The organism is Pseudomonas imperatae, from assembly GCF_057128625.1.
In genome coordinates, this window is sequence record NZ_JBSKHP010000037.1 from 1 (window position 1) to 56,902 (window position 56,902).

52 protein-coding genes (1 of these 52 cut by a window edge) are annotated in these 56,902 nt (G+C 63.8%); 34 read left to right on the plus strand and 18 right to left on the minus strand.

Features of this window, described 5'->3' with window-relative positions; all coding sequences use genetic code 11:
- Window positions 1-74: 74 nt before the first annotated feature.
- The gene (locus ACWKWX_RS30000) at window positions 75-323 is read right to left on the minus strand and encodes a DUF6124 family protein (protein WP_473005585.1); all 249 of its coding nucleotides are present in this window, start codon (window positions 321-323) and stop codon (window positions 75-77) included.
- A gap of 607 nt (window positions 324-930) precedes the next feature.
- On the minus strand, window positions 931-1,548 hold the full coding sequence (locus tag ACWKWX_RS30005; protein WP_416422822.1) for an energy transducer TonB: 618 nt from the start codon (window positions 1,546-1,548) through the stop codon (window positions 931-933).
- Window positions 1,549-1,642: 94 nt separating this feature from the next.
- Between ACWKWX_RS30005 and ACWKWX_RS30010 the strand changes: the two genes are divergently transcribed.
- The 3 genes from ACWKWX_RS30010 to ACWKWX_RS30020 all read left to right on the plus strand — a co-directional run bounded on the left by ACWKWX_RS30010 (window position 1,643) and on the right by ACWKWX_RS30020 (window position 6,181).
- Window positions 1,643-2,422 carry a class I SAM-dependent methyltransferase gene (locus tag ACWKWX_RS30010; protein WP_473005586.1) on the plus strand — a complete coding sequence of 260 codons (780 nt, stop codon included), beginning with the start codon at window positions 1,643-1,645 and terminating at the stop codon, window positions 2,420-2,422.
- Window positions 2,423-2,540: 118 nt separating this feature from the next.
- Window positions 2,541-4,721: a TonB-dependent receptor gene (locus ACWKWX_RS30015; protein ID WP_483829643.1), complete on the plus strand. Its 2,181-nt coding sequence runs from the start codon at window positions 2,541-2,543 to the stop codon at window positions 4,719-4,721.
- A gap of 101 nt (window positions 4,722-4,822) precedes the next feature.
- Window positions 4,823-6,181, plus strand: a complete 1,359-nt coding sequence (locus ACWKWX_RS30020; RefSeq protein WP_483829644.1) for a Fic family protein — start codon at window positions 4,823-4,825, stop codon at window positions 6,179-6,181.
- 52 nt (window positions 6,182-6,233) lie between these two features.
- Here the strand turns inward: ACWKWX_RS30020 and ACWKWX_RS30025 are convergent, their stop codons facing one another.
- The 3 genes from ACWKWX_RS30025 to plsB form a co-directional block, all read right to left on the minus strand.
- Entirely contained in the window at window positions 6,234-6,923 is a 690-nt protein-coding gene (locus ACWKWX_RS30025; protein WP_416422826.1) for a DUF4197 domain-containing protein, read from the minus strand.
- Window positions 6,924-6,948: 25 nt separating this feature from the next.
- On the minus strand, window positions 6,949-7,347 hold the full coding sequence (locus ACWKWX_RS30030; RefSeq protein ID WP_416422827.1) for a YbaY family lipoprotein: 399 nt from the start codon (window positions 7,345-7,347) through the stop codon (window positions 6,949-6,951).
- 63 nt (window positions 7,348-7,410) lie between these two features.
- Entirely contained in the window at window positions 7,411-9,894 is a 2,484-nt protein-coding gene (gene plsB, locus ACWKWX_RS30035; RefSeq protein WP_483829645.1) for a glycerol-3-phosphate 1-O-acyltransferase PlsB, read from the minus strand.
- 116 nt (window positions 9,895-10,010) lie between these two features.
- On the opposite strand from plsB, the gene ACWKWX_RS30040 reads away from it, so the two are divergent.
- The gene (locus tag ACWKWX_RS30040; RefSeq protein ID WP_416422829.1) at window positions 10,011-10,220 is read left to right on the plus strand and encodes a cold-shock protein; all 210 of its coding nucleotides are present in this window, start codon (window positions 10,011-10,013) and stop codon (window positions 10,218-10,220) included.
- 42 nt (window positions 10,221-10,262) lie between these two features.
- Here ACWKWX_RS30040 and ACWKWX_RS30045 read toward each other — a convergent pair whose 3' ends face one another.
- From ACWKWX_RS30045 to dapE, 3 genes are read right to left on the minus strand one after another with little or no spacing between them, the layout of a single operon-like run.
- A complete protein-coding gene (locus tag ACWKWX_RS30045; protein ID WP_416422830.1) occupies window positions 10,263-10,640 on the minus strand; it encodes a hypothetical protein in 378 nt (125 codons plus the stop codon).
- 19 nt (window positions 10,641-10,659) lie between these two features.
- Window positions 10,660-11,478, minus strand: coding sequence for a putative RNA methyltransferase (locus ACWKWX_RS30050; protein WP_473006817.1), 819 nt, complete (start codon window positions 11,476-11,478; stop codon window positions 10,660-10,662).
- Window positions 11,478-12,629, minus strand: a complete 1,152-nt coding sequence (dapE, locus tag ACWKWX_RS30055; protein WP_416422831.1) for a succinyl-diaminopimelate desuccinylase — start codon at window positions 12,627-12,629, stop codon at window positions 11,478-11,480. Before dapE ends, ACWKWX_RS30050 begins: the two co-directional genes overlap by 1 nt.
- A gap of 214 nt (window positions 12,630-12,843) precedes the next feature.
- Between dapE and ACWKWX_RS30060 the strand changes: the two genes are divergently transcribed.
- Complete coding sequence (locus ACWKWX_RS30060; protein WP_473005591.1) at window positions 12,844-13,050, plus strand: hypothetical protein; 207 nt, start codon at window positions 12,844-12,846, stop codon at window positions 13,048-13,050.
- A 99-nt stretch (window positions 13,051-13,149) separates the two neighbouring features.
- Complete coding sequence (locus ACWKWX_RS30065) at window positions 13,150-13,320, plus strand: hypothetical protein (RefSeq protein WP_473005592.1); 171 nt, start codon at window positions 13,150-13,152, stop codon at window positions 13,318-13,320.
- Between the two features lie 81 nt (window positions 13,321-13,401).
- Here ACWKWX_RS30065 and ACWKWX_RS30070 read toward each other — a convergent pair whose 3' ends face one another.
- Window positions 13,402-15,993 carry a glycosyltransferase gene (locus ACWKWX_RS30070; protein ID WP_473005593.1) on the minus strand — a complete coding sequence of 864 codons (2,592 nt, stop codon included), beginning with the start codon at window positions 15,991-15,993 and terminating at the stop codon, window positions 13,402-13,404.
- 236 nt (window positions 15,994-16,229) lie between these two features.
- Here ACWKWX_RS30070 and tcdA point away from each other — a divergent pair, with 236 nt between their 5' ends.
- Window positions 16,230-17,057, plus strand: a complete 828-nt coding sequence (tcdA, locus tag ACWKWX_RS30075) for a tRNA cyclic N6-threonylcarbamoyladenosine(37) synthase TcdA (RefSeq protein ID WP_416422833.1) — start codon at window positions 16,230-16,232, stop codon at window positions 17,055-17,057.
- A 92-nt stretch (window positions 17,058-17,149) separates the two neighbouring features.
- Here tcdA and ACWKWX_RS30080 read toward each other — a convergent pair whose 3' ends face one another.
- The 5 genes from ACWKWX_RS30080 to ACWKWX_RS30100 all read right to left on the minus strand — a co-directional run bounded on the left by ACWKWX_RS30080 (window position 17,150) and on the right by ACWKWX_RS30100 (window position 20,689).
- Window positions 17,150-17,557: a SufE family protein gene (locus tag ACWKWX_RS30080; RefSeq protein WP_483829646.1), complete on the minus strand. Its 408-nt coding sequence runs from the start codon at window positions 17,555-17,557 to the stop codon at window positions 17,150-17,152.
- Window positions 17,554-18,759, minus strand: a complete 1,206-nt coding sequence (locus tag ACWKWX_RS30085; RefSeq protein WP_483829647.1) for an aminotransferase class V-fold PLP-dependent enzyme — start codon at window positions 18,757-18,759, stop codon at window positions 17,554-17,556. Before ACWKWX_RS30085 ends, ACWKWX_RS30080 begins: the two co-directional genes overlap by 4 nt.
- A 57-nt stretch (window positions 18,760-18,816) precedes the next feature.
- Window positions 18,817-19,851, minus strand: coding sequence for a 2,3,4,5-tetrahydropyridine-2,6-dicarboxylate N-succinyltransferase (gene dapD, locus ACWKWX_RS30090; protein WP_416422836.1), 1,035 nt, complete (start codon window positions 19,849-19,851; stop codon window positions 18,817-18,819).
- Between the two features lie 41 nt (window positions 19,852-19,892).
- Complete coding sequence (locus tag ACWKWX_RS30095; protein ID WP_483829648.1) at window positions 19,893-20,243, minus strand: ArsC family reductase; 351 nt, start codon at window positions 20,241-20,243, stop codon at window positions 19,893-19,895.
- 119 nt (window positions 20,244-20,362) lie between these two features.
- Window positions 20,363-20,689: a helix-turn-helix domain-containing protein gene (locus tag ACWKWX_RS30100; protein WP_416422838.1), complete on the minus strand. Its 327-nt coding sequence runs from the start codon at window positions 20,687-20,689 to the stop codon at window positions 20,363-20,365.
- A 232-nt stretch (window positions 20,690-20,921) separates the two neighbouring features.
- Between ACWKWX_RS30100 and ACWKWX_RS30105 the strand changes: the two genes are divergently transcribed.
- Window positions 20,922-22,583: a Na+/H+ antiporter gene (locus ACWKWX_RS30105; RefSeq protein ID WP_416422839.1), complete on the plus strand. Its 1,662-nt coding sequence runs from the start codon at window positions 20,922-20,924 to the stop codon at window positions 22,581-22,583.
- A gap of 77 nt (window positions 22,584-22,660) precedes the next feature.
- Here ACWKWX_RS30105 and dapC read toward each other — a convergent pair whose 3' ends face one another.
- The 3 genes from dapC to map form a co-directional block, all read right to left on the minus strand.
- Window positions 22,661-23,857 (minus strand): succinyldiaminopimelate transaminase, encoded by a 1,197-nt coding sequence (dapC, locus tag ACWKWX_RS30110; protein WP_483829649.1) that lies wholly within the window; start codon window positions 23,855-23,857, stop codon window positions 22,661-22,663.
- A 10-nt stretch (window positions 23,858-23,867) separates the two neighbouring features.
- Complete coding sequence (locus ACWKWX_RS30115; protein ID WP_416422841.1) at window positions 23,868-26,570, minus strand: [protein-PII] uridylyltransferase; 2,703 nt, start codon at window positions 26,568-26,570, stop codon at window positions 23,868-23,870.
- Window positions 26,571-26,701: 131 nt separating this feature from the next.
- A complete protein-coding gene (map, locus tag ACWKWX_RS30120; protein WP_277962027.1) occupies window positions 26,702-27,484 on the minus strand; it encodes a type I methionyl aminopeptidase in 783 nt (260 codons plus the stop codon).
- 342 nt (window positions 27,485-27,826) lie between these two features.
- Here map and rpsB point away from each other — a divergent pair, with 342 nt between their 5' ends.
- The 23 genes from rpsB (at window position 27,827) to ispD (ending at window position 53,718) form a co-directional block, all read left to right on the plus strand.
- The gene (gene rpsB / locus ACWKWX_RS30125) at window positions 27,827-28,567 is read left to right on the plus strand and encodes a 30S ribosomal protein S2 (protein WP_249672328.1); all 741 of its coding nucleotides are present in this window, start codon (window positions 27,827-27,829) and stop codon (window positions 28,565-28,567) included.
- 181 nt (window positions 28,568-28,748) lie between these two features.
- Entirely contained in the window at window positions 28,749-29,618 is an 870-nt protein-coding gene (gene tsf / locus ACWKWX_RS30130) for a translation elongation factor Ts (RefSeq protein ID WP_473005598.1), read from the plus strand.
- 187 nt (window positions 29,619-29,805) lie between these two features.
- Window positions 29,806-30,549 (plus strand): UMP kinase, encoded by a 744-nt coding sequence (gene pyrH / locus ACWKWX_RS30135; protein WP_008366369.1) that lies wholly within the window; start codon window positions 29,806-29,808, stop codon window positions 30,547-30,549.
- Complete coding sequence (frr, locus tag ACWKWX_RS30140) at window positions 30,546-31,103, plus strand: ribosome recycling factor (RefSeq protein ID WP_416422843.1); 558 nt, start codon at window positions 30,546-30,548, stop codon at window positions 31,101-31,103. Before pyrH ends, frr begins: the two co-directional genes overlap by 4 nt.
- Before the next feature lie 19 nt (window positions 31,104-31,122).
- Complete coding sequence (uppS, locus tag ACWKWX_RS30145) at window positions 31,123-31,878, plus strand: polyprenyl diphosphate synthase (protein ID WP_483829650.1); 756 nt, start codon at window positions 31,123-31,125, stop codon at window positions 31,876-31,878.
- Window positions 31,878-32,693 carry a phosphatidate cytidylyltransferase gene (locus ACWKWX_RS30150; protein ID WP_416422845.1) on the plus strand — a complete coding sequence of 272 codons (816 nt, stop codon included), beginning with the start codon at window positions 31,878-31,880 and terminating at the stop codon, window positions 32,691-32,693. Before uppS ends, ACWKWX_RS30150 begins: the two co-directional genes overlap by 1 nt.
- Window positions 32,690-33,880, plus strand: coding sequence for a 1-deoxy-D-xylulose-5-phosphate reductoisomerase (ispC, locus tag ACWKWX_RS30155; RefSeq protein WP_483829651.1), 1,191 nt, complete (start codon window positions 32,690-32,692; stop codon window positions 33,878-33,880). Before ACWKWX_RS30150 ends, ispC begins: the two co-directional genes overlap by 4 nt.
- 61 nt (window positions 33,881-33,941) lie before the next feature.
- Window positions 33,942-35,294 carry a sigma E protease regulator RseP gene (rseP, locus tag ACWKWX_RS30160; RefSeq protein WP_416422847.1) on the plus strand — a complete coding sequence of 451 codons (1,353 nt, stop codon included), beginning with the start codon at window positions 33,942-33,944 and terminating at the stop codon, window positions 35,292-35,294.
- Window positions 35,295-35,367: 73 nt separating this feature from the next.
- Window positions 35,368-37,719, plus strand: a complete 2,352-nt coding sequence (gene bamA / locus ACWKWX_RS30165) for an outer membrane protein assembly factor BamA (protein WP_483829652.1) — start codon at window positions 35,368-35,370, stop codon at window positions 37,717-37,719.
- Window positions 37,720-37,754: 35 nt separating this feature from the next.
- Window positions 37,755-38,264, plus strand: a complete 510-nt coding sequence (locus ACWKWX_RS30170; RefSeq protein ID WP_416422849.1) for an OmpH family outer membrane protein — start codon at window positions 37,755-37,757, stop codon at window positions 38,262-38,264.
- A gap of 1 nt (window position 38,265) precedes the next feature.
- Window positions 38,266-39,321, plus strand: coding sequence for a UDP-3-O-(3-hydroxymyristoyl)glucosamine N-acyltransferase (lpxD, locus tag ACWKWX_RS30175; protein ID WP_476296770.1), 1,056 nt, complete (start codon window positions 38,266-38,268; stop codon window positions 39,319-39,321).
- 112 nt (window positions 39,322-39,433) lie between these two features.
- A complete protein-coding gene (fabZ, locus tag ACWKWX_RS30180; RefSeq protein ID WP_416422851.1) occupies window positions 39,434-39,874 on the plus strand; it encodes a 3-hydroxyacyl-ACP dehydratase FabZ in 441 nt (146 codons plus the stop codon).
- Entirely contained in the window at window positions 39,871-40,647 is a 777-nt protein-coding gene (gene lpxA / locus ACWKWX_RS30185) for an acyl-ACP--UDP-N-acetylglucosamine O-acyltransferase (protein ID WP_416422852.1), read from the plus strand. Before fabZ ends, lpxA begins: the two co-directional genes overlap by 4 nt.
- Before the next feature lie 5 nt (window positions 40,648-40,652).
- Complete coding sequence (gene lpxB, locus ACWKWX_RS30190) at window positions 40,653-41,786, plus strand: lipid-A-disaccharide synthase (RefSeq protein WP_416427547.1); 1,134 nt, start codon at window positions 40,653-40,655, stop codon at window positions 41,784-41,786.
- Between the two features lie 8 nt (window positions 41,787-41,794).
- Window positions 41,795-42,424 carry a ribonuclease HII gene (rnhB, locus tag ACWKWX_RS30195; RefSeq protein ID WP_473006818.1) on the plus strand — a complete coding sequence of 210 codons (630 nt, stop codon included), beginning with the start codon at window positions 41,795-41,797 and terminating at the stop codon, window positions 42,422-42,424.
- A gap of 70 nt (window positions 42,425-42,494) precedes the next feature.
- Complete coding sequence (gene dnaE, locus ACWKWX_RS30200; protein ID WP_483829653.1) at window positions 42,495-46,016, plus strand: DNA polymerase III subunit alpha; 3,522 nt, start codon at window positions 42,495-42,497, stop codon at window positions 46,014-46,016.
- Window positions 46,017-46,144: 128 nt separating this feature from the next.
- Complete coding sequence (locus ACWKWX_RS30205; RefSeq protein WP_416422854.1) at window positions 46,145-47,092, plus strand: acetyl-CoA carboxylase carboxyltransferase subunit alpha; 948 nt, start codon at window positions 46,145-46,147, stop codon at window positions 47,090-47,092.
- A gap of 138 nt (window positions 47,093-47,230) precedes the next feature.
- Window positions 47,231-48,526, plus strand: coding sequence for a tRNA lysidine(34) synthetase TilS (tilS, locus tag ACWKWX_RS30210; RefSeq protein WP_483829654.1), 1,296 nt, complete (start codon window positions 47,231-47,233; stop codon window positions 48,524-48,526).
- A 169-nt stretch (window positions 48,527-48,695) separates the two neighbouring features.
- Window positions 48,696-50,327, plus strand: coding sequence for a CTP synthase (gene pyrG / locus ACWKWX_RS30215; RefSeq protein ID WP_416422856.1), 1,632 nt, complete (start codon window positions 48,696-48,698; stop codon window positions 50,325-50,327).
- A gap of 18 nt (window positions 50,328-50,345) precedes the next feature.
- Entirely contained in the window at window positions 50,346-51,191 is an 846-nt protein-coding gene (gene kdsA / locus ACWKWX_RS30220; RefSeq protein ID WP_416422857.1) for a 3-deoxy-8-phosphooctulonate synthase, read from the plus strand.
- A 153-nt stretch (window positions 51,192-51,344) separates the two neighbouring features.
- A complete protein-coding gene (gene eno, locus ACWKWX_RS30225; protein ID WP_416422858.1) occupies window positions 51,345-52,634 on the plus strand; it encodes a phosphopyruvate hydratase in 1,290 nt (429 codons plus the stop codon).
- A 98-nt stretch (window positions 52,635-52,732) separates the two neighbouring features.
- Window positions 52,733-53,011 carry a cell division protein FtsB gene (gene ftsB, locus ACWKWX_RS30230; protein WP_008366399.1) on the plus strand — a complete coding sequence of 93 codons (279 nt, stop codon included), beginning with the start codon at window positions 52,733-52,735 and terminating at the stop codon, window positions 53,009-53,011.
- A complete protein-coding gene (gene ispD / locus ACWKWX_RS30235; RefSeq protein ID WP_473005605.1) occupies window positions 53,008-53,718 on the plus strand; it encodes a 2-C-methyl-D-erythritol 4-phosphate cytidylyltransferase in 711 nt (236 codons plus the stop codon). The genes ftsB and ispD overlap by 4 nt, the downstream gene beginning before the upstream one ends.
- A gap of 92 nt (window positions 53,719-53,810) precedes the next feature.
- Here ispD and ACWKWX_RS30240 read toward each other — a convergent pair whose 3' ends face one another.
- Window positions 53,811-54,716 (minus strand): LysR substrate-binding domain-containing protein, encoded by a 906-nt coding sequence (locus tag ACWKWX_RS30240; RefSeq protein ID WP_416422860.1) that lies wholly within the window; start codon window positions 54,714-54,716, stop codon window positions 53,811-53,813.
- A gap of 107 nt (window positions 54,717-54,823) precedes the next feature.
- Here ACWKWX_RS30240 and ACWKWX_RS30245 point away from each other — a divergent pair, with 107 nt between their 5' ends.
- The 3 genes from ACWKWX_RS30245 to ispF form a co-directional block, all read left to right on the plus strand.
- On the plus strand, window positions 54,824-55,936 hold the full coding sequence (locus ACWKWX_RS30245) for an S-(hydroxymethyl)glutathione dehydrogenase/class III alcohol dehydrogenase (protein ID WP_416422861.1): 1,113 nt from the start codon (window positions 54,824-54,826) through the stop codon (window positions 55,934-55,936).
- A gap of 8 nt (window positions 55,937-55,944) precedes the next feature.
- Window positions 55,945-56,790: an S-formylglutathione hydrolase gene (fghA, locus tag ACWKWX_RS30250; protein WP_416422862.1), complete on the plus strand. Its 846-nt coding sequence runs from the start codon at window positions 55,945-55,947 to the stop codon at window positions 56,788-56,790.
- A gap of 107 nt (window positions 56,791-56,897) precedes the next feature.
- Window positions 56,898-56,902, plus strand: partial view of a 2-C-methyl-D-erythritol 2,4-cyclodiphosphate synthase gene (ispF, locus tag ACWKWX_RS30255; RefSeq protein WP_416422863.1) — the beginning only. Its footprint extends 469 nt past the window's final position; 5 of the gene's 474 nt are visible here — the first part of the coding sequence; its start codon is at window positions 56,898-56,900; the stop codon falls past the right edge of the window.

Below are 56,902 nucleotides of genomic sequence, written 5' to 3' on the forward strand. Positions count from 1 at the left end.
GCTTGCCAGCGAGCTGTTGGGGCCATAAAAGCTCGCTGGCAAGCCAGCTCCCACAAGACAGTTGCTGCTACGGGTTATGGGTGTTCGGGGTTGAGGCCTTCGATGGCCGCGTTTACCAGGGGGCGGGCCATTTCCACCAGGTGGTAGACCGCCATGCCTTGATGGCGTTCGTGGCCGTGAAGGCCGTCGGCGTGTTCGTAGGCGGTGCTGGCGATGCAGTCGAGCAGGTGCGCGGCGTGCATCAGGACTTCGTCGGTGGGGAGGCTGGGGTGGACGGTGAAGAGGGGTTGGTTTTTGGGTGGGGCGGGCACTAAATCAGACATTATGTGATCTCGATTGGGGTTTGATGTCCGCCACATTCGCTCTCACACGATTAGGTGGCGGCCGTGCACGGGGTGAGAGCACCGGTAAAACCCCAACCCGGCCAAGCGTGAGCTTGCCCGTACACTGCCGCCATAGAGCATATTGCAGGCGAACAGGCGCCTTGCAAAGCTGTTTGGAGCTTCGTTGGGGTTCATCGGTGCGGGCTCTCACACCCGGTCACTGATGTGCAGTGACGGGGGTAACCTATCCCTGCGGGGGATGAGGTACAACCCTGGGGTTGTTTCAAAAGCTGTCGGCCGGAGGATTTGGGCGGTGCATGTCTTGAGGGTGTTGCTGCCCTTGAGATCGCGCGCCGCCCGCGCGGCGCATCGCGGGCAAGCCCGGCTCCTACATCTGTTTCGGGCCGGTTATGCCAGTGCCATCTGAAGGTCCGCCTTGTTTGTTCGCTGCCGATCTGCGGTGGTGCCATCCAGGCGGTGGTAACGGCCTTGCAGGAAAAATTGGCCCGAAACAAACGGTAGGAGCCGGGCTTGCCCGCGATGCGCCGCGCGGGCGGCGCTCGGTCTAGAGGGCGCTACAAAAACACCGGCATGCGCCCGTCAGCCATCACGCCGCCAAACGCAAATTATTCACCACCAACGGCCGCGCCCATTTGGTGTCGAAGGCGAACTGCTTCTCTTGCTCGGCCAGCGTCTGCGCGTCGTATGGCACATGCTTGTCGGCCAGGTCCCACTCGAACTCGGCGATCGGCAGGAACAGGGATTTAGGCTCAGGCGCTGGGCCCGGCTCGGGCTGCGGCTGGTTGGCGTTCATCACGATAGGGCGCACCCAGCCGTTGTCGAAGTCCAGCTGCTTCTGCTGGTCCACGATTTCTTCAGGCGGGTAGGGCGGCGCGGCCTTCTGCAGCAGGTCGGCTTCAAGCTCCGCCTTGGGCAGGAACAGCGGCTCGGGCGGGGCTATTTCGGTATCCTGCACGTCGCACAGGCGCTGCGAGGTGATCTGCGCCAGCACGTCGCCACCGCCGGCAGGCTCTACCTCAGGGTCCACCGCCTGGTCGGGCAACGCCAGGCTACCCTCGGCCGCATCACCCACCTGGTCCGCCATCGCCTGGGCGAAGAAGTCCGACCACAGGTGGCTGATGCCACCCAATGCCTGGGTGTTCTGGCGGCTGAAGTCGCCGTGGGGCGAAATGTAGCCAATGGAGGTGGTTTGAAGGTTGCTCATGGCACTAAAGGGCGCTGGCTCTGGCAAAATACCTGACATATTCCTTATCGGCCGAATGGGTCGATCTTTAAATTTTTTTGAGTAGTGAATTTTCATGGCAGAGCAGCAAGCGGCGGTATGCATCCGCGTCGAGGCGCACACCAGCGCCCTTGAACCCCAGGCCCAGGCATGGGCCCAGCGCCTGGCGCTGCCGTTGGATGCGCCCGATGCCGAGTTCGCCCTGCAGGCCACCGAGGCCGGGCTGCAACTGCAGCAATTGGGCCCCGACGCGCCGGGCCCGGTGCGCGTGGACTTCGTCGAGGGTGCGGTGGCCCACCGCCGGCTGTTCGGTGGCGGCAGCGGCCAGATGATCGCCAAGGCCGTGGGCATCCAGCAGGGCGTGCGCCCCCGCGTGCTGGACGCCACCGCCGGCCTGGGCAAGGACGCCTTCGTGCTCGCCAGCCTGGGCTGCGAAATGAGCCTGATCGAGCGCCAGCCCATCATTGGCGCCCTGCTGGAAGACGGCCTGGCCCGCGCCCAGGGCGATGCCGAGGTGGGCGCCATCGTTGCCCGCATGCACCTGCTCAAGGGCAACTCCATCGAGCTGATTCGCCAATGGCAGGGGGAGCCGCCGCAGGTCATCTACCTGGACCCGATGTTCCCCCACCGTGAGAAAAGTGCCCTGGTGAAGAAGGAAATGCGCCTGTTCCGCCCGCTGGTGGGTGACGACATGGACGCCCCGGCCCTGCTGGCGGCAGCCCTGGCCCTGGCCACCCACCGGGTGGTGGTAAAGCGCCCGCGCAAGGCACCGTGCATCGAAGGGCCGAAGCCGAGCCACAGCCTGGAAGGCAAGTCCAGCCGCTACGACATCTACCCAAAGAAAGCACTGAAATAGTGGGGATTTGCGTCCTACAGACGTAAAGTAGGACGTTTCCTGATTTTTTTGGCGACGGTTTTTCCGGCTTTTTCGCCCGTAGACTTCCCCCTCAAATTATTGGGGGAGGAAGTACTTCATGGCACATCAACGATCGGCTTTGGGCCGGCCCGCCAGCGGCCTGGCACTGATGTCCTGCTCGTGGCTGGCGTTCGCCGACGGCGCGCCGGTGCAGCTGGAAAGCGTGCAGGTGGAGGCCGAACGCGAGCGTCAGCAACGCTACAAGGCCGAGCGCTCGGCATCGGGCAAGCTCACCGAGTCGCTGCTGGACACCCCGCAGACCGTCACCGTGGTCGGCGAGCAGGTGATGCGCGAACAGAACGCGCTCAGCCTGCGCCAGGTGCTGTCCAACGTCTCGGGCATTACCTTCGATGCTGGCGAAGGCGGCGGCGGTTCGGGCGACCTGCTCAACATCCGCGGCTTCAACGCCACCAACAACGTGCTGCTCGACGGCCTGCGCGACAGCCCGCAGACCACCCGCAGCGACAGCTTCAACCTGCAGGCGGTGGAGGTCATCAAGGGCCCCAACTCGGTGTTCGGCGGCGCCGGCACCACCGGCGGCACGGTCAACCTGATCAGCAAGACCCCGCAGGCCGGCGTGGCCTTCACTGAACTGGGCGCAGGCCTGGGCACCGACCATTACCGGCGCCTGACCCTCGACACCAACCAGCCGCTGGCCGGGGTGGGCACCGGCAGCGCCGTGCGCCTCAACCTCATGGCCCACGGCAACGACGTGCCCGGCCGCCAGCAGATCGAGCGCGAGCGCTGGGGCCTGGCGCCCTCGGTGCTGCTGGGCCTGGGCGCCGCCACCCGCCTGACCTTCAGCTACCTGCACCAGCAGGATGACAACCTGCCCGACTATGGCCTGCCCACCTTCAAGGGCAAGCTGATCGAGGGGGTGAAGCGCGACGCCTATTTCGGCTGGCGCAACCTGGACAAGGACCAGATCACCACCGACCGCCTCAGCGCGCTGTTCGAGCATGACTTCAGCGACGCCCTGTCGCTGCAGAACACCCTGCGCTACTCGCGCGTGCAGCGCAGCGGCGTGGTGTCGGCCTCCCACGTCGACCGCGACGGCCTGCCGCCGGGCAAATACCGGCCTGCAGGGCCACAGGGCTACGGCCGCGAGATCGTCACCGACCAGTGGCTCAACAGCTCGCTGCTGACCAGCCGCTTCGACACCTTCGGCATCGGCCACACGCTGGTGACCGGCATGGACCTGTCCTTCGAACGCTACCGCCGCGACGCCAGCAACTACAACATCCGCAAGCTGGCCGCCGACCACGTGTACGACCTGGCCAACCCGCCAGGCTACTGGGCCGGGCCCACCAGCCGTACCCGCGAAGCCAGTCTGCGCAACCGCCTGCAGACCACCAGCATCTACGCCCTGGACACCTTGAGCCTGCACCCGCAATGGGACCTGATGCTGGGCCTGCGCCAGGACTGGATCGACGGCAGCAGCCTGGAACGCCAGCCGGACGACAGCCGCACCCAATACGACACCCGCGACGGCTTCCTCAGCCACCGCGCCGGGCTGGTCTACAAGCCGGCGCCCAACGGCCGTATCTACCTGGCCTATGGCAATTCCTTCAACCCGTCCGCCGAAAGCCTGGTCACCGGTGGCTACGGCGTGACCCAGGGCACCCACAAGGTTGATCCGGAAACCAGCCGCACCTGGGAACTGGGCACCAAGTGGGACCTGCTGGCCGGTGGCCTGCAGCTGAACGCGGCGCTGTTCCGCACCCAGAAGGACAACGTGCGCGAGAAGCTTGAAACCGGTGAGTCGCTGCTGGCCGGCCTGCAACGGGTACAAGGCCTGGAACTGGGCGCCACCGGCAACCTCAGCGAACACTGGCAGGTGATTGCCAACTACACCTTCATGCAGAGCGAAACCCTGAAATCCAAGACCAACCCGCGCGCCGAAGGGCAGGCCCTGGCCAATACCCCGCCACGCTCCTTCAGCCTGTGGACCGCCTACCAACTGCCGGGTGACTGGCGCCTGGGCTACGGCCTGCGCCACGTGAGCGAGCGCAACCTGCGTGACGACGCCACCTACAAGGTGGACGGCTACTGGGTGCACCAGGCCATGCTCGGGTACAAGGTAACCAAGGAGCTGGACCTGCAGCTGAACGTCGACAATCTGTTGAACACCCACTACGTGGAGCGTGTACGCACGGTGGAGGGCAACAACAAGCGTTCTTCGGCGATCGAGTATGGGGACGGAAGGTCGGCGGTGCTGTCGGCGGTGTATAAGTTCTAAGGCGAATACATCACTTACGTTGTCTCAAAATCAGTAAAAACTGAAACATGAAGGTGGCTTGATGTATTCTTATCTCAATCTTCCTATTTTTTGAGATAGCGATGCTCAAGCCTCCTCCACAGGCCCTTGGCCCCGCGCAAGCCGCTACTCACCCGGCATTCGCGTTGGCGGCGGCCGACTACCTGGCATTGCACCAACCCTTGGATGACAAAGGCCGGTACCTGCATTTCGACGAGCTTCGCCATCGTTGGCCGCCCACGTTAGTGCCGGTGCTCTGTTGGTCCATGGTCAAGTCGGCCCGCCTGAAGGCTCAGTCACCGCTGCTGCCACTCGACGAACCCGTTCGCTGGGCAGTCTGGATGGCGACTCCGCAAATCCACAAGGCGATCACCCTGGTGGACCAACAGGCCACCAGTGCCGCCTTGGAGTACATGACTGGCCGTATAGGGGAGAAAGCGCATTTCAATTATCTGCTCAATGACCTGATCGAAGACGAAGCGATCAGTAGCAGCCAGTTGGAGGGCGCGGCCACCACGACCCTGGTTGCCAAGGATCTACTTAAACGCAAGCGGTTACCGAGGACGCCTGACGAGCGAATGATCCTGGGTAACTACCGGATGATGAAGTTTGCCTGGGAGCAACGGCGCGCACCGCTGAGCGTGCAGTTGATCGAGCAAATGCACGAGGTGGGTGTTGCGGGCATTGATGATGAAAAGTATGCCCCGGGGCAGTTTCGCAACCACGACCAGGTAGTAGTGCAGGATGGTGATGGCAATGTCGTCCACACTCCACCCCCCGCGCAGGGGTTGGAAACGCGATTGCAGCGGCTGGTCGAGTGGGTCAATGTCGACCCGGTCGGGGTGGAGGCACCGGGCTATCTTCATCCATTGATCCGTGCGATAGCACTGTATTTCGCCATTGGTTTCGAGCACCCCTTCCGGGACGGCAACGGCAGGGTGGCCAGGGCACTGTTTTACTGGTTCATGTTCAAGAGTGACTACTGCGCTTTTCGCTACATTGCCATCAGCGTCTTGCTCAAGAATGCCCCAGTGAAATATGGGCGCTCGTACCTGTGCACGGAAACCGATGACCTGGATCTCACCTACTTCATTGATTACCAATGCGCGGTCATTGTGCGAGCGGTCAGCAGCTTCAGCGAGGCCTATACGCGTAGCCTTGCGGATGCCCAGTCGTTCGAGCATTGGCTCAGGGGCTCAGAGTTGTACGCGCACCTCAATGAGCATCAGCGGGCGGTGCTTCAGGTCGCGCGGTCGGGGTCGGAGCGTGAATTCACCGCGGTTACCGTCAAGGAAAACCTGGGCTGTTCCTACAATACCGCGTCTGCGGCGCTCAATGGCCTGGTTGACCTGGATCTATTCATCAAGAACAAGCGGGGGCGGGAATGGGTGTTTCGCATGGTGGACCAGGCAGCTATCCAGCGAATGTGGACGCGGCCATGATACAGCGACTGTCCTGGTGCAGCTGCCAAGACAGTCACCGTAGCGGCAGCGGTTACAGCGCCGAAAACACCTTCTTCGCCAGGCTGGTAGCCGCCTGCGCCGGGTTCTTGCGGATGCTGGCTTCCTGGTTGGCGATTTCCTTGAACAGGCCGTTCAGCGCCTGTTCGGTCACGTAGCCTTCCAGGTTCGAGTCCTTGCTGTCGATCACGCCCAGGCTGGCGGCCTGGCCGGCGAAGCTGTTGAATTTCTGCGCCAGGCCGACCTTGTCGGTGGCCTGCTTGACGATGGGCAGGAATTTCTCGCGGATCTGTTCGCGGCTGGTCTTGCTCAGGTACTGGGTAGCCGAGTCGTTGCCGCCGGTGAGGATGCCCTTGGCGTCGGTCACGGTCATTTTCTTCACGGCGTCCACCAGCAGTGCCTGGGCTTGCGGCATGGCGGCTTCGGCGGCCTGGTTCATGCTGGTTTCCAGGGCGTCCACCTGGCTACCCATGCCGAATTTCTTCATGGCCTTGGCCGCCTTGCCCAGCTTGCCTGGCAGTTCAATGCGCACGTCCGGGTTGTTGCTGAAGCCGCCGGGCGTGCCCAGCTGCTTGACGGCCACCTGGGCGCCTTGGGTCAGGGCGTCCTTGAGGCCGCCGCTGGCGTCCCCCTGGGACAGGCTGGACAGGTCCAGGGCGAAGGCGTGGGTGCACAGCAGCAGGCCAGCCATCAGGCCGGCGAAGGGGGCGGAACGACGAAGCATGGATGCGTCCTTTTGCGTATTTGAATTAGCGGGCAGGGTTCAGGCGAATGCGCAGGGGCTGCGGATCCTTGCCGTCCAGCTGCACGGTGTGCTGCTCGGTGCTGATAAACAATAGCTGACCCTCGGCCTCGACGCGGGCGCTGACCGCGTAGCGGTGGCCGGGCTGGACCTGACGGGGATCGTATTGCAGGTGGAAAGGCAGTGGCACCTGGCCCTTGATGGGGCCGTTCTGGCTGGCCAGCACCTGGGCCGGGGCATCGGCCAGGGAAATGTCCTGCAGGCTCACGCTGAGGGTGGCCGATGGCGGCAGCGCCATGCGTTGCAGGTAGAACACTTCGCCGTCGAGGCTCGCCTGGGGTGCGCTGTCGAAGCTGCTGCAGGCGCCCAGCAGGGCGCTCAACAGGACCAGGGTGAGTTGCTTCATGGGCGGATCTCCGTATCGAATGCTGCGTAGGAGTGCACAGGATACGGATAAACGCCCGGCACTTCAGCTGCCCTGGAAGGCTTCGTCGCTGCGGTGCAGCGCCACCTGGCGAATCGACAGGCGAATTTCCGCCGGCAGCACGCGCTTGGCTGCGCCCTCGGCCAGTTCCCCCAGCTTGTCGTGGAAGCCCAGTTTGCCGGCGGCGTCGCGGGTGACCACGCCCTGGTCGAGCAGGGTCTGGATGAAGTGGCGGAACAGGCTCTTGTCGAAGAACTCCGGCGCGTTGAGCCCGTGCAGGATAGACAGGCGCTGGGCCATGATAGTGCACAGGTCTTCCAGTTCCTCGGCGCTCAGCGCGTGCTGGCCGTTGTTGAGCAGCAGCGCGATGGCCATGTAGAAACGCTGCAGGGTCTGGGCGACGCTGCGCGACAGCAGGGTCAGCAGCACGAACTTGCGCGAGCTGGGCGCCGGGCGCAGGTACACCTGATTCTCGAAGCGCAGCAGGCCCTGCTCGACAAAGGCTTCCAGCCACTGGTCGATCACTGCGTCCAACTCGTCCAGGGACCAGCGAATGAACAGCTCCGACTGCAGGTACGGGTACAGCGCGCGGGTGTAGCGCAGCAGTTGTTCACGGCTCATGCGCGAGCTGCTCTGGAAGAAGCTGGCCAGCAGCGCGGGCAAGGCGAAGATGTGCAGCACGTTGTTGCGGTAGTAGGTCATGAGGACGGCGTTCTGCTCGTCCAGGTAGAGGATCTTGCCCAGCGCGTCGCTTTGCTCGGACAGCAGGTCCATGGCCTTGACGTGGTCGATCAGCGCGCGGCCGTCGCCCTCCGGCAAGGTGGTGTGCGGCGAGTAGGGCACCTTGCGCAGCAGCGCCAGGTACAGGTCCAGCACTCGCGCCATGGCCGCGTCGTCCAGGGCCAGGCGCGTGGTGGACAGCAGCGCCAGGGCCACCAGGTTCACCGGGTTGACCGCTGCCGCCTCGTTGAGGTGCTGCGCTACCTGCGAGCCCAGGCGGTGGGTGGTTTCATGCAGCCACTGGGGTTTGTATTGCGGGCCCAGGTCCTGCTCGCGCCAGCCTGGCTGTTCGGCGTCGAGGAATTCGGCCAGCTTGATCGGCTCGCCGAAGTTCACCGCCACCTGGCCGAAGCGCTGCTTGAGGGCGCCGATGACCTTGAATATGTCGAAGATCGACTCCTTTTTCTTGCTGGCGCCACGCAGCTCGCCCAGGTAGGTGCGGCCCTCGAGCACGCGCTCGTAGCCGATGTACACCGGCACGAAGACGATGGGCATGCGCGACGAGCGCAGGAAGCTGCGCAGGGTGATGGCCAGCATGCCGGTCTTGGGTTGCAGCATGCGCCCGGTGCGCGAGCGCCCGCCCTCGACGAAGTATTCGACGGGGAAGCCCTTGGTGAACAGGGTGTGCAGGTATTCGTTGAACACCGCGGTGTACAGCGGGTTGCCCTTGAAGGTGCGGCGCATGAAGAACGCCCCGCCCCGGCGCAGCAGGCCGCCGATCACCGGCATGTTGAGGTTGATGCCGGCGGCGATGTGCGGCGGCGTCAGGCCGTTGCGGAACAAGAGGTAGGACAGCAGCAGGTAGTCGATGTGGCTGCGGTGGCACGGCACGTAGATGACTTCGTGGCCAGGGGCGACGTCCTGCACGCCTTCGATGTTGTTGACCTTGATGCCGTCGTAGATCTTGTTCCAGAACCAGCTCAGCACCACTTCCAGGAAGCGGATGGCGGTGTAGGTGTAGTCCGAGGCGATCTCGTTGCCGTAGCGCAGGGCCAGGGCCTCGGCTTTTTCCAGCGGGATGTTCTGCCGTGCGGCTTCTTCGCTGATGGCCTGGCGCACCTGGCTGTCGTGGACCAGGCCCTTGACCAGGTTGCGCCGGTGGGAAATATCCGGACCAATGACTGCGGCCTTGAGGTTACGAAAGTGCACCCGAAGGAGGCGCTGGGTCATGCGCAGGGTGCGTTCGTGGCCTTTGTTCTGTGCCACCAGCTCGCGCAAATGAATCGGCGCGGAGAACTGCACGCGGGTCTTGCGGCCCAGGATCAGGATGCTCACAAGCCGGCGCAGACGGCCCGTGACCGCCCAGCTGTCGGCGAACAGCAGCTTCCAGGGGCTGGACTCGCTGGCCGGGGTCTGGCCCCAGAACACGCTGACGGGAATGATTTGTGCATCTTCTTCGGCATTCTGGCTAATGGCCGCTACCAGGCGCTCCAGGGTCGGTGGCGCGCCGCGCTTGTCGTGGCGGCCCAGCCAGTCCGGCTCGGGGGTGAGGTAGAAGAAGGCGGCGGGTTCCAGCAACTGGCCAACGGCGACCGGCAGCACCGGGCGCGGCAGGCCAGCCTTGGTGCACTCGGTGTCCAGCACCGCCAGGTCACTGGCCGACGGCGACTGCAACACGTAGAACACTGGCCGGCTGCGGTCCAGGTTCAGGGTGAAGGACGACTGGTTGATGGTCTCCGAGCGAACCCAGAGGTACAGCAGTCGGCGCAGGGTGCCAAAGGCAAAGCGGCGGAACGGGAAACGGGTCATAAGGCCTGTGCTTGCTTGAAACGGATGCTCGGCACTCTACAGGCTCGATCGTCCGGCAAAAAGCGCCGCCGGCAGAATAATTGTGTCCCATAAATAGAAAAAACGGAGTAGTGCCGATGTCGTCTCGTGAGACAGGAAGCGTCAAGTGGTTCAACGATGCCAAGGGCTATGGCTTTATCCAGCGTGAGGGCGGGGCCGATGTGTTCGTGCATTTCCGCGCCATTCGTGGCGAGGGGCATCGGTCGCTGGTAGAGGGGCAGCAGGTGGAGTATGCGTTGGTCAACGGCCCGAAAGGCCCGCAGGCGGAGGACGTGCAGGGTTTGTAGCCGGGTGTGGGAGCTGGCTCGCCAGCTCCCACAAGCGGGGGATCAGCTGGTACGCCAGGTGATCTGCTCTTCACCGTCAGCGCTGACACGAATCCAGGTGTCGGCGCTTTCTTCACCTTCCTCTTCCACCCAGCTGCCCGGCGCGCAGCGGACTTCCACCTGCAGCGCGGCGAAGGCGGCGCGGGCGCAGGCGATGTCGTCGTCCCATGGCGTCTGGTCGCTTTCCAGGTACAGGCTGTTCCATTTGCCCACGGCCTTGGGCAGCCAGGTCACTGGCACGCTGCCGGCCTTGCACTTCCAGGTCTGGCCCTTCTGTACCCAGTCGCTGCACGGGCCCAGGGCCTCGCCCAGCCACGCGGCGATGGCCTTGTGGTCGACGTCGGCGTCTTTGAGGTAAATCTCGATATCGGGTTGGCGCATGGACGTACTCACTCGGGAATCAGGGTTGCAGCACAAAATAATCGTAACGCATGGACACGGTGACCACGAACGGCCGCGGCTGCTCGATGACCTTTGTGCGACGTTCGGCACTGGCACGCCAGCCATGGGGTGTCATGGCCAGCAGGTTGGCGCGGGACGGGCCGTCGATCAGCTTGATCTTGAAGGTCAGCGTCTCGCTGTGGGCCAGGCTCATGCCTTCTGGCACCTGTAGCAGGTGCTTGTCGTCGACGTATTCGCGCACTTCATCGTACAGCTGCTCGCGCAGCTCCATCAGGTGCTCGCGGGTCGGCCCCACGCGCATCAGGCCTCCGCCGGGCACCAGCAGGCGCTTGGCCTCCTGCCAGTCCAGCGGGCTGAACACGCTGGCCAGGAACTGGCAGCTGGCGTCGGGCAGCGGGATGCGCGCCATGCTCGCCACCAGCCAGGTGACGGCCGGGTTGCGCTTGCACGCGCGCTTCACCGCCTCGCGGGAGATGTCCAGGGCGTAGCCGTCGGCCTTGGGCAGTGCCTCGGCGATCTGCGCGGTGTAGTAGCCTTCGCCGCAGCCGATGTCCAGCCAGCGGCCGGGCTGGCGCTCGGCGGCCAGTTCCGCCAGGCGCTGGGCCACGGGCGAGTAGTGGCCGGCGTTGAGGAAGTCGCGGCGCGCTTCCACCATGGCCTGGTTGTCACCGGGGTCGCGGCTGTTCTTGTGCTGCACCGGCAGCAGGTTCAGGTAACCCTGGCGTGCACGGTCGAAGCTGTGGCCGGCGGGGCAGACCACGCCATTGCCGGCGCTGGCGTTGGCCAGGCCGGCGTTGCAGATGGGGCAGGTGAGCATCATGCGAGCAGTTTCACCAGGGTCTGGTAGTAGATCTCGGTCAGCACGTCGAGGTCGCTGGCCAGCACGCGCTCGTTGACCTGGTGGATGGTGGCGTTGACCGGGCCCAGCTCGACCACCTGGGTGCCCAGGGTGGCGATGAAGCGGCCATCGGAGGTGCCGCCGCTGGTGGACGCCTGGGTCTCGCGGCCGGTGACCGCCTTGATGCTCGCCGACACCGCGTCCAGCAGGGCGCCGGGCTCGGTGAGGAACGGCAGGCCCGACAGCGCCCAGTCCACGTGCCAGTCCAGCTCGTGCTTGTCGAGGATGGCGGCCACGCGCGCCTTCAGGCCTTCCACGGTGGATTCGGTGGAGAAGCGGAAGTTGAACACCGCGGTCAGGTCACCCGGGATCACGTTGGTGGCGCCGGTGCCCGAGTTCAGGTTCGATACCTGGAAGCTGGTAGGCGGGAAGAAGGCGTTGCCGTTGTCCCAATGCTCGGCGGCCAGTTCAGCCAGCGCCGGGGCAGCCAGGTGAATGGGGTTGCGGGCCAGGTGCGGGTAGGCCACGTGGCCCTGCTTGCCGCGCACGGTCAGGGTCGCGCCCAGGGAGCCGCGACGGCCGTTCTTGACCACGTCACCCACCAGGTTGGTGCTCGACGGCTCGCCGACGATGCACCAGTCCAGGCGCTCGTTGCGCGCGGCCAGGCGCTCGACCACGGCCTTGGTGCCGTGGTGGGCAGGGCCTTCTTCGTCGCTGGTGATCAGGAAGGTCACCGCGCCGCGGTGGTTGGGGTAGTCACCGACGAAGCGCTCGGCCGCTACCAGCATGGCCGCCAGGCTGCCTTTCATGTCGGCCGCGCCGCGCCCGCAGAGCATGCCCTGCTCGTCGATCAGCGCGTCGAACGGGTCGGTCTGCCAGGCGCTGACCGGGCCGGTGGGCACCACGTCAGTGTGGCCGGCGAAGCACAGCACCGGGCCTTCCTGGGTGCCGTGGCTGGCCCAGAAGTTGTCGACGTCTTCGATGCGCATGGGCTCCAGCGTGAAGCCGGCATCGCCCAGGCGCTGCATCATCAGCTTCTGGCAGTCGGCGTCCACCGGGGTGACCGAAGGGCGGCGAATCAGGTCGCAGGCGAGTTGCAGGGTCGGCGAAAGGTCGGCGTGGGCCGTCATGGGGAAGACTCCGAAAACAGGGCAGGGCACGTATAAAGAGGGCGACATGTTAAAGCAAAACGGGGGCGGGCGCAGGGGCTGGTAGATCTATGGGCCGACACGATTAATTCAAATGGAGACGCTTCCTACAGAAACGTCGGAGACGACCGGCATATTTCATTTTCGAGCCATTGCACAATGTTCCCTGCACCTTGGATGAACGTGGAGGCAACGGATGCTTTTGGACAACAGAGAAAATGCGGAGCTCGAAGCCCTGCTTGTCGAGAATCGCAGAAAGGCAATCGAAACTGAAAAGTTGAGGTCGGAAACCGCAAAACTGAAGGCAGAGACGGTGAAGTTGAAGCGAGAGGGATTGTTTTATCCGATTTTGGTGGCAACAGCGTCGATCACTACCGTCGGAACATTCTGGCTCAAGATTTGACTTCCAGGCGGTGAAATCGCTTGAGACACATTTGGGGTTGGAAGGAGTTTGCCGTCGGTATTCGGCGGGATTAGGCTGGCGTCAAAAGAGGATGAAGGGATGAGCAGTTCAACTCAGCGTTTCCTGGCGGCAATCGACAAGGAAATTGACCAAATAGAGAAAGACATGGGCCGCAAGGAGTCCCTGGCTGAAACCTATGGTTTGGTGCCTTTTGCGGTAACCTTTTTCTTCGGTTTGGGGGTGTTGTGTCTACACCGGTTCCTGTCATGACCGTGTGTCGTGGTCATCGACAGGTGAGGTTCTTGAATTTGTCATAAGAAAAAGGCCCGCATTTGCGGGCCTCTCTTCAGGTTACTGCGCAGTCACCGGTTCCGGCGCCGGCGCCGGTTTGGGCAGCGACGACAGGAACGCCATGATCAGCGCCGCCAGGTAGGGCAGCGACTGCACCAGCAGCATGGCCACCCAGAAGCGCATGTCGGAGCTCGGCAGGCCCTGCACGAAGCAGATACCGCCGGCCGCGCCCCACAGCAGCAGCATGATGAACAGCTCCTCGCGGGCCTCCGAGATGGCCACCAGCAGGCCGTGGCTGTCAGCGTTCTTCGGGGTGCGGAAGAACGGGATGCTGGTGGTGAAGAAGCCGTACAGCACTGCCTTGGCAATGGTGTGCGACAGCGCCAGGCCAGCTAGGGCGGCGGCGAACGCGTCCTTGAGGTTAACGCCCACGGCGCGACGGTACAGGAACACGATCTTGCCCACCTTGAACACGAACAGCGCCAGGGGCGGGATCGCGAAGATCAGCAGCGGTGGGTCGACCCGTTGCGGCACGATGATCATCGCCGCCGACCACAGCAGGGCGCCCACGGTGAAGAAGATGTTCATGCCATCGGCCACCCACGGCAGCCAGCCCGCCAGGAAGTGGTAGCGTTGGCCGCGGGTCAGCTCGGTGTCCTTGCCGCGCAGCAGGCTGGCGGTGTGGCGCTTGATGATCTGGATAGCGCCGTAGGCCCAGCGGAAACGCTGCTTCTTGAAGTCGATGAAGGTGTCGGGCATCAGGCCCTTGCCGTAGCTGTGGTGGTAGTACGCCGCCGACAACCCTTTCTCGAACACCCGCAGGCCCAGTTCGGCGTCTTCGCAGATACACCAGTCGGCCCAGCCCAGCTCTTCGAGCACCGAGCGGCGGGTCATGGTCATGGTGCCGTGCTGGATGATCGCGTCACGGTCGTTACGGGTGACCATGCCGATGTGGAAGAAGCCCTTGTACTCGGAGTAGCAGAGCTTTTTGAAGGTGCTTTCGTTCTGGTCGCGGTAGTCCTGCGGCGATTGCACCACGGCAATCTTCGGATCGGCGAAGTGCGGCACCATGTGCTTGAGCCAGTTGCGGTCCACGCAGTAGTCGGAGTCGATCACGGCGATCACTTCGGCGTCTGGCGCGGTGTGCGGGATCAGGTAGTTCAGCGCACCGCCCTTGAAGCCGGCCAGGGGCGCGACGTGGAAGAACTTGAAGCGCGGGCCCAGGGTTTCGCAGTAGGCCTGCACCGGTTCCCAAACCGCGGGATCCTTGGTGTTGTTGTCGATGATCAGGACTTCGTAGTCCGGGTAATCCAGTGCCGCCAGGGCGTCCAGGGTCTGTTTGACCATGTCCGGCGGCTCGTTGTAGCACGGCACGTGGATGGACACTTTCGGCCGGTAGTTGGAGTCGCCCTCCACCGGCAGGAACTCGCGGCGGCGCTTGTGCGTCCACACGGCTTCGGCCAGTTCGTGGGCCTCGGTCAGCAGCACGATGAATACGCCCAGCGCGCCCAGGGCCAGCAGGAAACCGACCGTCAGGCTGAACCAGGTGCTGTATTGCTGGCTGTAGTCATAGCCGATCCACACCAGCACCGAGCCACACAGGAACGCGATGAAGGTCAGGAAGGTGCGGCCACGCTGGCGCAGGGCCGAGCCGTCGATCAGCAGCAGGGCCAACGACAGCATGGCCAGCACCACCGAGCCGATGGCCAGCACACGCCATTGCGGAATGGCCACGACTGGGCCTTCAAAGTTGAATTTCTGCTGGCGCGCAGCGTTGAACACGCCCCAGTACGCGCCCACCGAGCCTTCGTCGCTGGCCTTCCAGGGCTGGTCGTAGGCTTCGATCACGAAGTAGTTGTAGCCCTGGCGGTTGAGCTTGTTGACCAGGGTGCGCAGGTAGATGGCCTGGTCGGCCTGGGTGGCGTCGGCACCACCGCGCATGCGGCCGTTGCTCGGCCAGCCCACTTCAGACAGCAGCAGCGGCTTTTTCGGGAACATGTGCTTGAGTTCCCGCGCCCGGTCGAGGACGAACTGGCCGGCCTTGTCCATCGGGATGAATTCCCAGTACGGCAGGATGTGCGCGGCAATCAGGTCCACGTGCTTGGCCAGCGACTGGTTGTGCTCCCAGATGTGCCATTGCTCGGACGTGGTCACCGGCACCTTCACGGCGGCACGGACACGGTCCAGGTAGCCTTCCAGGTCCTTGACGGTCACTTCCTTGCGGAACAGCGCTTCGTTGCCGACCACCACGCGCACGACGCTGCGGGTGGTGTTGGCCAGTTCGATGGCCTTGGCAATTTCGCGTTCGTTGCGCTCAAGGTCGGGGCTGATCCACACGCCCACGGTGACGCGCAGGCCGAACTCCTCGGCGATTTTCGGAATGTCGGCCTGGGTGCCATCCACCGAGTAGATGCGGATGCTGTCGGTCAGCTTGCTCATCTGCTCGAGGTCCTGACGAATTTCGTCGTCAGTGGGGTACTGTTCTTTCTGCGGGCTTTGGCCCAGGCGGAAAGGCGAGTAGGAGAAGCCGGAGATTTGTTCAGGCCAGTCGGGGGCGCTGACCGGGCGGTTGATCAACGCCCAGAAACCCGTGAATAGGGCCGCGATCGCGACGACTACCACCAGGTTGAGACCAAATTTACGCGATGACATGGGGGCTTGGGTTCCGAAGCGGGGGAACGGGGGAGTGCCGGCGACGGGCGCCGAACCGGCGCGCATCCTACTCTGCAGGTTACAAGTGTGTATAGGAGATGTCTGAAAACATACGTTTAGATTGGAATTTTTTGTTTAAGTTCTTGCCTGCTATTAGTTGTAGCGCATTAAACGCCACAGGTGATCTGTGCGTGCTACAGGCCTATAATGCGCGCCGGTTTTTGAGGTCCAGGTCCATGAGCACAGAAGATCCACGTTTCGAAGGTGTTACCCGGCTGTACGGTCGCGAGGGCATGCAGCGCCTGCGCGCCGCCCATGTGGCCATCGTCGGCATCGGCGGCGTGGGCTCGTGGGCGGCTGAAGCCATGGCCCGCAGCGGCGTCGGCGAGATCTCGCTGTTCGACCTGGACGATGTCTGCGTGAGCAACGTCAACCGCCAGTTGCATGCACTGGACGGCAACGTCGGCAAGCCCAAGGTCGAGGTGATGGCCGAGCGCCTGCGGGCGATCAACCCGGCGTGCACGGTGCACGCGGTCAGCGACTTCGTGACCCGCGAGACCATGGCCGAGTACATCACCCCAGACCTGGACTTCGTGATCGACTGCATCGACAGCATGCTCGCCAAGGCGGCGCTGATCGCCTGGTGCAAGCGCCGCAAGATCGGCATCATCACCACCGGCGGTGCGGGCGGGCAGATCGACCCCACGCAGATCAAGGTCTGCGACCTGAACCGCACCCACAACGACCCGCTGGCCGCCAACGTGCGCTCCACCCTGCGCCGTGACTACGGTTTCTCCCGTAACACCACCCGGCATTACAGCGTGCCGTGCGTGTATTCCACCGAGCAACTGCGCTACCCGGACAACAAGGGCGGCGTGTGCCTGACCAAGGCGTTCGTGGGCGAAGGGGTGAAGCTGGACTGCGCCGGAGGGTTCGGCGCGGTGATGATGGTGACCGCGACCTTCGGCATGGTGGCGGCGGCGCGGGCGGTGGATAAGTTGGTGGCGGGGGTGCGCCGCCCGTCCGAGCGCGGCCAGGCGGCCACGGTTACAAGCAAACCGTAAACGACCTGGAATTACGCGGCGGTTTGGACGCGGCCTGGCGGCCGCTGCTACCGGGGGCGCATTGTTTTGCGTAGCAGTTGCCGAAGGTGGCGTCAGGGAGCGGCCAGCTCCGCCATGCGCTTGAGCACCGCGTTCAAGCCATTGCTGCGCGACGGCGACAACTGACGGCCAAGCCCTAGCTGTTGGAACCACCCCGGCAGGTCCAGCGCCGTCAGTTCGGCGGCGCTCAACCCTTCGACCCGTACCAGCAGCAGCGCCAGTAAGCCGCGAATCAGGCGCGCATCGCTACCGGCCCGGAACTGCCATTGGCCATCCGCCTGGGTGGCGATCAACCACACCTGGCTCTCGCAGCCGTGCACTAGATGCTCGGTGCTTTTTTCGTCATCGGCCAGGGGCGCAAGACGCTCGCCCCACTGCATCAGCAGGCGCGCGCGCTGTTCCCAGCCCGCAGCTTGTTCGAAGGCCTGCAAGGCCTCGGCGGCGTGCACGGGCAGGCTCATCGCAGCAATTCCAACGACTTGTCCAGCGCCTCGAAGAAGCGCTGCAGGTCGTCGCTGTCGTTGTACAGCGCCAGCGACACACGAATTGCACCGGCCAGCCCCAGGCTTTTCAGCAGCGGCATGGCGCAATGGTGCCCGGCGCGCACGGCAATGCCCTGTTCGGTGAGCAGGTGCGCCAGGTCGGCGTTGTGCACGCCGTCCACCACGAAGCTGGCCAGGGCCAGTTGCGGGGTGCCCAGCAGGCGCACGCCCTCGCGGTCGTTGAGGCCGCGCAGCAGCAGGCCGTGCAGGGTGTTTTCGTGGGCCATGACGGCTTCGTGGTCGAGGCTGGCCAGGTAGTCCAGGGTGGCGCCCAGGCCGATCACGCCGGCCACGGGCGGGGTGCCGGCCTCGAAGCCCAGCGGCGCGGGGTGGAAGCTGGCGCTGTGGTAGTCGGCCACATGCACCATCTCGCCGCCGAATTGCCAGTGGCTCAGTTTGCCCAGCGCTTCGCTGCGGCCGTAGAGCACACCGACGCCATCCGGGCCGTACAGCTTGTGGCTGGAAAACACGTAGAAGTCGCAGCCCAGTTGTTGCACGTCATGGCGGCCATGTACCACGCCCTGGGCACCGTCGACCACGGTCAGCGCGCCTTGGGCGCGCGCCAGGGCCAGCAAGGGCTCGAGGGGTTGCCAGGCGCCGAGCACGTTGGACAGCTGGCTGACGGCCAGCAGCCGGGTGCGTGGGCCCATCAGGCTGGCGGCTGCGTCGAGGTCGATCAGCCCGTTGACGGTCAGCGGCAGCACCACCAGTTTCAAGCCGGCGCGCTGGGCCAGCTGTTGCCAGGGCAGCAGGTTGGCGTGGTGCTCCAGGGCGCTGATAACGATTTCGTCACCGGGCTGGAAATGCGCCTGCAGCCCGTAGGCCAACAGGTTCAGGGCGCTGGTGGCGCCGTGGGTGAAGACCACCTGGCTGGGGCTGGCAGCGTTGAGCCATTGCGTGACTTTCTCGCGGCTGGCTTCGAACGCTTGAGTCGCCAAGGCGCCTGGCAGGTGTTGCGCACGGTGCACGTTGGCGGCGCCGTGGCTGTAATAGTGGGCCAATGCATCGAGCAGGGCCTGGGGTTTCTGCGTGGTTGCCGCATTGTCCAGATACGTCTGGTGCTGGCGTTGCAGGGCGGCGATGGCCGGAAAATCGGCACGCCAGGGGGAGGGCTGGAACATGGGATCGGGGCTCTGGGCAGGCAGGCCCGGCACAGTGCCGGGCCTGCGCGGTGCCGCTTAGTTGTGAGCGTGCAGCGCTTCGTTCAGCTCGATGGCCGACTTGTGGGTCTTGCATTCCACGGCGCCGGTTTCCGAGTTGCGACGGAACAGCAGGTCGGTCTGGCCAGCCAGGTCACGGGCCTTGACCACTTTGACCAGCTGGTTGCTTTCGTCCAGCAGGGCTACCTTGGTGCCGGCGGTGATGTACAGGCCAGCTTCCACGGTGTTGCGGTCACCCAATGGGATGCCGATACCGGCGTTCGCGCCGATCAAGCAGCCTTCGCCGACCTTGATGACGATGTTGCCGCCGCCCGACAGGGTGCCCATGGTGGAGCAGCCGCCGCCCAGGTCCGAGCCCTTGCCGACGAACACGCCAGCCGACACGCGGCCTTCGATCATGCCCGGGCCTTCGGTGCCTGCGTTAAAGTTGACGAAGCCTTCGTGCATGATGGTGGTGCCTTCGCCGATGTAGGCGCCCAGGCGCACACGGGCGGCATCGGCGATACGCACGCCAGCCGGTACCACGTAGTCGGTCATTTTCGGGAACTTGTCCACCGAGAACACTTCCAGCAGCTCGCCCTTCAGGCGCGCTTCCAGTTGCAGTTCTGCCAGTTCGGCCAGGTCGACGGCGCCCTGGCTGGTCCAGGCCACGTTTGGCAGCAGCGGGAAGATGCCGGCCAGGCTGACGCCGTGCGGCTTCACCAGGCGGTGCGACAGCAGGTGCAGCTTCAGGTAGGCCTCTGGGGTGGAGGTCAGCGCGGCGTCTTCGGCCAGCAGGGTGGCGACCAGCGGCTTGTGGCTCTCGGCCAGGCGGGTGAGCAGGGCGGCCTGGGCGGCGTCGACGCCCTTCAGGGCTTCGGCCAGCTGCGAGGCCTGGGCGGTGGTGAAGGTGATGGCCTGGTTGCCACCGGTGTAGCCCAGGACAGGGGTGACCGCGGCGATCAGTTCGGCCGACGGCGACACCAGGGGTTGTGCGTAGAACACTTCAAGCCAGGCGCCATTGCGATTCTGGGTGCCGACGCCGAAAGCCAGGCTGAACAGGGTAGTGGACATGCAGTTACCTCTTTGCAAATGAATGGGGCCTGTTGCCAGCATTATTGCTGGGCGGCCGCCGCATAAATATCGGGCTTGAAGCCCACGAGGGTCCGGTGGCCAAGGTCCAGCACCGGGCGCTTGATCATGGACGGCTGGGCGAGCATCAGTTCGATGGCGCGGGCCTGGTCCAGATCGGCCTTCTGCTCGTCAGCGAGCTTGCGGAAGGTAGTACCGGCACGGTTCAGCACGACTTCCCAGCCGTGTTCGCCGCACCATTGCTCCAGGTGCTCGCGGTCGATGCCCTGGGTCTTGTAGTCATGGAATTCGTAAGCGGCGCCGTGCTCGTCGAGCCAGGTGCGGGCTTTTTTCATGGTGTCGCAGGCTTTGATGCCGAACAGTGTGTAAGCCATGGTTCAAAGGGGGCGGCCCGTGCGGAACGCGGCCATGCCCTGCGGTCTCCTGAATACGAATCGACGAATTATGCGGCATCGATTCTTTCGGCGCCATGACTGTTGCCTTGCAATGTGCTTCAAAGGTCCAGTTGCTGGGGACGGATACCGAACGCCGCGGCTATTTTTTCGCGGGTAGCCTTGCGTGGCCTGGCCACGGCCTCCTGTTGGGCAAAGGCGGGCTGGGTGACGCCAAGGCGGCGAGCGACTTCTTCCTGGGTCAGGTCGAGGTACTCGCGCCATGCCCGGATGGGGGTGAGCCCATCGACCACGCGGCTGACGACTTCGTGAGGGATCAGGTCGGCACAGCCATGGGTCGCTATGTACTGGTCGTAAGGGATGACCACGAATGCCGGCTTGCCGTCGGGGTCGTTGATGACCTGGATATTAGTAGGTGCGTTCGTCACGTTTCCTGACCTCTAGGGTAGTCAGGATAATAAGTCTTTTATAAGGTTTATGAAAGAATTTGCGCATCCCGAGGGCCTCCACCTGTCTGGTAGCATCCAGTTACAAGTGGCCAGGCTCCCTGCGACCATGGTGCAGCGGCCTTGCTTGCGATGTGCCGGTAAGATGTATCGTTTAATGTCCGGCGCGTTCCATTCCGCCCGGCACGTGTGAAGCAAGAGGGAAGACTGTCTTATGCAAACCGCCTACACCGTCCTGATCCTGCTGATGCTGGTGGGCCTGAGCAGGCTGGTGGCGAGGGTGATCCCGATTCCGCTGCCACTGGTGCAGATCGCCGCCGGGGCCTTGTTGGCCTGGCCCAGCCTGGGGCTGCACGTGGTGCTGGACCCCGAATTGTTCCTGTTCCTGTTCCTGCCACCGCTGCTGTTCGCCGACGGCTGGCGCATGCCCAAGCGCGACCTGTGGCGCTACCGCGGCTCGATACTGATGCTGGCGGTGGGCCTGGTGCTGTTTACCGTGGTGGGGGCGGGCTACTTCATTCACTGGCTGCTGCCGACCATCCCGCTGCCGGTGGCCTTTGCCCTGGCCGCCGTGCTGTCGCCCACCGACGCCGTGGCAGTGTCGGCCATCGCCCAGGACAAGCTGCCCACGCCGCTGATGCGCATCCTGCAGGGCGAGGCGCTGATGAACGACGCGTCGGGCCTGGTGACCTTCAAGTTCGCCCTGGCCGCTGCCGTTACCGGCTATTTTTCGCTGGCCGAGGCCAGCCTGACCTTCGTGCTGGTGGCCGTGGGGGGCCTGGCCATCGGCGTAGCGTTGAGCTGGCTGGTGGGGCGCCTGCGCCTGTGGATGATCGCCCGCGGCTGGGATGACCCGGCCACCCACGTGGTGTTCATGCTGTTGCTGCCGTTCGCCGCCTACGTGCTGGCCGAGCGCCTGGGCGCCTCGGGCATTCTCTCGGCGGTGGCCGCCGGCATGATGCAGAGCTGGCTTGACCTGCTGCCGCGGCAGACCAGTACCCGCCTGCTCAACCGCAGCGTCTGGTCGCTGCTGGAGTTCGCCTTCAACGGCCTGATCTTTTTGCTGCTGGGCCTGCAACTGCCGGACATCATCAAGGCGGTCACCAGCCACGAGGCCTCGCTGTGGCCGACCCTGGGCTACCGCCTGTTCGATGTCGCCGGGATTTTCCTGGTACTGGTGGTGCTGCGCTTCATCTGGGTGCAGAGCACCTGGCGCTTCATCAGCATGCTGCGCCGCTGGACCGGCAAGGCCACCATCACCATGCTGCCAACGGCGCGCTCCTGCTGGTTGCTGACCGTGGGTGGCGTGCGCGGTGCGGTGACCCTGGCGGGCGTGATGTCGGTGCCGTTGCTGCTTGGGGCAGGGCAGGATTTCCCTGAGCGCGACCTGCTGATCTTCATCGCTGCGGGGGTAATTTTATTGTCGTTGATCGCCGCTTGCGTGGCCCTGCCGCTGTTGCTGCGTGGGGTGGAGAAGACCTCCGACGAGGCGTTGCGCAAGGAAGTGCGCGAGGTGTGGCGGCGTACCGCCGAGGCGGCCATTCGTGCGCTGGAAACCGAAGAGGTGAGCGACCCGGCCGCGCCTGCGCCCGATGCCGCCCAGGCCGCGCTGGCCACCGAGTTGAAGGCGCAGATCATGTCCGAGTACCGCCACCAGCTGGACGTGTTCAACGACTCCGCCGAGGCCCAGGCGCAGGCGCTGTTGATGGACCAACTGGAGCGCCGCCTGCGTATCCGCGGCCTGCGCGCCCAGCGCCTGGAGCTGTATGACCTGCGCCGTCATCACCATATCGGTGATGACGTGCTGCGCGAGATTCTCAGCGAGTTGGACTTGAGCGAGGCGAACCTGGGGGTGACCCGGCCCTCGGTCGGCTGACCGGGCGGGTGCTGACGCGGCCTGGTGGCCGCTGCTACACGGTCCCGTAGCAGTGGCCGCCAGGCCGCGTCAGGGTTTCAGCGCTGGCTGACGAAGTCGCGAATGCGCTCGGCAGCTTCCACGCACTCGGCCAGTGGCGCGACCAGGGCCATGCGCACGCGGCCGGCACCCGGGTTCACGCCATCCACGTCACGGGACAGGTACGAGCCCGGCACCACGGTCACGTGCTGCTGCTCGAACAGCTGTTGGCAGAACTGCGCGTCATCCATCGGCACCTTCGGCCACAGGTAGAAGCTGCCGTCCGGGCGCTGCACGTCCAGCACCGGCGCCAGGATTTCCAGCACGGCATCGAACTTCTCGCGGTACAGGGCGCGGTTGGCGCGCACGTGCACTTCGTCGTTCCAGGCGGCGATGCTGGCCAGTTGGGTCTGCACGGGCATGGCGCAGCCGTGGTAGGTGCGGTACAGCAGGAACGCCTTGAGGATCTCGGCGTCGCCGGCGACGAAGCCCGAGCGCAGGCCCGGCAGGTTCGAGCGCTTGGACAGGCTGTGGAACACCACGCAACGCTTGAAGTCGCTGCGGCCCAGCTCCACGCAGGCGCTGAGCAGGCCGGGTGGCGGGGTTTGTTCGTCGAAGTACAGCTCGCTGTAGCACTCATCGGCGGCAATCACGAAGTCGTGCTTGTCGGCGAGGGCAATCAGCTTTTTCAGGGTGTCCATCGGCACCAGGGCGCCGGTGGGGTTGCCTGGCGAGCACAGGAACAGGATCTGGCAGCGGTCCCAGGTCTCGGCCGATACGGCGTCGAAATCCGGGTTGAAGCCGTTGCTGTCCAGGCACGGCAGGTAGTGCGGGGTGGCACCGGCCAGCAGGGCTGCGCCTTCGTAGATCTGGTAGAACGGGTTGGGGCTGACCACCAGGCCATCGTCGCTGCGCTCGACCACGGTCTGGGTGAAGGCGAACAGCGCCTCGCGGGTGCCGTTCACCGGCAGCACGTGGCGCGCCGGGTCGATCCAGCCGGCCGGCACGTTGAAGCGGCGCTCGCACCAGGTGCCAATCGCCTCGCGCAGGGCCGGGATGCCCAGGGTGGTGGGGTACACGGCCATCTGGTCGAGGTTGGCGCTCAGCGCTTCGGCCACGAAGCTGGGCGAGCGGTGCTTGGGCTCGCCGATGGACAGGGCGATGGCGCGCTTGCCCGGGTTGGGCGTGACGGCGCCCAGCAGCTTGCGCAGTTTCTCGAACGGGTAGGGCTGCAGCTGGTTCAAAGCGTTGTTCACGAATGTTCCTCTAAATGCTCAGGCGCGACAGCTCGACGCCCTGCGGCTGGCTGACACTCAGTTGGTCGACGATGGCATCCTGCAGGCGGCTGCACAGTTGCGGGTCGGAAAGCGGTTGGTTGTCGGCGTCGGTGATGAAGAACACGTCTTCCACCCGTTCGCCCAGGGTGGCGATCTTGGCGTTCTGCAGCGACAGGTCGAACTCCAGGAAAATCTTGCCGATGCGCGCCAGCAGGCCGGGGCGGTCCGGGGCGCTGAGCTCCAGGATAGTCACCGGGCGCTGGGCATCGTTATGAATGGTGACCTGGGGCGCGAAGGCAAAGTGCTTGAGCTGGCGCGGCACCCGACGCTGGATGATGGTGGGGTAGTCATCGGGGTTGCGCAGGGCTTCGGTGAGGCCGCTGCGGATCTCCTTGACGCGCACCGGGTTGTCGCCGATCGAGCCGCCGTCGGTGTCCAGGACAATGTAGGTGTCGAGGGTGAACTGGCTGCTGGAGGTGATGATGCGCGCGTCATGGATATTCAGGTTGAGCTGGTCCATGGCCGCCACGGTCACGGCGAAGAAGTCGTGCTGGTCGGGCGCGTAGATGAAGATCTGCGTGCCGCCCTCGAACTCGCGCTGGGTGGTTTCCTTGATCAGCACCAGCGGGCCGCCGTCCAGCGGCTGCTGGAGGATGGCGTCGCTGTGCCAGGCGACGTCGCCGGCGGTGTGGCGCAGGAAATAGTCGTCGCCCAGCTGCGACCACAGCTGCTCGACGTCGTCCGGATCGGTGCCGGCGCGCACCAGGATGTCCAGGGCCGCGCTCTGGGTCTGGCGGATCTGCTCCTCGCGGTCCAGCGGGTTCTCCAGGCCGCGGCGCAGGGCGCGCTTGGTCTCGGTGAACAGCTGGCGCAGCAGGCTGGCGCGCCAGCTGTTCCACAGGCTGGGGTTGGTGGCGTTGATGTCGGCCACGGTCAGCACGTAGAGGTAGTCCAGGTGCGTCTGGTCGCCCACCAGCTGGGCGAAGTCGTGGATCACCTGCGGGTCGGAGAGGTCCTTGCGCTGGGCGGTGGTCGACATCACCAGGTGGTTCTGCACCAGCCATACGATCAGGCGGCTGTCCCATACGGGCAGCTGGTGGCGCTGGCAGAACGCCTCGGCGTCCACCGCGCCCAGGTCGGAGTGGTCGCCCTGGCGGCCCTTGCCGATGTCATGGTACAGGCCGGCCAGGTAGATCAGCTCGGGCTTGGGCAGCTGGCCCATGAGCTTGCTGGCCAGCGGGAATTTCTCCGACACCGGCGTGTACTGCAACTTGCGCAGGTGCTTGATCAGGTTCAGCGTGTGCGCGTCCACCGTATAGATGTGGAACAGGTCGTGCTGCATCTGCCCCACGATGTGGCCGAACTCGGGCAGGTAGCGGCCCAGGATGCCGTAGCGGTTCATGCGGCGCAGGTTGCGGTGGATGCCGATCTCGCACTTGAACAGCTCGATGAACAGGCTGGTGTTGCGAATGTCGTTGCGGAAATCGTCGTCGATCAGGTGGCGATGTTCGCGCAGCAGGCGGATGGTATCTGCGCGTACGCCCTTGATCTCGGGGTTCTGCGCCATCAGCACGAAAATTTCCAGCATGGCGAACGGCGTGCGCTTGAACACGTTGGCGTGCACCGCCTCGATGTAGCCGTCGTGCAGCTGGAAGCGCGAGTTGATGGGCAAGGTGACGCTGCCCACGTCATCGGCCAGGATAACTTCCTCGAAGTGCTGGATGATCAGGTCGCTGAGCTCGGCGATGCTCATCACCACGCGGTAGTACTTCTGCATGAAGCGTTCGATGGCCAGCTTCGCGTCGCTGTCCTTGAAGCCCAGCAGGCCGGCGATGGTGCGCTGGTGGTCGAACAGCAGGCGGTCTTCGGCGCGCCCGGCCAGCATGTGCAGGGCGTAGCGCACCTTCCACAGGAACTCCTGGGAGCTGGCCAGCAGGTTGTTCTCGCTTTCCAGCAGGAAGCCTTCGCCGGCCAGGGCGTGCAGGTTCAGGGTGCCGTACTGGCGGCGGGCCACCCAGAGGATGGTCTGGATGTCGCGCAGCCCGCCCGGGGAGCCCTTGACGTTGGGCTCCAGGTTGTATTCGGTGTCGTTGTACTTGTGGTGCCGGGCTTTCTGCTCGGCGCGCTTGGCCAGGAAGAAGTCCTTGCTGGGCCACATGTGCGCGGTGCCGGTGACTTCCAGCATGCGCTTGCGCAGGCGCTCGGGGCCGGCCACGGTGCGGCTTTCCATCAGGTTGGTGATGATGGTGAGGTCGGCGCGGGCCTGTTCGGCGCACTCGTCGATGGAGCGCACGCTCTGGCCCACTTCTAGGCCGATGTCCCACAGCAGCGTGAGAAAACGCTCGATGGAGTCGCGGAAAATCTCGTGGTCCGAGCTTTCCAGCAGAATCAGCAGGTCGATGTCGGAGTAGGGGTGCAGCTCGCCACGGCCATAGCCGCCAACGGCCACCAGGGCGATGTCGGCTTCGTCGCTCCAGTCGAACTGTTTCCAGGCCTGCTGGAGGATGTTATCGACGAACCAGGCGCGGTCCTCGATCAGCCGGCGAATATCGCGGCCGGCGCGAAAGCGCCCATCCAGCACGTCGCGGGCCTGGCGAATGGCTTTCTTGAACGCGGCGATGGGGCTCGCCTTGAGGGCCAGTTCCGCCTGGAACTGGCCGCGATCGAACAACTCCGGATCCACCTGGGGCATCGAATGGGCCTTCCTGAACTGTAGGGGCAATTTGGGCTGGAACGCTATTGTGGGAGCTGGCTTGCCAGCGAGTTTTTGGCAGGCCCCCAAAAGCTCGCTGGCAAGCCAGCTCCCACAATTAATGGGTCACATCAGGCCGAGACGCGTGGGATGGTGTCGTCCGCGCGCAGGGTGAAAATCTCGTAGCCGGTAGCGGTCACCACCAGGGTATGTTCCCACTGCGCCGACAGCTTGCGGTCCTTGGTGATGGCGGTCCAGCCGTCGCCCAGCACCTTGGTGTCGGCCTTGCCCTGGTTGATCATCGGCTCGATGGTGAAGGTCATGCCTTCCTTCAGTTCCATGCCGGTGCCAGCGCGGCCGTAGTGCAGAATCTGCGGCTCTTCGTGGAACACCTTGCCGATGCCGTGGCCGCAGAACTCGCGCACCACCGAGAAACCATTCTTTTCGGCGTGTTTCTGGATCACTTCGCCGATGTCGCCCAGGCGGCAGCCCGGCTTCACCAGTTCGATGGCCTTGTACATGCATTCCTGGGTGACCTTGGACAGGCGCTCGGCCCAGGCCGGCACGGTGCCCACGTGGAACATGCGGCTGGTGTCGCCGTGGTAGCCGTCCTTGATCACGGTGACGTCGATGTTCAGGGTGTCGCCGTCCTTGAGCACCTTGTCACCTGGAATGCCGTGGCAGACCACGTGGTTGATCGAGGTGCAGATCGACTTGGGGAAGCCCTTGTAGTTCAGCGGGGCCGGGATGGCCTTCTGCTCATTGACGATGAAGTCGTGGCACAGGCGGTCCAGCTCTTCCGTGGTCACGCCGGGCTTGACGTGGGGCTCGATCATTTCCAGCACTTGCGCGGCCAGGCGGCCGGCAACGCGCATGTGCTCGATGTCCTCGGGAGTTTTGATGGTAACGGTCATACGGGCTCTCTGGGCGCTCGGCGGCGCAGGCAAACACGGGATGAAACGATTCTACCAGACGTACGGCAGCGGGAACTGTCGCCAGGCATCGCTTCTCTATATAGAGTCATGGGGCCATTGTTGCGCGAAACAAGCTTCCACGCAAAAGTCGTTGATCGACAACGTGAATTCGGGTTTCGCTGGCAAAGGTTCTGTGGTATAAAATGCGCCGCTTTCCGGGGATAGCCCCGAAAGCACAAACCCACACACGTGCCGGCACGATGACCTGGGTGCCTTCAGCTCTAGCTGCTGGTTGGTCATTGGGGTACGTGGAGGCCTAACCCGACTTATCAAGGAACTATCATGTCCCAAGTCAATATGCGCGATATGCTGAAGGCCGGTGTGCACTTCGGCCACCAGACCCGTTACTGGAACCCGAAAATGGGCAAGTACATTTTCGGCGCGCGCAACAAGATTCACATCATCAACCTCGAAAAAACCCTGCCAATGTTCAACGAAGCTCTGACTTTCGTTGAGCGCCTGGCCCAGGGCAAGAACAAGATCCTGTTCGTCGGCACCAAGCGTTCGGCTGGCAAGATCGTTGCTGAAGAAGCAGCACGTTGCGGTTCGCCGTACGTCGACCACCGCTGGTTGGGCGGCATGCTGACCAACTTCAAAACCATCCGTGCTTCGATCAAGCGTCTGCGCGACCTGGAAACCCAGGCCGAAGATGGCACCTTTGCCAAGCTGACCAAGAAAGAAGCCCTGATGCGCACCCGTGATCTGGAAAAACTGGATCGCTCCCTGGGTGGTATCAAGGACATGGGCGGCCTGCCTGACGCACTGTTCGTTATCGACGTTGATCACGAGCGCATCGCGATCACCGAAGCCAACAAGCTGGGTATCCCGGTTATCGGCGTAGTCGATACCAACTCCAGCCCAGAAGGCGTTGACTACATCATCCCAGGTAACGATGACGCCATCCGCGCCATCCAGTTGTACATGGGTTCGATGGCTGACGCCGTTATCCGTGGCCGCAACCACGTTGCTGGCGGTACTGAAGAGTACGTCCAGGACGCTCCTGCTGCAGCGGTAGAAGGCTGAGTCTAGACGCCCAGCGTTTACTCGGTACGCAAAAAGGGGGCTAGGCCCCCTTTTTGCCACCTCGAGAACCTGTCTGCGTAGTCATTGCATTTTTTTAACGCAGTAGCTGGCAGTGTTCAAGAATTGAGCGCCCGTGCCAATCGGGTGGAATGGTTGAAAACCTATCCAAGAGGATTTTGAAATGGCAGAAATTACTGCAGCGTTGGTCAAAGAACTGCGCGAGCGTACCGGCGAAGGCATGATGGACTGCAAAAAGGCCTTGACCAAGGCTGGCGGCGACATCGAAAAAGCGATCGACGACATGCGTGCCTCGGGCGCCATCAAGGCTGCCAAAAAGGCTGGCAACGTTGCCGCTGAAGGCGCTATCGCCGTTAAAGTTGACGCTGACAACAAGTCGGCCGTCATCCTGGAAGTCAACTCGCAGACCGACTTCCTGGCCCTGCAGGACGACTTCAAGAACTTCGTGGCTGCCAGCGTTGAAAAAGCCCTGGCCGACAAACTGACCGACGCAGCTCCGCTGATCGCCGCTCAGGAAGCTGCTCGCGAAGCCCTGGTTGCCAAAGTTGGCGAAAACGTCAACATTCGCCGCCTGGTTCGCGTTGAAGGCGACGTGGTCGACGCTTACCTGCACGGTAACAAGATCGGCGTAGTGGTTGCCCTGAAAGGCGGCAACGCCGAGCTGGCCAAAGACATCGCCATGCACGTGGCTGCCAGCAACCCAGAGTTCCTGCTGCCATCGCAAGTCTCCGCCGAAGCCATCGAACGCGAGAAAGCCGTGTTCCTGCAGCTGAACGAAGAGAAGATGAAAGGCAAGCCTGAGAACATCGTTGCGAACATGATCGACGGTCGCATCAAGAAGTTCCTGGCCGAGGCTTCCCTGGTCGAGCAGCCGTTCGTCAAGAACCCTGAAGTCAAGGTTGGCGACCTGGCCAAGAAAGCTGGCGCTGAAATCGTTTCGTTCACCTACTTCAAGGTTGGTGAAGGCATCGAGAAGCCAGTTGACAACTTCGCTGAAGAAGTTGCCGCTCAGCTGGCTGCTGCCAAGCAGTAAGACGGTCTAACCGCTGTCGTCCCAAAGAGGCTGCCCGCTCACGCGCGCAGCCTCTTTGTCAAAGTGAAAGGCGGAATCGTGGCTTACAAGGCCGCTTCCGATGGCGCTGTAGCAGCGCCAAGCTAGAGTTAGCGCAGGCTGCAAACAGCCCGCCCAGAATTTTTTAACGCCGCAGGAGAGATTCGCAATGGCTCAGCAGGTTAGTGGTCGTCAACCTCGCTATAAACGCATTTTGCTCAAACTTAGCGGCGAGGCCCTGATGGGCTCGGAAGACTTCGGCATCGACCCGAAGGTGCTGGACCGCATGGCCCTGGAAGTTGGCCAGCTGGTAGGTATCGGCGTGCAGGTCGGCCTGGTCATCGGTGGCGGCAACCTGTTCCGTGGTGCCGCCCTGAGCGAAGCCGGCATGGACCGCGTTACCGGTGACCACATGGGCATGCTCGCCACGGTGATGAACGCCCTGGCCATGCGCGATGCGCTGGAGCGCTCCAACATCCCCGCCATCGTCATGTCGGCGATCACCATGGTTGGCGTGACCGACCACTACGACCGCCGCAAGGCCGACCGCCTGCTCAAGTCCGGTGACGTGGTGATCTTCGCTGCCGGTACCGGCAACCCGTTCTTCACCACCGACTCCGCAGCGTGCCTGCGCGCCATCGAAATCGGTGCCGACGTGGTGTTGAAGGCAACCAAGGTGGATGGTGTGTACACTGCCGATCCATTCAAGGATCCGCATGCTGAGAAATTTGACCGCCTGACGTACGATGAGGTGCTGGACCGCAAGCTGGGTGTGATGGACCTGACCGCCATCTGCCTGTGCCGCGACCACAACATGCCGTTGCGGGTGTTTAACATGAACAAGCCAGGCGCTCTGCTGAATATCGTAGTGGGCGGCGCTGAAGGAACTCTGATCGAGGAAGGCGAAGAATGATCAACGAAATCAAGAAAGACGCTCAAGAGCGCATGCAGAAATCCCTGGAATCGCTGGCCCACGCGTTCAGCCGCATCCGTACCGGTCAGGCGCACCCCAGCATCCTGGGCGGCGTGATGGTGCCTTACTACGGCGCTGACACCCCGCTGAACCAGGTGGCCAACGTTACTGTTAAAGACTCGCGCACCCTGCAGGTCGTGGCGTTCGAGCGCAACATGCTGGCCGCCGTCGACAAGGCCATCCAGAGCTCGGGCCTGGGCTTCAACCCAACCAACCTGGGTGAGCTGCTGCTGATCACCATGCCGGCCCTGACCGAAGAAACCCGCAAGGGCTTCACCAAGCAGGCCCGTGAAGCGGCCGAAGACGGTCGCGTTGCCGTGCGTAACATCCGTCGTGACGCCCTGGGCCAGCTGAAAGACCTGGTCAAGGAAAAGGAAATCAGCGAAGACGAAGAGCGTCGTGCCGCCGATGACGTCCAGAAGTTGACCGACAAATTCGTTGCCGAAATCGAAGTGGCCGTGAAGCAGAAAGAAGCCGACTTGATGGCTGTATAAGAAGGATCCGCGCGTTTCCATGGAAAAGACCAAGCAGACTGCGCCGTCTTCGGTGCCGCGACACGTTGCGATCATCATGGATGGGAATAATCGCTGGGCGAAGAAGCGCCTGTTGCCCGGTATCGCCGGGCACAAGGCCGGCGTGGACGCCGTTCGTGCCGTCATCGAGGTGTGCGCAGAGGCGAAGGTCGAGGTCCTGACCCTCTTTGCCTTCTCCAGCGAGAACTGGCAACGGCCGGCCGAAGAGGTCGGGGCCCTGATGGAACTGTTCTTCTCGGCCCTGCGCCGGGAAGCGCGGCGCCTGAATGAAAACCGCATCAGCCTGCGCATCATCGGCGATCGCTCGCGCTTTCACCCCGAGTTGCAGGCTGCCATGCGTGAGGCGGAGGCGTTGACCGCCGGCAATGAGCGCTTCGTGCTGCAGATCGCCGCCAACTATGGCGGCCAGTGGGACATCGCCCAGGCCGCACAGCGCCTGGCCCGCGAAGTCCAGGCCGGGCACCTGCGCCCGGACGACATTACTCCCGGGTTGTTGCAGACCTGCCTGTCCACCGGCGACCTGCCGTTGCCTGACCTGTGCATCCGCACGGGCGGCGAGCGACGCATCAGCAACTTCCTGCTCTGGCAGCTGGCCTACGCCGAGCTGTATTTCTCCGACCTGTTCTGGCCGGACTTCAAACACGACGCCATGCGCACCGCGCTGGCCGATTTCGCTTCGCGCCAGCGCCGCTTCGGTAAGACGAGCGAGCAGGTCGAAGCCGGAGCCCGTGCTTAATGCTTAAACAACGCATCATTACAGCGCTGATCCTGCTGCCGATCGCCCTGTGCGGTTTCTTCCTGCTCGAAGGGGCGGGCTTTGCCCTGTTCATCGGCCTGGTAGTGACCCTGGGCGCCTGGGAATGGGCACGACTGGCCGGTTTCGAGGCCCAGGGCGCGCGGGTGGGCTTTGCCGCCGTGGTGGCCGCCATCCTGTTCTTCCTGTACCTGTCGCCTGCGCTGGCGCCGTTCGTGCTGGCCGCTGCGCTGATCTGGTGGGGTGTGGCAACGTTCCTGGTGCTGACCTTCCCGCGCACCAGCGAGCAGTGGGCCAGCGTGGCCTGCAAGCTGCTGATCGGCCTGCTGATCCTGCTGCCCGCCTGGCAGGGCCTGGTGCTGATCAAGGCCCAGGGCCAAGGCAACTGGCTGATCCTGGCGGTGATGGTGCTGGTCTGGGCTGCCGACATTGGCGCCTACTTCTCCGGCAGGGCGTTCGGCAAGGCCAAGCTGGCCCCGCAGGTCAGCCCCGGCAAGAGCTGGGCGGGCTTCTACGGTGGCATGGCGGTGAGCCTGCTGATTACTCTGGTGGTCGGCCAGGTGCGTCACTGGGGCATCGGTGAAACCCTGCTGTGCCTGATTGGCGCGGCCATCGTGGTAGCGCTGTCGGTGGTCGGTGACCTGACCGAAAGCATGTTCAAGCGCCGCGCCGGTATCAAGGACAGCAGCAACCTGCTGCCGGGCCATGGCGGCGTGCTGGACCGCATCGACAGCCTGACCGCTGCGGTGCCGGTGTTCGCCGTGCTGCTCTGGGCTGCCAACTGGAGTCCCCTGTGAACAAGCCACAGATGATTACCGTGCTCGGTGCCACCGGCTCTATCGGCCTGAGCACCCTGGACGTGGTGGCGCGCCACCCGGACCTGTACCAGGTGTTCGCGCTCACCGGCCATTCGCGCCTGCAGGAGCTGCTGGCGTTGTGCGTCAAGCACCAGCCCCAGGTGGCCGTGGTGGCGGACGAGGCGGGCGCGCGCCAGCTGGAGGCCGGGCTGCGTGCCGCCGGGCTGGCGACCCAGGTACTGATCGGCGAGCAGGGCCTGTGCCAGGTGGCTGCCGACCCGCGCGTGGACGCGGTGATGGCGGCCATTGTCGGCGCCGCGGGCCTGCGCCCGACGCTGGCGGCCGTGGAGGCGGGCAAGAAGGTCTTGCTGGCCAACAAGGAGGCGCTGGTGATGTCCGGCGCGCTGTTCATGCAGGCGGTGCGCCGCAGCGGCGCAGTGCTGCTGCCCATCGACAGCGAGCACAACGCCATCTTCCAGTGCCTGCCCGCTGATTTCAGCCGTGGCCTGGGCAATGTCGGCGTGCGCCGCATCCTGCTGACCGCCAGTGGCGGCCCGTTCCGCGAGACGCCGCTGGCCGACCTCGAGCACGTGACCCCCGAACAGGCCTGCGCGCACCCGAACTGGTCCATGGGGCGCAAGATTTCCGTGGATTCGGCCAGCATGATGAACAAGGGCCTGGAACTGATCGAGGCTTGCTGGCTGTTTGACGCGCGGCCCGAGCAGGTCGAGGTGGTGGTGCATCGCCAAAGTGTGATTCACTCCATGGTCGATTATGTCGACGGCTCGGTGCTGGCGCAGTTGGGCAACCCCGACATGCGCACCCCTATCGCCCACGCGCTGGCCTGGCCGGCGCGCATGGATTCGGGGGTTGCGCCGCTGGACCTGTTCGCCGTCGGCCGGCTGGATTTCGAAGCCCCCGACGAGCAGCGCTTCCCTTGCCTGCGCCTGGCGCGGCAGGCTGCCCAGGCCGGCAATAGCGCGCCGGCGATGCTCAACGCTGCCAACGAAGTTGCGGTGGCGGCATTTCTTGAGCGGCGCATCCGTTATCCCGAGATCGCGCGTATGATCGAGGATGTGCTGGAGCAGGAGCCGGTGGTGGCCCTGGATGCGCTGGACGCGGTGTTTGCCGCCGATGCCCGGGCCCGCGAGCTGGCGGGGCAATGGTTGAATCGCCACGGGCGTTGATCGCCGCGGTGTGCATGCACACCCCGGTTGATTGGCGCCGCGACGCAATTCGGAGAGAGTTATGAGTGCGCTCTACATGATTGTCGGTACCCTGGTGGCGCTGGGTGTGCTGGTTACCTTTCACGAATTCGGCCATTTCTGGGTCGCGCGACGCTGTGGTGTCAAGGTTCTGCGTTTCTCCGTGGGCTTCGGCCTGCCGCTGTTGCGTTGGCATGACCGCCAGGGCACCGAATACGTGGTAGCAGCCATCCCGTTGGGTGGCTACGTGAAAATGCTCGACGAACGCGAGGGCGAGGTGCCGGCCGAGCAGCTGGACCAAGCCTTCAACCGCAAGAAGGTCGGCCAGCGCATTGCCATCGTCGCCGCCGGCCCTGTGGCCAACTTCCTGTTGGCAATCTTCTTCTTCTGGGTGCTGGCGATGCTGGGCAGCCAGCAGGTCAAGCCGGTGATCGGTGCCGTCGAGCCGGGCAGTATCGCGGCAGTGGCCGGCCTGAGCGCGGGCAGTGAAATTGTTTCAGTAGATGGCGAAGCCACCAGCGGCTGGTCCCAGGTCAACCTGCAGCTGGTCCGTCGCCTGGGCGAGAGCGGTTCGCTGCAGGTCAACGTGCGTCCCCAGGGCTCTACGGCCGATGAGCCGCATACCCTGGCGCTGGACCACTGGCTTCAGGGCACCGACGAGCCCGACCCGATTCATTCCCTGGGTATCCGCCCATGGCGTCCTGCGCTGGAGCCGGTGCTGGCTGAGCTGGATCCCAAGGGCCCGGCCCAGGCCGCTGGTCTGAAAACCGGCGACCGCCTGCTGGCCCTGGATGGCCAGGCGCTGGGCGATTGGCAGCAGGTCGTGGACCTGGTGCGCCAGCGCCCCGACGGCAAGATCACCCTGCATGTGCAGCGTGATGGCCAGCTGTTGGATGTGCCGGTGACCCTGGCCACCCGCGGCGAAGGCAAGGCTGCCGCGGGCTACATGGGTGCCGGGGTGAAGGCCGTGGAGTGGCCGCCGGAAATGACCCGCGAGGTCAGCTACGGCCCGCTTGCCGCCATCGGCGAGGGCGCCCGGCGCACCTGGACCATGAGCGTGCTGACCCTTGATTCGCTAAAGAAAATGCTCTTCGGCGAGCTCTCGGTAAAAAACTTGAGTGGACCGATAACCATTGCTAAAGTGGCGGGCGCTTCAGCCCAGTCGGGCGTTGGGGATTTCCTGAATTTCCTCGCCTATCTGAGCATTAGCCTGGGGGTTCTGAATTTGCTGCCCATCCCCGTGTTGGATGGGGGGCACTTGCTGTTCTACCTGATCGAATGGGTGCGTGGTCGCCCAGTGTCGGATCGGGTACAGGGTTGGGGGATCCAGATCGGTATCAGTTTGGTAGTCGGGGTGATGTTGCTTGCCCTGATCAACGATTTGGGTCGACTGTAAAGCTTCGCTCAATTGCGAACCTGCCGCCTTTGCGGCAGTTTGCTTATTGCCAGTTGGAATAAGAAAGGACTTCATGAAACGTCTGCTGCTTACTGCGGTTCTTGCCGCATTGATGGTCACCGAAGTTCACGCCGAGTCCTTCAAAATCACTGATATTCGTGTCAACGGCTTGCAGCGGGTATCCGCCGGCAGCGTGTTTGGTGCCTTGCCATTGAACGTTGGCGACGAAGCGGATGATCGACGCCTCGTGGATTCCACTCGCGCGCTGTTCAAGACCGGTTTCTTTCAGGATATCCAGCTGGGCCGCGACGGCAACGTCCTGGTCATCAGTGTAGTCGAACGCCCGTCGGTCTCCAGTATCGAGATCGAGGGCAACAAGGCTATTTCCACTGAAGACCTGATGAAAGGCCTGAAGCAGTCCGGTCTTGCCGAGGGCGAGATCTTCCAGCGTGCCACCCTTGAAGGCGTGCGCAACGAGCTGCAACGCCAGTACGTCGCCCAGGGCCGCTACACGGCCACCGTCGACGCCGAGGTGGTGCCGCAGCCGCGTAACCGCGTCAGCCTGAAGATCAAGATCAACGAAGGCACCGTCGCCGCCATCCAGCACATCAACGTGGTGGGCAACACGGTGTTCTCCGAAGAGGAACTGACCGATCAGTTCCAGCTCAAGACCACCAACTGGCTGTCGTTCTTCAAGAACGACGACAAGTACGCCCGGGAAAAACTCTCCGGCGACCTTGAGCGCCTGCGTTCCTACTACCTGGACCGCGGCTACATCAACATGGACATCGCTTCCACCCAGGTGTCGATCACCCCGGACAAGAAGAGCGTCTACATCACCGTCAACATCAACGAAGGGCAGAAGTACACCGTTCGTGACGTGAAGCTCTCCGGCGACCTGAAAGTGCCTGAAGACCAGGTCAAGGCGCTGCTGCTGGTGCAGAAGGACCAGGTGTTCTCGCGCAAGCTGATGACCACCACCAGCGAGCTGATCACCCGCCGCCTGGGCAACGACGGCTACACCTTTGCCAACGTCAACGGCGTGCCTACCCCGCATGACGACGACCACACCGTGGATATCACCTTCGTGGTCGACCCGGGCAAGCGTGCCTACGTGAACCGCATCAACTACCGCGGCAACACCAAGACCGACGACAAGGTGCTGCGCCGTGAAATGCGCCAGATGGAAGGCGGTTGGGCTTCCACCTACCTGATCGACCAGTCCAAGACCCGCCTGGAGCGCCTGGGCTACTTCAAGGAAGTCAACGTCGAGACCCCGGCCGTACCGGGCGTGGACGACCAGGTTGACGTGAACTACTCGGTAGAGGAACAAGCCTCCGGTTCGATCACCGCCAGCGTCGGTTTCGCCCAGAGCGCCGGCCTGATCCTGGGTGGCTCGATCAGCCAGAGCAACTTCCTGGGTACCGGTAACAAGGTCTCCATCGGCCTGACCAAGTCCGAGTACCAGACCCGCTACAACTTCAGCTACGTCGACCCGTACTTCACGCCGGACGGCGTGAGCCTGGGTTACAACGCCTTCTACCGCAAGACCGACTACAGCGACCTCGACGTCGATATCGCCAGCTACTCGGTTGACAGCTACGGCGTTGGCATGACCTTCGGCTACCCGATCAGCGAGACCTCTCGCCTGACCTACGGCCTGACGCTGCAACACGACAACATCAGCACCGGCACCTACACCGTCGACGAGATCTTCGATTTCATCGACAAGGAAGGCAGCAGCTTCACCAACCTGAAGGCGTCCGTGGGCTGGTCCGATTCGACCCTGAACAAGGGCACCCTGCCGACCCGTGGTCACTCGCAGAGCCTGACGTTCGAAACCACCACGCCTGGCAGCGACCTGTCGTTCTACAAGATCGACTACCGTGGCCAGCTGTTCGCCCCGATCACCGATAACTACACCCTGCGCCTGCACTCGGAACTGGGCTATGGCGACGGCTTCGGCAGCACCCATGGGTTGCCGTTCTACGAGAACTACTACGCCGGTGGCTTCAACTCGGTACGTGGCTTCAAGGACAGCACCCTGGGCCCACGCAGCACCCCGAGCAGCGGCAAGTTCCCGGGGACCGTGGCCGACCCGGACCAGAGCCCGGAAGCCTTCGGTGGTAACGTGCTGATCACCGGCGGTGCCGAAGTGCTGTTCCCGATGCCGTTCGTGAAGGACCAGCGTTCGCTGCGCACCTCGCTGTTCCTGGACATGGGTAGCACCTTCGACACCAACTGCTCGGCAAGCTCCAAGTACTGCGAAAGCGTCGACTTCTCGCAGATGGCCGCCTCCGTCGGTCTGGGCGTGACCTGGGTCACCGCACTGGGTCCTCTGAGCTTCAGCCTGGCCACGCCGATCAAGAAGCCTGATTACTCTGAAACCCAGATCTTCCAATTCTCCCTGGGCCAGACCTTCTAAGGTCTGCCCAACCACAGTTTCCGTAGGAGTGCACCGTGCGCAAGTTGACACAAATGGTTCTTCTGGCAGCCACCCTGGCCGCTACCGCTACCCCAGCGTTTGCCGACATGAAAATTGCCGTGCTGAACTATCAGATGGCCCTGCTGGAGTCTGACGCGGCCAAGCAGTACGCCGTGGATGCCGAGAAGAAGTTCGGCCCGCAACTGACCAAGCTCAAGGCCCTGGAAAGCAGCGCCAAGGGTATCCAGGACCGCCTGGTGAACGGTGGCGACAAGCTGCCACAAGGTGACCGCGAGAAGCTGGAGCTGGACTTCAAGCAGAAGGCCCGCGACTTCCAGTTCCAGTCCAAGGAGCTGAACGAAGCCAAGGCCAACGCCGACCGCGACATGCTCAAGCAGCTGAAGCCGAAGCTGGATGGCGCTGTTGAAGAAGTCATCAAGAACGGCGGCTTTGACCTGGTACTCGAGCGTGGCGCTGTGATCGATGTCAAACCTCAATACGACATCACTCGCCAAGTCATCGAGCGCATGAACAAAGCGCGCTGATATGACTGTGACCCTGAAGCTCGGCCAATTGGCCGAGTTCCTCGGTGCGACCCTGCGGGGCAGCGAGGATACCGAAATTACCGGGCTGGCCACTTTGCAAGAGGCCGGCCCTGGTCAGTTGAGCTTCCTGGCAAACCCCCAGTACCGCAAGTTCCTGCCTGACTGCACCGCTGCGGCCGTGCTGCTCAAGGCGGCGGACGCCGAAGGCTACGCCGGCGCTGCGCTGGTGGTGGCCGACCCGTACCTGGCCTACGCCCGTGTTTCCCACCTGTTCGACCCCAAGCCCAAGGCAGCGGCCGGCATTCATGCCAGCGCCGTGGTGGCGGCCGACGCGGTGGTGGACCCCACTGCCAGCATCGGCGCGTTCGCGGTGATTGAAAGCGGCGCGCAGATTGGCGCCGGCACCACCGTGGGCGCCCACTGCTTCATCGGCGCGCGTTGCGTGATCGGCGAAGGCGGCTGGCTGGCCCCACGCGTCACCCTGTACCACGACGTGCGCATCGGCAAGCGCGTGGTCATCCAGTCCGGCGCGGTGCTGGGCGGCGAAGGCTTCGGCTTCGCCAACGAAAAGGGCGTGTGGAACAAGATTGCCCAGGTGGGCGGCGTCAGCATCGGCGACGACGTGGAAATTGGCGTGAACACTGCGGTAGACCGCGGCGCGCTGGCTGACACGGTGATTGGCAACGGCGTCAAGCTCGACAACCAGATTCAGATCGCCCACAACGTGCAGATCGGCGACAACACCGCCATGGCGGCGTGCGTCGGCATCTCCGGCAGCACCAAGATCGGCAAGAATTGCATGCTGGCCGGCGGCGTGGGCCTGGTGGGCCATATCGATATCTGTGACGGTGTCTTCATCACCGGCATGACCATGGTCACCCATTCCATCACCGAGCCAGGGGCCTATTCCTCGGGCACGGCGATGCAGCCAGCGGGCGAGTGGCGCAAGAGCGCGGCACGCCTGCGCCAGATAGATGACATGTTCCGTCGTCTCAAACAGGTAGAAAAGCGTGTCGAAGCCGTGACCCCGGACGACAAAGCATCATCTGATGGCTGATACCAATTCCATATCAAGTGTGCACAGCCGCTAAACTGCCTCCTTGATTTGCAATAGGAGTGCTGCGCGTCAGTCGCGCGCTCCCTATCTTTTATACAGGCTTCCCCCCGAAATGATGGACATCAACGAGATTCGCGAATACCTGCCTCACCGTTACCCGTTCCTGCTGGTGGACCGTGTAGTGGAGCTGGACGTCGAGGCACAGCGCATTCGCGCCTACAAGAATGTCAGCATCAACGAGCCATTCTTCAACGGCCACTTCCCGCAGCACCCGATCATGCCGGGCGTGCTGATCATCGAGGCAATGGCCCAGGCAGCTGGTATTCTTGGTTTCAAGATGCTGGACGTGAAACCGGCCGACGGTACCCTGTACTACTTCGTGGGTTCCGACAAACTGCGTTTCCGCCAGCCGGTGCTGCCGGGCGACCAGCTGATCCTGGAAGCCAAGTTCATCAGCTGCAAGCGCCAGATCTGGAAATTCGAGTGCCAGGCCTCCGTTGACGGCAAGCCGGTGTGCTCGGCCGAAATCATTTGTGCGGAACGCAAGCTATGAGTTTGATTGACCCTCGCGCCATCATCGACCCGTCTGCCATTCTGGCGGACGGCGTCGAGGTCGGCCCTTGGTCGATCATCGGCGCTGGCGTTGAAATCGGCGAGGGGACCGTCATCGGCCCCCACGTGATTCTCAAGGGGCCGACCAAAATCGGTAAGCACAACCGCATCTACCAGTTTTCCTCGGTAGGCGAAGACACCCCTGACCTCAAGTACAAGGGCGAAGACACGCGCCTGGTCATCGGTGACCACAACGTGATCCGCGAAGGCGTGACCATCCACCGCGGCACCGTCCAGGACCGCGCGGAAACCACCCTGGGCGACCACAACCTGGTCATGGCCTATGCCCACATCGGCCACGACTGCGTGATCGGCAACCACTGCATCCTGGTCAACAACACTGCGTTGGCGGGCCATGTGCACATGGACGACTGGGCGATCCTGTCCGGTTTCACCCTGGTGCACCAGTACTGCCACATCGGCGCCCACAGCTTCTCCGGCATGGGCACCGCCATTGGCAAGGACGTGCCTGCCTACGTCACGGTGTTCGGCAACCCGGCCGAGGCGCGCAGCATGAACTTCGAGGGCATGCGCCGTCGTGGCTTCAGCGATGACGCCATCCATGCCCTGCGTCGTGCCTACAAGGTGGTCTACCGCCAGGGCCTGACCGTCGACCAGGCGATAGCCGAGCTGGCCGAGCCGGCTGCCCAGTACCCTGAGGTGGACGTGTTCCTGCGCTCCATCCAGAACTCGACCCGCGGCATCACCCGCTGATGCCGTTGCCAGGCAAGCTGCGCGTCGCCCTGGTGGCGGGCGAGGCCAGTGGCGATATTCTCGGCGCCGGGCTGATGCAGGCCCTCAAGGCGCGCCACCCGGACATCGAATTCATGGGCGTGGGCGGCCCGCTCATGGAAGCCCAGGGCCTGGTGTCCGAGTTCCCCATGGAGCGGTTGGCCGTGATGGGCCTGGTGGAGGTGCTGGGGCGCCTGCGCGAGCTGCTGGCCCGGCGCAAGCTGCTGATCCAGACCTTGATCGAGCGCAAGCCCGACGTGTTCATCGGCATCGATGCGCCCGATTTCACCCTCAACATCGAACTCAAGTTGCGTCAGGCCGGGATCAAGACCGTGCACTACGTCAGCCCATCCGTGTGGGCATGGCGGCAGAAGCGCGTGCTGAAGATCCGCGAAGGCTGCGACCTGATGCTGACCCTGTTCCCCTTCGAAGCGAAATTCTACGAAGAGAAGGGCGTGCCGGTGCGGTTCGTCGGCCACTCGTTGGCCGACACCATCCCGCTGCAGGCCGACCGTGCCCAGGCGCGCGCCGAGATCGGCCTGCCCCTGGACGGCCAAGTGGTGGCGCTGATGCCGGGCAGCCGTGGCGGCGAAGTAGGGCGCCTGGGCGAGCTGTTCCTCGACGCCGCCCAGCGCCTGCTGGCCCAGCGCCCAGGCCTGCGCTTCGTGCTGCCGTGCGCCAACGCCGCGCGCCGGGCACAGATCGAGGCCATGCTGGTGGGCCGCGACCTGCCGCTGACCCTGCTCGACGGCCAGTCCCATCGTGCCCTGGCGGCCTGCGACGCAGTGCTGATCGCCTCTGGCACCGCTACCCTGGAGGCGTTGCTGTACAAGCGCCCGATGGTGGTGGCGTACCGCCTGGCGGGGCTCAGCTACTGGATTCTCAAGCGTATGGTGAAAAGCCCGTACGTGTCGCTGCCCAACCTGCTGGCCCAGCGCATGCTGGTGCCCGAGTTGCTGCAGGACGCCGCCACCCCCGAAGCCCTGGTGCAAACGCTGCTACCCTTGCTGGACAACGGCCAGGCGCAGACCCAAGGCTTCGACGACATTCACCGCACCCTGCGCCGCGATGCCTCCAACCAGGCCGCGGAAGGCGTGCTGGCACTGCTGGCGAAACAATGACCTCACAAATGCAAATGGGCCTGGACTACACCCTGGTCGAAGACCTGGTGGCTGGCGTCGACGAAGTGGGCCGTGGCCCGCTGTGCGGCGCCGTGGTCACCGCGGCGGTGATCCTCGACCCGAACCGGCCGATCCTGGGGCTCAACGACTCCAAGAAGCTGACCGAGGCCAAGCGCGAGAAGCTGTTCGACGAGATCTGCGAAAAGGCCCTGAGCTGGCACATCGCCCGCGCCGAGGTCGAGGAAATCGACGAGCTGAACATCCTCCACGCCACCATGCTCGCCATGCAGCGCGCGGTGGAAGGCCTGCACATCACCCCCAAGCTTGCGCTGATCGACGGCAACCGCTGCCCGAAACTGGCGGTGCCCAGCGCCCCGGTGGTGCAGGGCGACGCCAAGGTGCCGGCGATTGCCGCCGCCTCCATCCTGGCCAAGGTCAGCCGTGACCGGGAAATGGCCGCGTTCGAGCTGATCTACCCCGGCTACGGCATCGGCGGGCACAAGGGCTACCCCACGCCCGTGCACCTGGAAGCGCTGGCCCGCCTGGGGCCTACGCCTATCCACCGTCGCTCGTTCGCGCCGGTGCGCCAGGCGTATGAGGCGCGGGCGCTGCTGGACCCGGACATGTCGCTGAGCTGAGCTGGCTGATGTTTTGATCAAGGCCCGGTACAATCCGGGCTTTGTTGTTTTGTGCACCTATAGGATCACCATGTCGGTTTCTTTCGTTCATCTTCGCCTGCACACCGAATATTCCCTGGTCGACGGCCTGGTGCGCATCAAGCCACTGGTCAAGGCCCTGGCCGGCATGAACATGCCCGCGGTGGCGGTGACCGACCAGAACAACATGTGTTCGCTGGTCAAGTTCTACAAGACGGCCATGGGCGGCGGCATCAAGCCGATCTGCGGCGCCGACCTGTGGCTGGCCAACAAGGATCCCGACGGCCCGCTGAGCCGCATCAGCCTGCTGGCGATGAACGCCCTGGGCTACCGCAACATCACCGAACTGATCTCCCGCGGTTTCATCGACGGCCAACGCAATGGCCAGGTGATCATCGAGCGCGAGTGGGTGGCCGAGGCCAGCGAGGGCGTGATCTGCCTGTCTGCGGCCAAGGAAGGTGAGATCGGCATGGCGCTGCTGGGCGGCAACCCGCTGGACGCCGAGGCGCTGGTACAGGAGTGGATGGCGGTGTTCCCCGACCGCTTCTACGTGGAAGTGCAGCGCACCAACCGCACCAACGACGAAGAATACCTGCACGCCGCCGTGGCCCTGGCCGACAAGTTCGGCGCGCCGCTGGTGGCCACCAACGACGTGCGCTTCATCCGCCAGGAAGACTTCGAGGCCCACGAGACCCGCGTGTGCATCGGCGAAGGCCGGGCCCTGGATGACCCGCGCCGCAACAAGAACTACAGCGACCAGCAGTACCTGAAAAGCGCCGAGGAAATGCACGCGCTGTTCAGCGACCTGCCCGAGGCGCTGGAAAACACCGTCGAGATCGCCAAGCGTTGCAACATCGACGTCAAGCTGGGCAAGCACTTCCTGCCCGACTACCCGATTCCCGATGGCATGACCATCGACGAATACTTCCGCAAGGTGTCGTTCGACGGTCTGGAAGAGCGCCTGGCGGTGCTGCTGCCGCGCGACACCACCGAGGACTACGAGGCCAAGCGCCAGGTCTACGTGGACCGGCTGAACTTCGAGCTGGATATCATCATCCAGATGGGCTTCCCCGGTTACTTCCTGATCGTGATGGACTTCATCCAGTGGGCCAAGAGCAACGGCGTGCCGGTAGGCCCTGGCCGGGGTTCGGGCGCCGGCTCCCTGGTGGCCTACGTGCAGAAGATCACCGACCTCGACCCGCTGGAATATGACCTGCTGTTCGAACGTTTCCTCAACCCGGAACGGGTCTCCATGCCCGACTTCGACGTCGACTTCTGCATGGACGGCCGCGACCGGGTGATCGACTACGTGGCCGAGAAATACGGCCGCAACGCCGTGAGCCAGATCATTACCTTCGGTTCCATGGCCGCCAAGGCGGTGGTCCGTGACGTGGCGCGGGTGCAGGGCAAGTCCTATGGCCTGGCCGACCGCCTGTCGAAGATGATCCCCTTCGAAGTGGGCATGACCCTGGAGAAGGCCTACGAGCAGGAAGAGATCCTGCGCGACTTCCTCAAGACCGATGAGGAAGCCGGCGAAATCTGGGAGATGGCGCGCAAGCTCGAGGGTATTACCCGTAACGTCGGCAAGCACGCCGGTGGCGTGGTCATCGCCCCCACCAAGCTCACCGACTTCTCGCCCATTTACTGCGACGAGGCCGGCGACGGCCTGGTGACCCAGTTCGACAAGGACGACGTGGAGGCGGCTGGCCTGGTGAAGTTCGACTTCCTCGGGCTGCGTACCCTGACGATCATCGACTGGGCCCTGAAGACCATCAACCGCGACCGCGCCAAGGTCGGCGAAGAGCCGCTGGACATCGCCTTCATCCCGCTGGACGACAAGCCCACCTACAGCCTGCTGCAGAAAGCCGAGACCACCGCGGTGTTCCAGCTTGAATCGCGCGGCATGAAGGAGCTGATCAAGAAACTCAAGCCCGACTGCCTGGAAGACTTGATCGCACTGGTGGCCCTGTTCCGTCCGGGCCCGCTGCAATCGGGCATGGTGGACGACTTCATCAACCGCAAGCACGGCCGCGCCGAGCTGGCCTATCCGCACCCCGACTACCAGTACGAAGGCCTCAAGCCGGTACTGGCACCGACCTACGGCATCATCCTGTACCAGGAACAGGTGATGCAGATCGCCCAGGTGATGGCGGGCTACACCCTGGGTGGCGCGGACATGCTGCGCCGGGCCATGGGTAAGAAAAAGCCCGAGGAAATGGCCAAGCAGCGCGGTGGCTTCATCGAAGGTTGTGCCAACAACAACATCGATGCGGACCTGGCGGGCAACATCTTCGACCTGGTGGAAAAGTTCGCCGGCTACGGCTTCAACAAATCCCACTCCGCCGCCTACGGCCTGGTGTCGTACCAGACCGCCTGGCTGAAAGCCCACTACCCGGCGCCGTTCATGGCCGCGGTACTGTCGGCGGACATGCACAACACCGACAAGGTCGTGACCTTGATCGAGGAAGTGCGCACCATGAAACTGCGCCTCGATGCGCCGGACGTGAACGCCTCGGAGTTCAAGTTCACGGTGAACGACGAAGGCCGCATCATCTATGGCCTGGGTGCCATCAAGGGCGTGGGCGAGGGGCCGGTGGAGGCCATCACCGAGGCCCGCCAGGCCGGCCCGTTCAAGGACCTGTTCGACTTCTGCGAGCGCATCGACCTCAAGCGCGTGAACAAGCGCACCCTCGATGGCCTGATCCGCAGTGGCGCGCTGGACCGCCTGGGGCCGTTCTTCCACGACGAGAGCAAGGCGTACCTGGCCAACATCGACCGCAACCGCGCGGTGCTGCTGGCGGCCATGGAAGAGGCGATCAAGGCGGCCGAGCAGACCGCGCGCACCCATGACAGCGGCCACAGCGACCTGTTCGGCGGCCTGTTCGTGGAGGAAGACGCCGACGTCTACGCCAGCCACCGCAAGGCCAAGGAGCTGACCCTCAAGGAGCGTCTGCGCGGTGAAAAGGAAACCCTGGGCCTGTACCTCACCGGTCACCCGATCGACGAGTACGAAGGCGAGATTCGCCGCTTCGCCCGCCAGCGCATCATCGACCTGAAGCCGGCCCGTGGCACCCAGACGGTGGCGGGCATGGTCATCAACCTGCGGGTGATGAAGAACAAGAAGGGCGACAAGATGGGCTTCATCACCCTCGACGACCGCTCGGCGCGTATCGAGGCCTCGCTGTTCGCCGACGCCTTCATGGCAGCGCAGTCGCTGCTGCAGACCGACGCCATGGTGGTGGTGGAAGGCGAGGTCAGCAACGATGACTTCTCCGGCGGCCTGCGCCTGCGGGTCAACCGCGTGATGACCATGGAAGACGCCCGCACCAACCTGGCCGAGAGCTTGCGCCTGAAGGTGCACGCCGACGCCCTGAAGGGCGACCGCCTGGGCTGGTTGGGCGAGCTGTGCAAGCGCCACCGCGGCGCCTGCCCGATCACCATGGAGTACACCGGCCCCGACGCGAAGGCGCTGTTGCAGTTCGGCGAGGACTACCGAATTGATCCCGGTGATGGTTTGATTCAAGCGCTGCGTGACCAGTTCGGGCGTGAGAACGTCTTCCTGCAATATCGTTGAGCCTGTCAAAGGTGACTAGACTCGACCCAGATCGTTAAACTCGACCTCAATGCGCCCTTTCCCGTATGGTAGGGCGCTTAACGGATCAACCGGCCGGCCGCTTGGCCGTCGACCCAAGACGGATGCCTATGAACCCGAATTTTCTTGATTTCGAACAGCCGATCGCTGACCTGCAAGCCAAGATTGAAGAGCTGCGCCTGGTCGGCAATGACAATTCGCTGAACATCAGCGATGAGATCTCGCGCCTGCAAGACAAGAGCAGCACCCTGACCGAAAGCATTTTCGGCAACCTGACCAGCTGGCAGATCGCACGCATGGCGCGCCACCCGCGCCGTCCGTACACCTTGGACTACATCCAGCACATCTTCACCGAGTTCGATGAGCTGCACGGCGACCGTCATTTCTCCGACGACGCCGCCATCGTCGGTGGTATCGCCCGCCTGGACGACCAGCCAGTGATGGTCATCGGTCACCAGAAAGGCCGTGAAGTGCGCGAGAAAGTGCGTCGCAACTTCGGCATGCCGCGCCCTGAAGGCTACCGCAAGGCCTGCCGCCTGATGGAAATGGCCGAGCGCTTCAAGATGCCGATCCTGACCTTCATCGACACCCCGGGCGCCTACCCGGGCATCGACGCCGAAGAGCGTAACCAGAGCGAAGCCATCGCCTGGAACCTGCGTGTCATGGCGCGCCTGAAAACCCCGATCATCGCCACCGTGATCGGCGAAGGTGGTTCGGGCGGTGCACTGGCCATTGGCGTGTGCGACCAGCTGAACATGCTGCAATACTCCACCTACGCGGTGATCTCGCCTGAAGGCTGCGCTTCCATTCTGTGGAAGACCGCCGAGAAGGCCCCGGACGCCGCCGAGGCCATGGGCATCACGGCCGAGCGCCTGAAAGGCCTGGGTATCGTCGACAAGGTGATCCAGGAGCCGCTGGGCGGCGCCCACCGCGACCCGGCTGCTGCTTCGGCACTGATCCGCAAGGAGCTGAGCTCGCAGCTGGCCATGCTCAAGGGCCTGGACATGGACGCGCTGCTCAAGCGCCGCTATGACCGCCTGATGAGCTACGGCCTGTAAGCATCGCTGCAAAGCCTCCCCGGTGGGGGAGGCCCTGTGGGAGCTGGCTTGCCAGCGAGTTTTTTGGGGCGCCCGAAAAGCTCGCTGGCAAGCCAGCTCCCACATCCATTTCAAGGCTGATGTCGTATGGGGGAGGGGATGAATAGTTTGCTGCGAAGCCTTGCTCCATGGCGCACCGTCCCACGCTGGCACATCGCCCTGTCCGGCGGCCTCGACTCCACCGTCCTGCTGCATCAGTTGGCCACCCTGGCCCGCACCGAATCTATTCCTCCCTTGCACGCCATCCATGTTCATCACGGCCTTCAGGCCGCGGCTGACGCGTGGCCGCAGCATTGCCAGCAGCTGTGTGACAGCCTGGGGGTGCCCTTGACCGTGGTGCGCGTGCAGGTGCTGCCGGGCGCCAGCCTGGAAGCGGGGGGCCGCGAGGCGCGTTACCAGGCGTTCGAGCAGGTGCTGGAAAAGGACGAAGTGCTGCTCACCGGCCAGCACCGCGACGATCAGGCCGAGACTTTGCTGTTTCGCCTGCTGCGCGGTGCCGGCGTGCGCGGCCTGGCCGGCATGGCGGCAGAGCGCGCGTTGGGGCAGGGGTGGTTGCTGCGCCCGCTGCTCGACGTTTCCCGCGCGCAGCTTGAGCAGTACGCCAGCGCCCATCAGCTGGCCTGGGTGGAAGACCCGTCGAACACCGATACCCGTTTCTCGCGCAACTACCTGCGCAACGACGTGCTGCCGGTGATCGCCCGGCGCTGGCCGCAGTTCGCCCAGACCTTCGCCCGCACTGCCGGCCACCTGGCGGAAGCCCAGGTGTTGCTGGCCGAGTTGGCGGCGCAGGATCTGCTGGCGGCGGGCAGCCCCTCGCCATTCCCTTGGCTGACGTTGCCGTCGCTGGAGCTGCACGCCTTGCAGGCGCTGTCCGACGCCCGTCAGCGCAATGCCCTGCAGCATTGGCTGGCACCGCTGACTCGCCTGCCGGACACGCAACACTGGGCCGGCTGGGAGGATTTGCGTGATGCCGCTCCTTCGGCAACCCCGGTATGGGCGCTGGCCGACGGCCAACTGCAGCGCGCCGGTGGCCGCATATGGTGGCTGGCCGACGACTGGTTGCGGGCGCCCCAGGGTGCGATCGACTGGGTTGCCCCGGCCGAGCCACTGCCGTTGCCGGGCAATGGCCACGTGCGGCTGTGCGGCCTGGCGCCGCAGGGGCGGTTGCAGGTTCGTTACCGCGAGGGCGGCGAAGTGCTGGAAATAGAGGGGCGCGGGCACCGCGACCTGAAGCGCCTGCTCAACGAAAGCGGGCTGCCGCCCTTCGTGCGCGGGCGCTTGCCGTTGCTGTTCGTCGACGGTCAACTGCGCGCGGTGGCCAACGTGCCTGCCAAGGGTGGCGAGGGTACGGATTTGCACTGGCTGCCACCGACGAACGCACAACGTTTGAGATGAAAGGCTGTTTCCGGTAGACTACGCTCCCTTCTTGATACAACTTCTGTGCTTGCTCAGCAAACACGGCAGTTGCCGATTGCCAAACCGTTTTTGGCCATCGGGGGCTTCGGCCTTCCTTCGCTTTCCCCGGCGGCTCTGACCGCTTTAACGCAGACTTCTAGGGTTTTTCATGACGCGCTACATCTTCGTCACGGGCGGTGTTGTTTCTTCATTGGGGAAAGGCATTGCTTCGGCATCTTTGGCGGCCATCCTGGAGGCGCGGGGACTTAAGGTCACCATGCTGAAGCTGGACCCGTACATCAACGTCGACCCGGGCACCATGAGCCCGTTCCAGCACGGTGAAGTCTTCGTGACCCACGACGGTGCCGAGACCGACCTCGACCTGGGCCACTACGAGCGGTTCATCCGCACGACCATGACCCAGAACAACAACTTCACCACCGGCCGCGTGTACGAGCACGTGCTGCGCAAGGAGCGCCGTGGTGACTACCTGGGCGCCACCATCCAGGTGATCCCGCACATCACCGACGAAATCAAGCGCCGCATCATCAAGGGCGCCGGCGATGCCGACGTGGCCATGGTCGAGATCGGTGGCACCGTGGGTGACATCGAGTCGCAACCGTTCCTGGAGGCCATCCGCCAGCTGCGCTTCGAAGTGGGCAACAAGCGCGCGATGCTGATGCACCTGACGCTGGTTCCGTACATCGCCACCGCTGGCGAGACCAAGACCAAGCCTACCCAGCACTCGGTGAAGGAGCTGCGCTCCATCGGCCTGCAGCCTGACGTGCTGGTGTGCCGTTCCGACCACCCGATCGACGTGTCCTCGCGCCGCAAGATCGCCCAGTTCACCAACGTTGAAGAACGTGCGGTGATCTCGCTGGAAGACGCCGACACCATCTACAAGATCCCGGGCATCCTGCACTCCCAGGGCCTGGACGATTTCGTCGTCGAGCGCTTCGGCCTGCAGTGCGGTGGCGCCGACCTGTCCGAGTGGGACAAGGTCGTCGATGCCAAGCTGAACCCCGAGCACGAAGTCACCATCGCCATGGTCGGCAAGTACATGGAGCTGCTGGACGCGTACAAGTCGCTGATCGAAGCGATGAGCCACGCGGGCATCAGCAACCGTACCAAGGTCAACCTGCGCTACATCGACTCCGAAGACATCGAGAACCAGGGCACCGGCCTGCTGGAAGGCGCCGACGCCATTCTGGTACCGGGCGGCTTCGGTCTGCGCGGCGTGGAAGGCAAGATCACCGCGGTGCAATACGCTCGCGAGAACAAGGTTCCGTACCTGGGTATCTGCCTGGGCATGCAAGTGGCGGTCATCGAGTTCGCTCGTAACGTCATGGGCTGGAAAGACGCCAACTCCACCGAGTTCGACCGCACCAGCGGCCACCCGGTCGTGGGCCTGATCACCGAGTGGGAAGACGCCACCGGCGCGGTCGAGACCCGTACCGAAGCCTCGGACCTGGGCGGCACCATGCGCCTGGGCGCCCAGGAGTGCCAGCTGGCCAAGGGCTCCAAGGTGTTCGACTGCTACGCCAACGAAGTGATCGTGGAGCGTCACCGTCACCGCTACGAGGTCAACAACAACCTGCTGCCACAGCTGATCGACGCTGGGCTGGTGGTGTCCGGTCGTTCCGGCGACGGCGCCCTGGTTGAAGTGGTGGAAGCCAAGGACCACCCATGGTTCGTGGCTTGCCAGTTCCACCCCGAGTTCACCTCGACCCCACGTGACGGTCACCCGCTGTTCAGTGGCTTCGTCAAGGCGGCCCTGGCTCAACACCAGAAGAAAGCCTGATCAAGGAAGTAATACAGCATGGCGCAGAAAATCATCCGTGTAGGCAACATTGAGATCGCCAACGACAAGCCTTTCGTCTTGTTCGGCGGCATGAATGTGCTCGAGTCGCGGGACATGGCGATGCAGGTCTGCGAAGAATACGTGCGCGTTACCGAGAAACTCGGTATCCCGTACGTGTTCAAGGCCAGCTTCGACAAGGCCAACCGTTCCTCCGTGACCTCGTACCGGGGGCCCGGCCTGGAAGAAGGCATGCGCATCTTCGAGGAAGTGAAGAAGACCTTCGGCGTGCCGCTGATCACCGACGTCCACGAGCCGGCCCAGGCCGCCGTGGTCGCCGAGGTCTGCGACATCATCCAGCTGCCGGCCTTCCTGTCGCGCCAGACCGACCTGGTGGTGGCCATGGCCAAGACCGGTGCAGTCATCAACATCAAGAAGGCGCAATTCCTCGCGCCGCAGGAAATGAAACACATCCTGACCAAGTGCGAGGAAGCCGGCAACGATCAGTTGATCCTGTGTGAGCGCGGTTCGAGCTTCGGCTACAACAACCTGGTGGTGGACATGCTCGGCTTCGGCATCATGAAGTCGTTCGAGTACCCGGTGTTCTTCGACGTCACCCACGCCCTGCAGATGCCGGGCGGGCGTTCGGATTCCGCCGGCGGCCGCCGTGCCCAGGTCACCGACCTGGCCAAGGCGGGCATGTCCCAGGGCCTGGCTGGCCTGTTCCTGGAAGCCCACCCGGACCCGGACAACGCCAAGTGCGATGGCCCCTGCGCCCTGCGCCTCGACAAGCTGGAGCCGTTCCTGGCCCAGCTCAAGCAATTGGACGATCTGGTTAAAAGTTTTCCGACGGTAGAAACCGCGTAACAACTTTTTTCCGGTAAAGTACCTCTCGATTCACTCTGGCCCGCTCGGGCCAGAGCCTTGTCGACCGAAGGCCTGCCTGCCGTATTGAGCCTTCGGCCACAACAGATTTCCCTCAGCAGTGTCGTTTTGGTCAAATTTGGAGTGCTTATAACAATGGCAAAAATCGTCGACATCAAAGGTCGTGAAGTTCTCGACTCCCGTGGCAATCCCACTGTGGAAGCCGACGTGCTTCTCGATAACGGCATCATCGGCAGCGCTTGCGCGCCGTCCGGTGCTTCCACCGGTTCGCGTGAAGCACTCGAGCTGCGTGATGGCGACAAGAGCCGTTACATGGGCAAGGGCGTACTGAAGGCCGTGGCCAACATCAATGGCCCGATCCGCTCGCTGCTGCTGGGCAAGGATCCTGCGGACCAGAAAGCCCTGGACCACGCCATGATCGAACTCGACGGCACTGAAAACAAAGCGTCGCTGGGTGCCAACGCCATCCTCGCCGTTTCCCTGGCTGCCGCCAAGGCCGCTGCCCAGGACCAGGACATCCCGCTGTACGCTCACATCGCCAACCTCAACGGCACCCCTGGCGTCTACTCCATGCCAGTACCGATGATGAACATCATCAACGGCGGCGAGCACGCCGACAACAACGTCGACATCCAGGAGTTCATGGTGCAGCCGGTTGGCGCCAAGACCTTCTCCGACGGCCTGCGCATGGGCACCGAGATTTTCCACCACCTCAAGGCTGTGCTGAAGGCCCGTGGCCTGAACACTGCCGTGGGTGACGAGGGCGGCTTCGCGCCGAACCTGACCTCCAACGAAGACGCGCTGTCGGCCATCGCCGAAGCCGTGGCCAACGCTGGTTACAAGCTGGGCACCGACGTGACCCTGGCCCTGGACTGCGCAGCCAGCGAATTCTACGAAGACGGCGTGTACAACCTGGCCGGCGAAGGCCACAGCTTCGACGCCGCCGGTTTTGCCGACTACCTGAAAGGCCTGACCGAGCGTTTCCCGATCATCTCGATCGAAGACGGCCTGGACGAGTCCGACTGGGCTGGCTGGAAAGTGCTGACCGAGAAGCTGGGCGACAAGGTGCAGCTGGTGGGCGACGACCTGTTCGTGACCAACACCAAGATCCTGAAGGAAGGCATCGATAAAAAGATCGCCAACTCCATCCTGATCAAGTTCAACCAGATCGGCACCCTGACCGAAACCCTGGAAGCCATCCAGATGGCCAAGGCCGCCGGCTACACCGCGGTCATTTCGCACCGTTCGGGCGAAACCGAGGACTCGACCATTGCCGACCTGGCCGTGGGTACCGCCGCTGGTCAGATCAAGACTGGCTCGCTGTGCCGCTCGGACCGCGTGTCCAAGTACAACCAACTGCTGCGCATTGAAGAACAACTGGGCGCCAAGGCGGTCTATCGTGGCCGTGCCGAGTTTCGCGGCTAAGCTTTAGATGGTACAAAGCAAGCGCTGTACAGCACAAAGCCTGGCCTAGCCAGGCTTCGTGCCATCAGTACGGCCGTTTATTTCCACTGGATACCTTGATGCGCAGTCCCTATTGGTTGTTCCTTGTCCTGCTCTTGCTGCTGGGTGGCCTGCAGTACCGCCTCTGGGTCGGTAACGGCAGCCTGGCCCAGGTGTCGAGCCTTGAGCAGCAGATCGCCGACCAGCACGCCGAAAACGAGCGCCTGCTGGAGCGTAACCGTGTCCTCGACGCGGAAGTGGCGGAACTGAAAAAGGGCATGGAGACCGTTGAAGAACGGGCTCGCCATGAACTGGGCATGGTCAAGGACGGTGAAACCCTTTATCAGTTGGCGCAATGACCTATTCTTCCCCTGCCTTCTGGGCAGTGATTCCTGCCGCAGGCGTTGGTGCCCGTATGGCAGCCGACCGGCCCAAGCAATACCTGCAACTGGGCGGCCGAACCATTCTCGAACACAGCCTGGCCTGTTTCCTCGACCACCCCGGGCTCAAGGGCCTGGTGGTCAGCCTGGCTGAAGACGACCCCTATTGGCCTGACCTGGCCAGTGCCCGTGACCCGCGTATCCAGCGTGCCCCTGGCGGCGCCGAGCGTGCCGACTCGGTGCTCAATGCCTTGCTGCACCTGCACGCCCAGGGCGCTGCCGATGACGATTGGGTGCTGGTGCACGACGCCGCGCGGCCCAACCTGGCGCGCACCGACCTCGACAAGCTGCTGGGCGAGCTGGCCCACGACCCGGTGGGCGGCCTGCTGGCCGTGCCGGCCAAGGACACCCTCAAGCGCGCCGACGCCCATGGCCGCGTGGCGGAAACCGTCGACCGCAGCACCATCTGGCAAGCTTATACGCCGCAGATGTTCCGCCTCGGTGCCTTGCACCGAGCGCTGGCGGACAGCCTGGTGGCGGACGTGGCGATTACCGATGAAGCCTCTGCCATGGAGTGGGCCGGGCAAGCGCCGCGGCTGATCGAAGGGCGTTCGGACAACCTCAAGGTGACCCGGCCTGAGGACCTGGAGTGGCTGCGCCAGCGTTGGGCGCAGCGTCCGCACTAGTCCTGTAGCCGCTGCCGCCAGGCTGCGCTGGCCTGATGCCTCGCTGAGGATCTTTGGCGTACATAAGGGCCAGCGCAGCCTGGCGGCAGCGGCTACAGATGATTGGCTTGATATTCGGGTCTTGACGCCAACCCTGCCTTCAAATAATCCACCAGCTTCCTCACCTTAGGCGACAGGTGCCGCTGCTGCGGGTACAGCGCCCACACTGCCGTGTTCGGCGGTTGGTGCGCCTCCAGCAACGACACCAGCGCGCCGCTGTGCAAATGTTCCAGTACGTAATAGTCCGGCAGCTGACACAAGCCTATCCCCTGCAACGCCGCATCCAGCACCGCCTGCCCGCTGTTGCAGCGCCAATTGCCCTGTACCCGCTGCGCCAGTTCGCGGCCCTCGTTCTGCAGTTGCCAGACGTCCGAGCTGCCAACCAGGCAGTTGTGCCGCGCCAGTTCCGACAGGCTGTGCGGGCGGCCATAGCGTGCAAGGTAGGAAGGTGATGCGCACAGGTACATGCGCCGCGGCGCCAGGCGCGACGCCACCTGCCGCGAATCCTGCAGGCGGCCCAGGCGTATGCCCAGGTCCAGGCCTTCGTGCACCAGGTCGAGGGTGCGGTTGGTCAGCTCGATGTCCACCCGCAGTTGCGGGTACAGCCCCATGAAGCGGGTCACCAGCGGCACGATGAAGCGCTCGCCGTAGGCCACGGCGCAGGTCATGCGCAGCAGGCCCTTGGGTTCGCTGTTGAGGTCGCCCATGGCGCGCAGGGCTTCCTCGCGGCCGTCCTGCAGGCGCTGGCAGTGCTGCAGGAAGGTCTGCCCGGCCTCGGTCAGGGTCACGCGCCGGGTGCTGCGGTACAGCAGGCGGGTCTGCAGGCGTTCTTCCAGCCGGGCGATCTGCCGGCTGATGTGCGACGAGGAGATGCCCAGGCGCTCCGCCGCCGCGGTGAACTGGCTGCACTCGGCGACGGCGACGAATTCGTCGATACCGTCCCAGCGGTTGTCGCTCATTGATTATCCCTGCATGGCAATAATGTTTTGTCTTTGGCCTGATTATTCCTCAATGGCCCATGAATTACACTGAACGTCTTACTTAAACACTTCAGGAGAAGGTTGCGATGATCAAGTCCCGTGCCGCAGTAGCATTCGAGGCCAAGAAGCCGCTGGAAATCGTCGAAGTCGACGTGGCGATGCCCAAGGCTGGCGAAGTGCTGGTGCGTGTGGTCGCTTCCGGTGTGTGCCACACCGACGCCTACACCCTGTCCGGTGCCGACCCTGAAGGCATCTTCCCGTCGATCCTGGGCCACGAAGGTGGTGGCATCGTCGAAGCCATCGGCGAAGGCGTGACCTCGGTGGCCGTGGGCGACCACGTGATCCCGCTGTACACCGCCGAATGCCGCCAGTGCAAATTCTGCCTGTCGGGCAAGACCAACCTCTGCCAGGCCGTGCGCGCCACCCAGGGCAAGGGCCTGATGCCCGACGGCACCTCGCGTTTCTCCTACAACGGCAAGCCGCTGTTCCACTACATGGGCACCTCGACCTTCTCGGAATACACCGTGCTGCCGGAAATCTCCGTGGCCAAGATCCAGAAGGAAGCGCCGCTGGAGAAGGTCTGCCTGCTGGGTTGCGGCGTGACCACCGGCATCGGTGCGGTGCTCAACACCGCCAAGGTCAAGCCGGGTGACACCGTGGCCATCTTCGGCCTGGGCGGCATCGGCCTGTCGGCGGTCATCGGCGCGGTCAAGGCCAAGGCCAGCCGCATCATCGCCATCGACATCAACCCGGCCAAGTTCGAGATCGCTCGCCAGCTGGGCGCCACCGACTGCGTCAACCCGAAAGACTTCGACCGTCCTATCCAGGAAGTCATCGTCGACATGACCGACGGCGGCGTCGACTTCTCGTTCGAGTGCATCGGCAACGTGCACCTGATGCGTGCCGCCCTGGAATGCGCCCACAAGGGCTGGGGTGAGTCGGTGATCATCGGCGTGGCCGGCGCGGGCCAGGAAATTTCCACCCGTCCGTTCCAGCTGGTGACCGGTCGCGTCTGGCGCGGTTCGGCGTTCGGTGGCGTGCGTGGCCGCACCGAGCTGCCAAGCTACGTGGAAATGGCCGAGAAGGGCGAGATCCCGCTGGACACCTTCATCACCCACACCATGGGCCTGGAAGACATCAACAAGGCGTTCGACCTGATGCACGAAGGCAAGAGCATTCGTTCGGTCATCCACTTCTGAGGTTGCCCATGAGCCTGGAAAACATCTCCTGCCAGAAAAGCGCCGGCGGTTGGCACAAGCGCTACCGCCACCGCTCGGACGTGCTGGGTTGCGACATGACCTTCGCCGTCTACCTGCCGCCCCAGGCGGAGCAGGGCGGCACGCTGCCGGTGTTGTACTGGCTGTCGGGGCTGACCTGCACGGACGAGAACTTCATGCAGAAGGCCGGCGCCCACAAGCTGGCCGCCGAGCTGGGCCTGATCATCGTCGCACCGGACACCAGCCCGCGCGGCGCCGATGTGCCCGGTGACCCCGACGGCGCCTGGGACTTCGGCCTGGGGGCGGGGTTCTACCTCAACGCCACCCAGCAGCCGTGGGCCCAGCACTACCGCATGCACGACTACGTGGTGAATGAGCTGCCAGCCCTGGTGGAGGCGCATTTCCCGGCCTCCGACCGCCGTGCCATCAGCGGTCACTCCATGGGTGGCCACGGCGCGCTGGTGTGCGCCTTGCGCAACCCGGGGCGCTACCGTTCGGTGTCGGCGTTCTCGCCCATCAGCAATCCCATGGATTGCCCATGGGGCCAGAAGGCCTTCACCCGCTACCTGGGCGAGGAGCGTTCGCGCTGGCGCGAGTGGGATGCGTCGGTGCTGATGGCCGAGAGCAAGGCGCCCCAGGCGTTCCTGGTGGACCAGGGCGACCGTGACGATTTCCTCGTCAACCAGCTCAAGCCCGAGGCGCTGGTGCAGGCGGCGAAGGTCGCAGGCCACGACCTGCAGCTGCGCCTGCAGCCTGGCTACGATCACAGCTACTACTTCATCGCCAGCTTCATCGACGACCACCTGCGTCACCACGCCGCGGCATTGGCCCAATGATGTCGTTTTGCCCTTGATTCACGGCGTTTCGGGGCCGCTTTTTGCGGCCCCGTTGTTACATAAAGCAGGTAGAATCACGCCCTGTCTCCTTCAGGGCTTTTCTATTTATGCG

Coding starts and splice junctions, on each gene's coding strand:
- plsB (WP_483829645.1), bottom strand. CDS start 9,894: ATGACCCGTTTCCCGTTCCGCCGCTTTGCCTTTGGCACCCTGCGCCGA.
- ACWKWX_RS30040 (WP_416422829.1), top strand. CDS start 10,011: ATGTCGTCTCGTGAGACAGGAAGCGTCAAGTGGTTCAACGATGCCAAG.
- ACWKWX_RS30045 (WP_416422830.1), bottom strand. CDS start 10,640: ATGCGCCAACCCGATATCGAGATTTACCTCAAAGACGCCGACGTCGAC.
- ACWKWX_RS30105 (WP_416422839.1), top strand. CDS start 20,922: ATGCAAACCGCCTACACCGTCCTGATCCTGCTGATGCTGGTGGGCCTG.
- ACWKWX_RS30095 (WP_483829648.1), bottom strand. CDS start 20,243: ATGGCTTACACACTGTTCGGCATCAAAGCCTGCGACACCATGAAAAAA.
- frr (WP_416422843.1), top strand. CDS start 30,546: ATGATCAACGAAATCAAGAAAGACGCTCAAGAGCGCATGCAGAAATCC.
- ACWKWX_RS30085 (WP_483829647.1), bottom strand. CDS start 18,759: ATGTTCCAGCCCTCCCCCTGGCGTGCCGATTTTCCGGCCATCGCCGCC.
- ACWKWX_RS30025 (WP_416422826.1), bottom strand. CDS start 6,923: ATGCTTCGTCGTTCCGCCCCCTTCGCCGGCCTGATGGCTGGCCTGCTG.
- dapD (WP_416422836.1), bottom strand. CDS start 19,851: ATGTCCACTACCCTGTTCAGCCTGGCTTTCGGCGTCGGCACCCAGAAT.
- ACWKWX_RS30005 (WP_416422822.1), bottom strand. CDS start 1,548: ATGAGCAACCTTCAAACCACCTCCATTGGCTACATTTCGCCCCACGGC.
- ACWKWX_RS30080 (WP_483829646.1), bottom strand. CDS start 17,557: ATGAGCCTGCCCGTGCACGCCGCCGAGGCCTTGCAGGCCTTCGAACAA.
- ACWKWX_RS30115 (WP_416422841.1), bottom strand. CDS start 26,570: ATGCCCCAGGTGGATCCGGAGTTGTTCGATCGCGGCCAGTTCCAGGCG.
- ACWKWX_RS30050 (WP_473006817.1), bottom strand. CDS start 11,478: ATGCTCACCTGCCCCATCTGCAACGCCGGCCTGGCCAACGCCAGCGCC.
- eno (WP_416422858.1), top strand. CDS start 51,345: ATGGCAAAAATCGTCGACATCAAAGGTCGTGAAGTTCTCGACTCCCGT.
- ACWKWX_RS30065 (WP_473005592.1), top strand. CDS start 13,150: ATGAGCAGTTCAACTCAGCGTTTCCTGGCGGCAATCGACAAGGAAATT.
- ACWKWX_RS30015 (WP_483829643.1), top strand. CDS start 2,541: ATGGCACATCAACGATCGGCTTTGGGCCGGCCCGCCAGCGGCCTGGCA.
- ACWKWX_RS30070 (WP_473005593.1), bottom strand. CDS start 15,993: ATGTCATCGCGTAAATTTGGTCTCAACCTGGTGGTAGTCGTCGCGATC.
- ACWKWX_RS30020 (WP_483829644.1), top strand. CDS start 4,823: ATGCTCAAGCCTCCTCCACAGGCCCTTGGCCCCGCGCAAGCCGCTACT.
- ACWKWX_RS30010 (WP_473005586.1), top strand. CDS start 1,643: ATGGCAGAGCAGCAAGCGGCGGTATGCATCCGCGTCGAGGCGCACACC.
- fghA (WP_416422862.1), top strand. CDS start 55,945: ATGAGCCTGGAAAACATCTCCTGCCAGAAAAGCGCCGGCGGTTGGCAC.
- kdsA (WP_416422857.1), top strand. CDS start 50,346: ATGGCGCAGAAAATCATCCGTGTAGGCAACATTGAGATCGCCAACGAC.
- ftsB (WP_008366399.1), top strand. CDS start 52,733: ATGCGCAGTCCCTATTGGTTGTTCCTTGTCCTGCTCTTGCTGCTGGGT.
- lpxA (WP_416422852.1), top strand. CDS start 39,871: ATGAGTTTGATTGACCCTCGCGCCATCATCGACCCGTCTGCCATTCTG.
- ACWKWX_RS30245 (WP_416422861.1), top strand. CDS start 54,824: ATGATCAAGTCCCGTGCCGCAGTAGCATTCGAGGCCAAGAAGCCGCTG.
- ACWKWX_RS30000 (WP_473005585.1), bottom strand. CDS start 323: ATGTCTGATTTAGTGCCCGCCCCACCCAAAAACCAACCCCTCTTCACC.
- ACWKWX_RS30150 (WP_416422845.1), top strand. CDS start 31,878: ATGCTTAAACAACGCATCATTACAGCGCTGATCCTGCTGCCGATCGCC.
- pyrG (WP_416422856.1), top strand. CDS start 48,696: ATGACGCGCTACATCTTCGTCACGGGCGGTGTTGTTTCTTCATTGGGG.
- tcdA (WP_416422833.1), top strand. CDS start 16,230: ATGAGCACAGAAGATCCACGTTTCGAAGGTGTTACCCGGCTGTACGGT.
- ispD (WP_473005605.1), top strand. CDS start 53,008: ATGACCTATTCTTCCCCTGCCTTCTGGGCAGTGATTCCTGCCGCAGGC.
- ACWKWX_RS30240 (WP_416422860.1), bottom strand. CDS start 54,716: ATGAGCGACAACCGCTGGGACGGTATCGACGAATTCGTCGCCGTCGCC.
- rseP (WP_416422847.1), top strand. CDS start 33,942: ATGAGTGCGCTCTACATGATTGTCGGTACCCTGGTGGCGCTGGGTGTG.
- ACWKWX_RS30030 (WP_416422827.1), bottom strand. CDS start 7,347: ATGAAGCAACTCACCCTGGTCCTGTTGAGCGCCCTGCTGGGCGCCTGC.
- bamA (WP_483829652.1), top strand. CDS start 35,368: ATGAAACGTCTGCTGCTTACTGCGGTTCTTGCCGCATTGATGGTCACC.
- rpsB (WP_249672328.1), top strand. CDS start 27,827: ATGTCCCAAGTCAATATGCGCGATATGCTGAAGGCCGGTGTGCACTTC.
- ACWKWX_RS30060 (WP_473005591.1), top strand. CDS start 12,844: ATGCTTTTGGACAACAGAGAAAATGCGGAGCTCGAAGCCCTGCTTGTC.
- dapE (WP_416422831.1), bottom strand. CDS start 12,629: ATGACGGCCCACGCCGACCTTTCGCCGACCCTGCAACTCGCCTGCGAC.
- pyrH (WP_008366369.1), top strand. CDS start 29,806: ATGGCTCAGCAGGTTAGTGGTCGTCAACCTCGCTATAAACGCATTTTG.
- rnhB (WP_473006818.1), top strand. CDS start 41,795: ATGCAAATGGGCCTGGACTACACCCTGGTCGAAGACCTGGTGGCTGGC.
- uppS (WP_483829650.1), top strand. CDS start 31,123: ATGGAAAAGACCAAGCAGACTGCGCCGTCTTCGGTGCCGCGACACGTT.
- fabZ (WP_416422851.1), top strand. CDS start 39,434: ATGATGGACATCAACGAGATTCGCGAATACCTGCCTCACCGTTACCCG.
- tsf (WP_473005598.1), top strand. CDS start 28,749: ATGGCAGAAATTACTGCAGCGTTGGTCAAAGAACTGCGCGAGCGTACC.
- ACWKWX_RS30205 (WP_416422854.1), top strand. CDS start 46,145: ATGAACCCGAATTTTCTTGATTTCGAACAGCCGATCGCTGACCTGCAA.
- tilS (WP_483829654.1), top strand. CDS start 47,231: ATGAATAGTTTGCTGCGAAGCCTTGCTCCATGGCGCACCGTCCCACGC.
- map (WP_277962027.1), bottom strand. CDS start 27,484: ATGACCGTTACCATCAAAACTCCCGAGGACATCGAGCACATGCGCGTT.
- lpxD (WP_476296770.1), top strand. CDS start 38,266: ATGACTGTGACCCTGAAGCTCGGCCAATTGGCCGAGTTCCTCGGTGCG.
- dnaE (WP_483829653.1), top strand. CDS start 42,495: ATGTCGGTTTCTTTCGTTCATCTTCGCCTGCACACCGAATATTCCCTG.